Below are 57671 nucleotides of genomic sequence, written 5' to 3' on the forward strand. Positions count from 1 at the left end.
CTGGCGAACGACAGCGCGCTCTGGACCGGCATGCGGACGACCCGCACCGGTGCCGACCGCGATCTCGAGGTGCACGGGGGACTCAGCGCCACCCAGTACGTCTTCACGGCGCGCCCGGCCGTACCGCCCCCGGTACGCGTGGGCGATTCGCGCCACCTGATCGGACTCGAGCAGCTCGCCGAGAACGACTGGGGCTGGCGCACGCGCGTGGATAACGCGATCGGCGCGATGCCGCCGAGCCGCGCCGACGACATCACCCGCGCGCTGTTCCTGTCCGCCGAACGACCGGCTGGCGCCCTGCGGGCCGACTACCGCACCGCCCTGCCACGCACCACCGCCGCCTTGGGCCGCCTGCTCACGCTCGACTCGATCGCCACCGTGCCCCAGAGCGACGGGTCCACGCTGGTCACCCTCCGAATCACCGTCAGTGGCGACCGTCTCCAGCGTGTGTTCCCGGCCTTCGCCAAGTACATCCGCGAGTACGTGGAGCCGGCGCGATACCGGTACCGGCTGTCCGACCGCACCGGCGCCGACTGGTTCGACGCGGAGGCGCGCGATCGGGTACTGACCGTGCGCTTCCGCTCGCATGACGGCCAACTGCAGCCCATCCTCGGGGTGGCTCGGCGCATGCCCGACACCCTGCAGATCCACGTCGATGCGCTCGCCAAGATTTCCGTTTTCACCGTGGGCGTGACAAACATGCAGGGCGAGTTCGTGCACACCTCGACGGCGCGCGAACGCGGCTGGACCATGCAGTTCGCGAAGGACCCCGAGTGGCATCTCCCCCTGATCACCGAGCGGCTGCTCCGGTCGCCGCTGCACCGCCCCTTCGAGGGGAAGGGCGTACACTTCTCGCTGGGCTTTCGCACCGGCCCCGAGAACCAGACGCTGCTCACCCGGGAACTCGACGTCACGGTGCGCGAAAGCGCGATCATGCGATTTCTGGGCAATCTCGGGTTCACCGCCATGAGCGACTTCGCGGGGACCGTCGAGAACGAGGAGAGCCGCTTTCTGGCGGAAGCCATGGCGGCATTCCGCGCCGACGTGGCGGGGATTACGGCAAAGTAGGGTACAACGAAGAACCCCCGGCAGCCTTTACAGGCCCCAGGGGTTCGAAAACTGCCACGCACACTGTCATTGGAACTCTCCGTCCTACCGAACAGCGGCGGGCTTCATTCTCTGTACACTGGACGATACAGGGGGTTCCCGCGTCACACCAGCGCCAAAATCGTCACGGAACGGCTTCGGTTTCCTCCCGAAACGGCCTCGTTTTCCTACATGGAGTGGAGCTGAGGGGGCTCGAACCCCTGACCTCTGCAATGCGAATGCAGCGCTCTCCCAGCTGAGCTACAGCCCCGGGACCGTATAACAGACGGTGGTCACTCCGACGAAAATGGCCCCGCTCCTGTTGGCGCGGGGCCGATCGGGTAACACGGTGAAGGTAGCGGCCTCCGCACCAGTGTCAAGCGTCGCGGCGTGTCTTCGCCAGCATTGCGCGGGCACCTTCACGCGCGCCCGCGCGTTCCGGACTCTCTATGACGACGCCCGCAATTCGCTCCACCGCCGCCCCGCATGCGCTCGATGCCGACTACGTCCGCGACCAGCTGGTTGCGCGCACGGTCGACATCAACGGCAAGACGTACCAGCCGGACGGCGATTTCGTGCTGTACTGGATGCAGTCGACGCACCGGCTCGAGGAGAACTGGGCGCTGCGGGCGGCGATCCGCACGGCGGACCGCGTGAACCGCCCGCTCGTCATTCACCAGGGACTCGACCCCAGCTATCCCTACGCCGCCGACCGGCATCACACGTTCATCCTGCAGGGCGCGCGCGACACGGCGCGGGACGCCGAGGCACGCGGCCTGTACTACCAGTTCGTGCTGCGTCCGCGGCCCGACGATGACCGTCGCGTGGTCGATCGGCTCGCCGCGCGTGCGTATGTGGTGATCACCGATCTCTTTCCCACCGCCGGCATCCGCGAGCGCGTGGAGCGCTTCGCCGATCGCGTGCCGTGCCGAGTGCTCGCGATCGACAGTGTCTGCACGGTGCCCAGTGGCGCGTTCGAGAAGCCGGAGTATGCGGCGCGCACGATCCGCCCCAAGATCGCCAAGCTGCTCGATCACAGTATCGAGCCGGTGGCCGATGCCGTGCCGCGTGTACCGGTCGGCGAGGCGCTGCGTGCGTCGCTACGCGCCATGGTGAGCGAAGGCGGCTTGTCGCTGTTGCCCATCGCCACGATGACCGATGCCGACATCGCTGCCGCCGTGCGCACGTGCGACATCGATCACTCGGTGCCGGCGGTCGTGCTGTCAGGAGGCAGTGTGGCCGCGGCCGAGCGGCTGGCCGGGTTCGTGTCACGGGACCTGATGCCGTACGCCGACCGCCGCAACGAAGCGAGCGTGAGCGACGGTACGTCGCGACTGTCACCGTATCTGCACTTCGGGCAGATCGCGTCGGCGCGGGTGGTGCGCGAGGCGCGGGCGAGTGGCACGAATGCGGCGAGTCTCGACGCGTTCGTGCAACAGGTCACCACATGGCGCGAGCTCGCCTACAACTGGTGCCTACGCACGCGGGATTTCGATCGCCTCGAAGCGCTCCCGGCGTGGATCCAGAAAACCATGGCCGAGCATGTGCGCGACCCGCGGCCCGTGTTGTACGATCTCGAGACACTCGAGTCGGCGCAGACGCACGACGCCCTGTGGAACGCGTCGCAGCGGGAGCTCGTGCAGCAGGGCGTCATTCACAACTATCCGCGCATGCTCTGGGGCAAGACCATGCTGCTCTGGACGGCAGACTACGAGCAGGCGCGCTCGTGGCTGTACCTGCTGAACGACAAGTACGCACTCGACGGGCGTGATCCCAACAGCGTGGGCGGCATCATGTGGTGCCTGGGGCTGTGGGATCGACCGTGGGGCAACAAGCCGATCTGGGGAGGTATCCGCCCCATGGTGACCTCGCGCGCGAAGCTCAAGTTCGACGTGGCCGGCTACATCGCCCGCGTGCGGGGCGGCCGCCTGCTCTGACCGGCAGGGTGCGTCGACGTAGACCGTGATGCTTCGCGACGTATTTCGCGACGGCGGAAAATTCCGCACCTTGGACGCCAAGGCTCCATTCTGCTTCCGCCCCGAGTGTTCTTATGCGCACCACGAACCTGTGGATTCTGCTCACGGCCGCGACGTTCGTGGCCTCCCGCCCGCTGGCCGCCTCGTGCCCACGCACCGGCGGCGAGAAGGCACGCCGCATTGTGCCGTCGATTCTGCTCTGGCCAGCGGCGCCGTTCATTCTGAGCCACCGGCAGTCGCAGGTGGCCATGCCGTCGGCGGGCGCGCGGGTTCGCGTGAGCCACGACGTGGACGGCCGGACGACGTTCACCGAGGGGCTTTTCGTGTCGGCGGCTGACTCGGTGCTTCGCCTCATTGGCGCCAGCGGTGACACCGTGGTTTTCCCGTATGCGGACGCCCGCTGCCTGCAGGTCCATCGCACGAGCCGCAAGATCGGCGCGGCGGTAGGGCTCATGACGGGCTTCTTCACCGGCGCGGCGATCGGCATGGGTGCGGGCGCTGTCGCATTCTCGGACGACGGAGGGTGGGGACCCGCGTTGGGGGGCGCCTTCGGCGGCTATGCGGGGACCATTGTCGGACCGATCGTCGGTGCCGCCCGCGGCGCCAGCGCCTGGGACATCGCCTGGGAGCGCGGGAAATAGTTGCACCACGTGGCCGATCGCTGCGACGCGTCCGACCTTCACGGTGCATTTCGCTATCATTCGCGCATGCTGACTCCCGATCCGCGCATCATCCCTGCCCTCGCCGCGGTACGGACCGCCGCCGAACGTTTGCGCCCTGTGCTGGCGCCGAGTCGCGTAATCCGGTCCGATGCGCTGTCGGAAGCCTTCGGCGTGGAGGTGCTGTTCAAGCTGGAGCTTGAGAATCCCACAGGGTCGTTCAAGGTGCGCGGCGCCTACAACGTGCTGGCGGGGTTGTCGGCCGAAGAGCGCGCTCAGGGTGTGGTGGCATCGAGTGCCGGGAATCACGGGTTGGGGGTGGCCTACGCCGCGAAGGCGTTCAATACCCCCGCCACGCTGTACGTGCCCATCAACGCCCCGCAGGTCAAGAAAGACGGCATTCGCGCGCTCGGTACGATCGTGAACGATGAAGCGGCCGACTACGACGCGGCGATGGTTGTGGCGAAGGCACACGCGGCGCGCGAGGGAATCCGCTTTATCAACCCCTGCCTCGGCCTCGATCTGCTGGCCGGTCAGGGGACGGTCGCGTTGGAGCTGCTGGAGCAGGTGCCCGACGTGCACACCGTGGTGATCTGCACCGGCGGCGGTGGCCTGTTGGGGGGCATGGGGGCGGTGCTGCGCGAACTGGCGCCACAGGTACGGATCATTGGCGCGCAGAGCGTGGAGACATCGGCCATGGCGCAGAGCCTCGCCGCCGGTCAGGTGATCGATACGGTGGTCACCCCGACCCTGGCGGATGGGCTCGCCGGCCAGATTGACGCTGACGCCCTCCACATCGGGCAGTACTGTGCCGACGAGATGGCGCTGGTGACCGAAGCGGAGCTCGGTGCGACGATCGCCTGGCTGCACCGCACGACGGGCATGGCGGTGGAGGGGGCCGGAGCGGTGACTGTGGCGGCACTGCAACACCGGAAGATCACGGTGACCGAAGGGCCGGTCGTGCTGCTGGTGAGTGGTCGGAACATCGACCCCGCAACGCTGCAGGCCCAGTTGGACCGGTACCCGGGCTGACGAGGTCCGTTCACGGGGTCCGTTCAAGGGGTCAGCGTTCAAGGGGTCAGAGTCGTTGATCGCTGAACGCCGGATGTTGGAGAGCGAAGACCGAAAAGCCCCCCGGAACCGTCCGGGGGGCTTTCGGTCTACTGTCACACCGGCGGCACACGACGCGTCGCGTCGGTACGCCGTCACGGCGCGGAGATCAGCGGGCCGACGACTCGTCGCTGCGCGAGATGCCAGGGGCGCGGTCTCCCATCGGCGCGGCCACACTCGACCGATCGCCGTCGCGGGAGACCTGCATCGGGACTTCCCGATCGCTGTTCCGTCCGCCCAGACGGGCTTCACGGGCCGCCGCACTACGCGACTCCCCACCCTCACGGCCAATGGCCGCCATGTGCGCCCGGTCGCGACTGACGGTCACGCCGCCCTTGCGTCCGGCGTTCCGCGCTTCGTCGGACGACCACTCGTGCGCCGTCCCCTTCTCGTGGGCTGCCCGCCCACCCCTGCTGGCGATCTCGCGCTGTCGCGCGGGATCCATGGACGCGAATCCGCGTCGGCTTTTTCCGGTCATACGCCCCCCGGCATCCGGACATCCTGAATTGAGACGGCGGGCGGGGACGAGACGAAGGGCATCTGTCACAGAACCAGCACACCGCAGTGAACTCGCGTCCTATCCGGTGCAAACATCAGGCCGCGCTTTCGGGGTCGGGGCAACGAGCAGCGGTGACGGCGGCCGCGACCCGCCATCGGGCCCGCCCCGTGGCACTGGCGACGTGGTGAACGGGGGTTTCCGCCTATATTCCCGCCATGCCACTGCTCGTTCGCTTTCTCGGAACCGCCGCCTCCCGTCCCACCGTGGAACGGGGGGTCAGCTCCCTCGCCGTCATTCGGGAAGGGGAGACATTGTTGTTCGATTGCGGGGAGGGGACGCAGCGTCAAATGATGCGCTATGGGATCTCGTTCGCGTTCGAGGACCTGTTCTTCACCCATGTGCATTCGGATCATATTCTGGGGCTTACCGGCCTGATCCGTACGATGGCGCTGCAGGGCAGAATCGAACCGCTACGGCTGTGGGGACCTCGTGGCGCGGGTAAAACGTTGCGCCAATGCATCAGTCTTGGTGGCGAGCGCACCACATTCCCGATCGAGATCACCGAACTCGAGCCTGGCGAAGCAGTGAAGCGGCCCGACTACCACATCGCGACGTTCGCGGTCTCCCACGGCCCGTCCCAGTCGCTGGGGTACGCCGTGGTCGAGGAGGAGCGGCTCGGTCGCTTCAACCCGGAACTGGCACGATCCATGGGCATCCCCGAAGGACCGCTCTGGGGGCGCATTCACAAGGGCCAGGCGATCACCCTCGACGACGGGCGCGTGATCGAGCCGTCGGTCCTGGTGGGCGAGCGTCGCCGCGGACGCCGCATCGTGGTCACGGGCGACACCCGTCCCTGCGAGAACACGATTGCGGCCGCTCAGGACGCCGATCTGCTGATTCACGAGGCCACCTTCGCCGACGACGAAGCCGCCCGCGCCCTGGAGACGGGCCACAGCACGGCCCGCGAAGCCGCCGAGGTGGCCCGCAAGGCGGGCGCGCGCCGGCTCGTGCTCACGCACATCTCGGCCCGCTATTCGCGCGATGCGCACGAACTCGAGCGCGAGGCCCGCTCGGTCTTTCCCCGCTCGAGCATCGCGCGCGACGGCACGGAAATCGAGCTCTCGCTCACCGAAGAGCTGGCGGTGGCTGAGGCCGCGGATGCCGAGGCCTCGTGAACTGATCACGCAGAGAAACAGAGAGCGCAGAGGCCGCAGAGCACAATCAACCTGATCTGTTCTCCGCGTGCTCTGCGCTCTCTGCAACTCCGCGTCATCGGTTCCAGAAAACCCCGCGTTACCTCGCCAACTGCTTGAGCCGTCGTAAACTCGGCACGCGCCACGCCACCGTGGCCACGACGACGAGCGTGGCGACCCCGCCCACCACCACCGCCGTGACGGCGCCCCACCAGCGCGCGGTCAGCCCCGATTCGAACGACCCGATCTCGTTCGACGACCCGATGAAGATCTGATTCACTGCCGACACGCGCCCCAGCAACGCCTCCGGGGTACGGATCTGCAGCATCAGACTGCGAATGACGACGCTTACCATGTCGAACGCCCCGGCCAACGCCAGCGCGCCGAGCGACAGCCACAGACTGCGACTGAGGCCGAACAGGATCGTACAGACGCCGAACCCGGTGACCGCGATCAGGAGATTACGCCCCGTGTGCGCGAAGGGTGGCCAGCGCGTCAGCGCGACACTGGTAATGACGGCGCCGACCGCGGGCGCGGCGCGCAGCAAACCAAGCCCCGATGGTCCCGTGTGCAGAATCTCGGCAGCGAACACCGGCAACAGCGCGATGGCACCACCGAACAGCACCGAGAAGAGGTCGAGCGTGAGCGCCGACAGCAGCAGTGGTTCGCCAAGCACGAAGCGAAGACCACCGGTGATCGAGCTCAGGATCGGCTCGTCGGTCATCTCGCGAACCGGCGAGCGATGGCGCACCGAGAACAACGCGCCGACGGCGAAGGTCATCAGGACGGCATCGACCGCGTAGCCCAAGGTCGTGCCGCCGAGCGCATAGAGCCCGCCACCGAGCGCGGGGCCCAGAACCGCCGCCAGCTGCCAGCTTCCGGTGCGCCACGTGATGGCATTGCTGTACAGCGTGCGCGGCACCAGCTCGGCGCTGAGCGCTTGCCGGGCCGGCTGCAGGAAGGCACGGGCCAGCCCACTCAGGACGATCACCGCGTAAATCGCGCGGACCCGCGCGGGGGCCGCGAGCGCGAGATCGCCGATGGGTGCGGGATGCGCCAGCCACCAGAGCCCCAGGGAGCAGAGCACCAGCACGGAGAGGGCAACCAGCGCGATGCGACGACGATCGTGGCTGTCGGCGACATGGCCGGCGAACAGCGACATGCTGATCGCCGGCAGGGCCTCGGCCAGTCCCACGATCCCGAGCGCCAGCGGGTCGTGGGTGAGATCGTAAATCTGCCAGCCCACGACGGTACCTTGGATCTGGATGCCGAGGGTCAGCGTGAAGAGCGCCAGCAGATATCGACGGAAGTTCGGAATGCGGAGCGCGGCGTACGTGTCGTTGCGCGCGTCGAGGGGAAGCGGCTCCACGCTAGCGATCGGCTCGCGCTTCGTCCTGCCGCTCTTCGAGCCGGCGCCGACGACGCGCTTGGGCGGCATCATACCGGCGCCGCTGGTCGTCGGTTTCCGGCTGCACCAAGGCAATCGGCACCGGCCGGCCGTTGCGGTCGATCGCCACGAACGTGAGGTAGCACGTGTTCGTATGGCGGCGTGCACCGCTGATGAGATCCTCGGCCTCCACGCGCACGCCGATCTCCATCGACGTGGTGCCCACGAAATTCACCGACGCCAGACAGGTCACGAGATCCCCCACGTGAATAGGCTCGCGAAAATCCACGCGATCGATGGACGCGGTCACGCAGGCCGTGCGCGCGTGACGAAACGCCGATACGGCGGCGGCCTTGTCCACCATCGCCATGATGGCACCACCGAATGCATGTCCCAGGATGTTGGCGTCGTGGGGCATGATCAACTCGCTCGTGACGTGCTGCGAGGCGGCGACCGGTCGGGAGAGGCGCTCGGGCGCGGTATCGGTCATGGGTCGCGCGACCAGGACGTGGCGCGCAGGCGGGGAGCCGGGCGATGCGACCAGCTGGCGCGCTGCACGACGCCGTCCAGCGCGGTCGAGATATCGAAGGCGCGCGAAAGCGCAGCGCGCGCGGCGCTGTCGATTGGCGGTGTATCCAGGGGAATGAGCTGATACGCCGGTGCGGCCACCGTGGCGATCGGCCATTCGTGTCCCGTGGCGGTGCCACCAATCAACACGAGGGCCAACGCGTCACCGTCGGACGACGGCCGAGCCGCGACCACGTACGTGGCGCGATCCCAGGTCACGCGCGTTGAGTCGGCGGTCCACGCCGGCAGAGTCGCCCGCACGGACGTCCACCATCGCGGCGACTTCACCGTGAGGGGCGGGAGATACAGCGCCAGGGCTTCGCCATCGGCACCATGTCCCGGCACCATGAACGCGACGGCCGGATCACGACCGATGTCGGTGATGCCGAAGCTGGTGGAATCGAACCGGAAGCTGTCGAGCGATTCCGTCGCGACGGAGGCCCGTTCATCGCCAGCGGCGCCCGCGGTGCGGATCGAGTCCACCAGCTGCGCCAGCGACGCCCGCGCCGCGGCGGTCACGCGTCGCGCCTCGTCGGCCCCCACGAGCACATCGAGCGAGGCCCTGGCACCGCTGCGCACATCGACGACCAGGCGGTGGCCGTCATGCCGATGCGGCGGCCCACCGTCAATGTCGATGTTGAGCAGATGCTCGACCGTGATGTAGGGTCCGTGCACGTCGATGATCTCGATGTCATCGCTCACCACCGTGCGGGGATCGTCGGGGATCTCCTCGTCGGCCGGATCGACTTCCGCGTCACGCGGGTGCGCCCGGCGCCACACCGCGAGTTCGTGCATGACGGTGGTGTCGCCGAACAGGAGCGTGCTGTCACGATGCTGGAGTTCACGCGACCACAAGCGCGCGCTGGCGAACGAGGCGTCGGGATACTCCGCGCCATCGTCACCAAGGAAGATTTCGAACCGCCGGCCGTCGACCTCGGTCAGCAGGATCGGCGCACTGCGCACGCGCATGCCATCGTTGCCGCTCTGTACCCAGTAGGTGGAGTCACCCGCCGCGAACAGGAACTCCGCGGGCGGCAACGCCTGGCCACGCGACGCCCGGTCGCCGCAGGCCGCCACCAGTGCCGCCGCCACGACCGCGGCAGCGACGACGGCGCGAGCGCGTGGTGTGGCCGGACGCCCCATGCGCGGCGCCATTCAGGCCGTACCGTGCACGAGCGCGCGCACGCCGTCGAGCAGTCGCGTGATCTCGCTGGCAGTGGTGTAGCAGGAGCATCCCACGCGCACGAGTCCCTCATGGGCGAGGCCCAGGCGGCGCGCTACCGTGGTGGCATAGAAGTCGCCATGCGACACGTACACACCGCGTGGGGCGAGGAAGCGCGCGACGTGTTCCGACTCGTGCCCTTGCACATGGAACGACACGGTGGGCGTGCGGGCCGTGCCCGGCGGCGGTCCGAAGACGGTCACGCCGTCGATGGCGTGCAGCCCAGCCCACAGCTCGCGCAGCAACGCGTCGCCGCGCTCGTGCAGCGCGTGCATGACGGCCGCGAGGCGTTCACGACGCGAGGCGGTGCTGTCGTTCGCGAGGCTGGCCAGGAAGTCGACGGCGGCGGCGGCGCCCACGATGCCCTCGTGATTCTGCGTGCCGGTCTCGAGACATTCCGGTACGTAGTCGGGGGCTGGCTCGAGGCGCGGTACGTCGAGCGCCGCGGTGGCCGCATGCCGTCCGTAGCAGATGCCGATGTGCGGCCCATAGAACTTGTACGCGCTGCAGAGCACGAAGTCGGCACCGATCTCCCGGACGTCGACGAGCGCATGCGGCGCGTAATGCACGGCGTCGACCACGGTGATCGCGCCGGCCGCCTTTGCCAGGGCGATCATCGGGGCGACATCACTCACGGTGCCGAGACTGTTCGACGCCGCGCCGATGGCGACGACCTTGGTACGCGGGGACAGCAGCGACTCCAGCGCGCCCGCTTCGTGGCGATACGTGGCGAGATCGAGCGGCAGCCACTTGAGCACCGCGCCGCGCTCCTTGGCCAGTGCCTGCCACGGCGCCACGTTCGCATGATGATCGAGTTCGGTGATGATGATCTCATCGCCCGGCTTCAGCGAACGGCCAATGGCACGCGCCACGTGAAAGAGAATCGTGGTCATGTTCGCGCCGAACGAGATCTCTCCCGGCGTGGCGCCGAGGAAATCGGCCAGCGTCACGCGCGCCGCCGCCAGCATCGCATCGGTCTCGACGCTGGTGGGATAGGCCCAATGCGTATTGGCGTTGTGATGCAGCAGGTAGTCGGTCATGGCGTCGGCGACGACGCGCGGGACCTGCGTGCCCCCCGGACCGTCGAAGAACGCCACGGGATGCGTGCCTTCACGACGCGCGAGCGCCGGGAAGTGCGCACGGATCGCGTCGACCGAGGCGACGGCATTGGCGACGTCGGCCGCACTCATGACTGGCGACCGTTGGTCGATGACCCACCGATCTGCGCGCCACCAAGGCGCTCCACGACTTTGGCCGCTTCCACGTGATCGGCGTCCTCGCCGAGTTCGAGGTGGGCCATGCGAAACAGTTCAGCCGTGAGTTGCAGCAGCGGTGAGGGCACCCCTTGCTCACGCGCGAGTTCGGCGGCGATGCCGACATCCTTGTCGAGCAGCGCGAGGCGGAAGGTGCGCGGGAAGGCGCGGGTGAGCACGCGCTCAGGGAAGAGATTCATGCTGCTATTGGAGCGACCACTCGAGGCATTGATCACGTCGAGCGCGATCTCCGCCTTCACGCCGGCCTTCTCGAGTGCGACGAGCCCTTCGGCGGTACCCCAGATGTGCATCGCCAGCAAGGCGTTGTTCACGGCCTTGAGGGCATCACCGGCGCCGACGGCGCCGCAGTGCACGATGCGCGTGCCGAAGCAGGCGAGCACCGGCTGCACACGCGCGAGCGTCTCGGCATCACCGCCCACCATGACCGTGAGGGCGCCTCGCTCGGCCCCCGCGACGCCGCCCGACACGGGCGCATCGAGGAAGCCGATGCCGCGCTCGGCGAGCCGCGCGGCCATGCGGCGGGAAGTGGCTCCGTCGCCCGAGGTGCAGTCCACCAACACGGCCCCCGAACGCATCGTGGCCAACAATCCCTCAGGACCGTCGAGCAGCGCTTCGACGTGGCGCGACACCGGCAGGCAGGTGATCACCACGTCGCAATCGCGTGCCGCGTCGGCAGGCGTGCGGGCGTGACGTACCCCGAGCTCACCCGCCATTGCTTCGGCCTTGTGCGGCGTACGATTCCACACGGCGAGATCGAAGTCGGGGCGCGCGAGGTGACGGGCCATCGGAGTGCCGATGGCACCGAGTCCGAGAAAGGCGACGCGAGGCATTGCGAGACGGGTAGAAGGGCACAGCGCCGGCGATCGGCCGGTTCCGATAACAGCGCCGATCGTGGAGATTGAAACATGACACGGCAACGGATCCACGTGCAGCTCGACGGGTTGGTGGCGGTACACGCCGTGCGTGCCGTCTGGACGGCGCTGAGCGCGGTTCCCGGACTGCTCAGCGCCGAGGTCACCATGCAGGGCGCCACTCTCGAGGTCGAGGGTGAGCTGGACCGGGGCGCACTGGCCGCCGCCCTCGACGCCGCCGGGGTGTCCGTTCGGAGCATCCGGGTCGACGCGCGAAGCCTGCCCGTGCTGTAACGATGCGGGTCGGGCCCGGAACGCGACGCGACGCCGTCGAGCGTGTGGCTTCTATCGCTGGGCGTGTGCCACTAACTTGACCGCCTGACCGCCGCCCCTCGCCGATGCCTCCTCACTCGAAAGTAGACCGGCCGCTCGCGACGCTGATCGTTCCGGACCTGCTCGAGCTGCTCGAGGAGCACCCGGAAAGCATCGGGCCGCAGACGGAGGAAATGCACCCGGCCGACCTCGCGGACATTGCGGAGGCGCTGCCGGAGGAGATGGTGCGCGCGTTCCTCTCGGCCTTGCCGAAGGAGCGGGCCGGCGAAGTGCTCGAGTATCTCGACGAGCAGCTGCGCACGATGGTGCTCGAGGAGCTGACGGCGGTCGAAGCGGCGTCGCTCATGTCCGAGATGACGCCGGACGAGCGGGCCGACGCACTCGAGGAACTCGACGAGGAAACGGCCGACGACATTCTCGCCGAGTTCGAGCCGGCGGAGAAGGCGGAGACCGAGCGCCTGCTGGAGTACGACCCGTACACGGCCGGCGGTCTGATGACCACCGAGTTCGTATCGGTCGACGAGAACCTCACGGCGGAGGAAGCGCTGGTCGCGGTGCGGGCGATGTCGCGGGCCGGCCGTCGCGAGGCGATGTACACGATCTACACGGTGGATCGGACCGGTCGCCTGCGTGGTGTGCTGTCGCTGCGCGAACTGCTGGCATCCCCCGACGGGACACCGCTCTCCGAACTCGCCTGGAGCGAGGTGGTGAGCGTCGCCCCCGACATGCCGCAGGAAGAGGTCTCGCAGATCACGTCGAATTACGACCTGGTGGCCCTGCCGGTCGTGGATGCGGAGAAGCGATTGCTGGGCGTGGTGACGGTCGACGACGTCATCGACGTCATTCAGGAAGAAGGCACCGAGGACGCGCAGAAGTTCGGCGGTATGGAGGCGCTCGAAGAGCCCTACATGCAGATCGGCCTCTGGCAGAACGTGCGCAAGCGCGGGGGCTGGCTGGCCGTGCTGGCGGTGAGCGAGATGCTCACCGCGTCGGTGATGGCGCGCTACGAGGGCGAAATCGGCCGCGTGCTGCTGCTGTCGCAGTTCATCCCGCTGGTCATGAGCTCGGGGGGTAACTCGGGGTCGCAGGCCACCTCGCTGATCATCCGCGCGATGGCGCTGGGCGAAGTGCACCTCGGCGATTGGTGGCGGGTCGTGCTGCGCGAGTTGCCGGCCGGCATCATTCTTGGCCTGCTGCTCGGCGCCATCGCGTTCGGCCGTATTCTCATGTGGAACGCGCTCGGGCTGTACGACTACGGACCGCACTCGTTTATGATTGCCGTTACCGTCGGGCTGGCGCTGGTGGGCATCGTCCTCGTGGGATCGCTCACGGGCTCGATGCTGCCGTTCCTGCTCAAGCGCCTCAACTTCGACCCGGCCAGCGCGTCGGCGCCCCTCGTGGCCACGATCGTCGACGTGTCGGCCATCAGCATTTACTTCGGCATCGCCTACCTGCTGCTGAGCGGCTCGCTGCTGTGAGTTCGGGGCAGGACGGCCCGCCGTCCGCGTCGGTGCTGCGGGCGACGCTGCTGGTCGTGCTGAGCGCCTGCTGCTTCGGCAGCATCTCGCCGCTGACCGTGATCGCGACCGACCGCGGCATGGCATTGGAGTCGGTACAGGCGTGGCGGTACACCACGAGCGCCGTGCTGCTGGTGGCGTTGGGCTGGTGGCGCGGGCGTCCCCCCCGCACCGGGGTCGCCCCCTGGTTCTTGCCGCGCGTGCTGCTGGTGGCAGGGGGCGGCCAGGCCACGGTGGCCACCCTGGCGCTGGTCGCGCTGCGCTGGATTCCAGCGGCGACGGCATCGTTCCTCTTCTATACCTTCCCGGCCTGGGTCGCGGTGATCACGGCGGTACGCGGCATCGAGCGACTGGACGGCCCCCGCGTGACCGCCCTCCTGCTGGCGCTGGGCGGCATTGCCTTCATGGTTGGTGCGCCGAATACGGCGTCGCTGAACCCACTGGGGGTGGCGGCGGTGCTCACGGCGGCGCTGGTCTATGCGCTGTACATCCCCGTGCTGGGCACGCTGCAGCGCCAGCGTGACGCGATCGACGTGTCGCGGGCGATCGCCGTGGGCGGTGCACTGCTCTTCGTGACCTGGGCCGCGGCCGCGGGCACGCTGTTCCGTCTTCCCAATCTGGCGGCGTTCGGCGCAAGCGCGATGCAGGGCGTGCTGTCGGCGGTGTCCTTCCTGTCGTTTCTGGCGGGGCTGCGGGTGCTCGGTCCCGTCCGCGCCGCGATTACATCCACCGTGGAGCCGTTCTGGACGACGCTGCTGGGCGTGCTCCTCCTGCAGCAGTCGGTCGGCACCGGTACCTTGATGGGCGGATTCGCCATCATGGGGGCGGTGGTGTTGTTGCAACGGCCGCCCGTGGCGCATCCCCCCGCTCAATCGTCGGCAGCGGGATCGTAGCACCCGACCTCTCTTCCTGAATGGCGATCAGCGCATGGCAAAAATTCTGGTGACCGGAGCCGCGGGCTTCATCGGCTATCATACCAGCGAGCGGCTGTTGGCCCGCGGTGATGAAGTGGTGGGCCTCGACAACGTCAACGATTACTACGATCCCACGCTGAAGGAGGCGCGCATCGCGCGGCTCTCGGCCAAGCCGGGATTCCGCCTGTTCCGCATGGATCTGGCCGACCGTGACGGCGTAGCGCGCCTGTTTCGCGAGGAGCGCTTCGATCGCGTGATCAACCTGGCGGCGCAGGCCGGTGTGCGGTACTCGATCACCAATCCGCACGCCTACATCGAAAGCAACCTCGTCGGGTTCATCAACATCCTCGAAGGATGCCGGCACCACGAGGTCCAGCATCTCACGTATGCGTCGTCGTCGAGTGTGTACGGCGCGAACACGGCGATGCCGTTCTCGGTGCACCAGAACATCGACCATCCGGTGTCACTGTATGCGGCCACGAAGAAGGCGAACGAACTGATGGCGCACACCTACAGCCATCTGTATGGATTGCCTACCACCGGGCTGCGCTTCTTCACGGTGTACGGACCGTGGGGCCGTCCCGACATGGCCATGTTCCTGTTCACGAAGGCCATTCTGGAAGGCAAGCCGATCGATGTGTTCAATCACGGCAAGATGCAGCGGGACTTCACGTACATCGACGACATCGTGGAAGGCGTGATCCGCACCAACGATCACACGGCCGAGCCGAATCCGGAGTGGAACTCCGAGGCCCCCGATCCAGCTACGAGCAAGGCGCCCTACCGAATTTACAATATTGGTAACAACAACCCGGTCGAATTGATGTATCTCATCGAGACTATTGAGAGGTCGCTGGGGCGCGTCGCGGAGAAACGCATGCTGCCGCTGCAGCCGGGCGATGTGCCGGCGACGTACGCGAACGTCGATGCGCTGGTGCGCGACGTGGGCTTCGCCCCCAAAACGCCGATCGAAACCGGCGTGGCGAATTTCGTCGCCTGGTATCGCGAGTACTTTCAGATCGGAGACTGACGCGTCATGAAGATCGCCATGATCGGCACAGGCTATGTCGGCCTCGTGTCCGGTGCCTGTTTTGCAGAGTTCGGCCCCGACGTGACCTGTGTGGACGTCAACGCGGAAAAGATCGAACGGCTCTTGAAGGGCGAGATCCCGATCTACGAGCCGGGACTCGACGCGCTGGTGGCCAAGGGCATCAAGAGCGGACGCCTGGCGTTCACGACCGACCTGGCGACGGCGGTTGCGGAAGCCGATGCGGTGTTCATTGCGGTGGGCACGCCATCGCGCCGCGGTGACGGTCACGCCGATCTGCGCTTCGTCGAGGCCGCGGCCATCGAGGTCGCGAAGGCGCTGCAGGGCTACACGGTGGTCGTGACAAAGAGCACGGTGCCGGTGGGGACCGGTCGACGGGTGGCGGAGATCATTCGCCGCACCAACCCCACGGCGGAGTTTGACGTGGCGTCGAATCCCGAGTTCCTCCGTGAAGGCTCGGCGATCGGTGATTTCATGCGTCCCGACCGTGTGGTGATCGGTGCGGAGACGGACCGCGCGCGGGCCGTCATGCAGGCGCTGTATCGCCCACTCTACCTCATGGAAACGCCGGTCGTGATGACCACGCTGGAGACGGCCGAGCTCACGAAGTACGCGGCGAACGCCTTCCTCGCCACGAAGATCACGTTCATCAACGAGATGGCGGATCTGTGCGAGAAAGTCGGCGCCAACGTGCAGGATGTGGCCCGTGGCATGGGGCTCGATGGCCGTATCGGCAAGAAGTTCCTGCACGCGGGTCCGGGGTACGGCGGCTCGTGCTTCCCGAAGGATACGATCGCGCTGGTGCGCACGGCTCAGGAGTACGGCTCGCCGGCACGCATCGTGGAGAGCGTCGTGCAGGTGAACGACACGCGGAAGGGGGCGATGGCGTCGCGTGTGATGGCCGCGTGCGGCGGCTCGGTGCGCGGCAAGACGGTGGGGGTGTTGGGTGTGGCGTTCAAGCCGAACACCGACGACATGCGCGACGCCCCGAGTCTGGCCATCGTACCGGCCCTGCAGGACGCGGGTGCCACGGTACGGGCCTACGATCCGGCGGCGATGCACGAAGCGGGGCCGCTGCTGCCCGGCGTGCACTGGTGCACCGATGCCTACGACGTGGCAGTCGGTGCCGACGTCCTCGTCATCATCACCGAGTGGAACGAGTTCCGCGCGTTGGATCTCGATCGGCTGGGGGCGTCGATGACGCAGAAGGTCCTCGTCGACCTGCGCAACGTGTATCGCGCCGAGGACGTCCGTGCTCAGGGCTTCCGGTACACGAGCATCGGCCGACCGTAATCGGCCGGCGGTCAGCGACTCACCGCTTCGCGACACAGAACGCCCGGCCCGGATGGCCGGGCGTTTCGTTTTGTGGCACAGCTCGTGCTTTTCCATGTCGGTGTGGGCCGGACGATCAACGCGGGGGGCGCCGAGCGAGCCTGTGTGGCGCTCTCGCAAGTCCTTGCGTGACAACGCTTTCGGGAGATCGTCTTGGTATCACCCACGCAGCGCGTGGCCAATTCCGGACACGACACACGGAAGGAACTGCCCATCACACGGCAGGTTCGTCCGCGGCACAGGGACTCACAGGACTACGCCACTCAACTGACATGTGCGGCATTGCCGGCTTCTGGATGGGCGCGTGCGACGAGGATGCAGCGCGAGCTGCACTGACTCGCATGACCGATGCGTTGGTGCATCGGGGACCCGACGCATCCGGTGCATGGGTCGACGCATCCCGTGGCATCGCCCTCGGTCATCGTCGCCTGTCGATCGTGGACCTCAGTCCGCTCGGCCAACAGCCGATGCCGTCGACGTCGGGTCGGTACTGGCTCGTGTTCAACGGCGAGATCTACAACTACCGCGCGCTTCGCGACACGTTGCGCACGCAGGGCGTGGCATTCCGTGGCCATTCGGACACGGAGGTGCTGTTGGCGCTCATCGAGCGCGACGGCTTGGAGACCGCGCTCGGCCACTGCGTGGGCATGTTCGCGATTGCGCTGTGGGATCGGGACCGCGGCGTCCTGTCGTTGGCCCGCGACCGCTTCGGCGAGAAGCCGCTGTACGTCGGACGCTGCCGCGGCGGATTGGCCTTCGCGTCTGAGCTGTCGGCGTTGCGCACATTGCCTGGCGTGTCCGGCGAGATCGAGCCGGCGGCCCTCGCCGCCTACCTGCGTCACGGCTACGTGCCGGCGCCGATGTCGATGTTACGCGATGTCGTGAAGCTCGAGCCAGGCACCATCGCCACGTTTTCGGCACCGGTGTACGGCAGCGCATCGACGACTCGCTACTGGAGCGTCCGCGACGTCGCGAGGTCGGGACTCGCGACACCGCTCGCCGGCAGCGACGAGGCCCGCGTGGAGCAGCTGGACAGCCTGCTGCGGGGCGCCGTGGCCGACCAGATGGTGGCGGATGTACCGCTCGGCGCCTTTCTCTCCGGCGGCATCGACTCGTCGCTGATTGTGGCGCTCATGCAGGCGCAGAGCGCGCGGCCGGTCCGCACGTTCACGATCGGATTTCGCGAGTCGGCCTTCGACGAGGCGCCGCATGCCGAGGCCGTCGCGCGTCACATCGGCACCGACCACACGACGATGTTCGTGACGGCGAAGGACGCGCTCGACGTGATCCCGCGACTCCCGTCGATCTACAGCGAACCGTTTGCCGACTCGTCACAGATCCCCACCGTACTCGTGGCGAAGCTTGCGCGCGAGCACGTCACCGTGGCGCTCAGCGGCGACGGTGGTGACGAACTGTTCGGCGGCTACGCGCGCTATCCGCTGGCGATGCGCGCATGGCCGCGCGTGGGCGGACTGCCCTACCCGATGCGTCGGGCCACCCGCGCGATGCTCACCGCCGTCGGCGCGGGCACGTGGAATCGCGCACTCGGTCCGATGGGGCTGATGTCTCGCGGAATCACGGGCGATCGCGTGCACAAGCTGGCCACGCTGATCGACACGCGCACCTTCCCCGACTTTTATCTGCACCTCGTATCCGCGTGGCGGCGCCCACAGGATCTGCTCCCCGGCGTCGTGGAGCAGGATACGGCGATCCGTGCGCCGTTCAATGCCGGTCGCGGTGGGCTGCTGGCCGACATGATGTTCCGCGATCAGGTGAGCTACCTGCCCGACGACATTCTCGTCAAGGTGGACCGGGCGGCGATGGCCGCCAGTCTCGAAACGCGCGCGCCGCTACTGGATCACCGAGTGGCCGAGTTTGCGTGGCAGCTGCCGACGAACTGCTGGCAGCGCGATGGCCAGGGCAAGTGGATTGTCCGTCAGGTGCTCGACCGTTACGTGCCGCGTCCGCTGATCGACCGGCCGAAGCAGGGCTTCGCGGTGCCGATTGCCGAATGGCTGCGTGGTCCGTTGCGGGATTGGGCTGACGACCTGCTGTCGCCCGACGCGTTGCGACACGACGGCATCTTCCGTGCGGAGCCGGTGCTACAGACATGGAAGGAGCATCGTGACGGCACCCGGAACTGGGCGCCGGCGTTGTGGCATCTGTTGATGTTCCAGGCGTGGAGGCGTGGCTGATGCGCGCCCTGCTTCGCGCGGCGTTGGCCGTGGGCGGACTCACCGCCGTGGTGAAGGTCGCCGCGCTGCTCAAGGACAGCCTCGTGGCTGCCCACTTCGGCAACGGGGCAGCGCTCGACGCGTTCCTGCTCGCACTGGTCGTCCCCACGTTTCTGATCAGTGTGGCGGCGGGCACGCTGCCAGCGGCGCTGACGCCCGCCTACATCGCGCAGCGTGAGCAACGCGGCAGCGCTTCGGCGAGGCTCCTCGCCGGCGCCGCCCTGCGACAGAGCTATCGCTGGCTGGTCGCGCTCTCGTGTGTCGCCGCGCTCGCCTCCTTGCTGCTCGGGTGGCTTCCCGGTTCGCGGCTGGACGCCGACACGCGCGCCGTGCTTCCGCTGCTCGCGTTCGCGCTCGCCCCGTTCACCCTCCTGCAGGGCGTGTGTTCAGCCTGGAGCGGACTGCTCGCCGCGGAAGGGGCCTACACCGCCAGCGTGTTCGCACCGATCACCCAGCCGCTCGGTATCGCCATCGGCATCGCCTTCGTACCCGCCCCCACCGTGTGGACAATGGTGGGCGGGCTTGTTGCCGGCACGATTGCGCAGGCGGCGTGGCTCGCCTGGGCGTTGCGTCGGCGCAGTCTCCCGATGCTCGGTGCCGCGATGGTGGACGTGCCCGAACACGAGCGCGCCACGTTGACCGCCGCGCTGGCGCGGGTGCGCGTGCAGTACCTCCCGGCGGTGGCCAGCGCGATGCTGATGAGCGCCACGACGCTCGTGGATCAGACCATGGCCGCCTGGCTCCCCGTGGGCAGCGTGTCCGCGCTTGGCTACGGTACGAAGGTCAGCTCCGTGCTCATGACCGTCGGTGCGATGGCGCTCAGTACCACGCTGCTGCCGCATCTCTCCGCGCTGGTGGCGCGCGCGGAATGGACGGCGTTGCGCGAGCTCGAGCGCCGGCTCCGGTGGCTGCTGCTGGGCACGACCGTCCCGGTGACCGTGGCGCTGGTGTTGTTCTCGGCGCCCATCGTGCAACTCCTGTTCGAACGTGGCGCGTTCTCGGCGGCGGAAACGGCCACGGTCGCGCGCGTACAAGCGGCGTATCTGCTGCAGGTCCCCGTGCACCTGCTTGGTATCCTGTACGTCCGCCTGATCTCCGCCCTTCAGGCGAATCGGCTGCTCACGATCGGGTCGGCAATCAATCTGGTGGTGAACGTCGCCCTGAACATCGTGTTCATGCGTCGGTATGGCGTGGCCGGCATCGCGCTCTCCACCGCCGCCGTGTACACCGTGTCATGCGCCTATCTCGCGATCGCCGCGCACCGGCGTCTGCGCGCGGCGGAAGCCGCATCGCGCAGCGCCGTTCTCCATGAACGCGTTCCGTCGCTCGCCCGGACAGCGGAGGCCCCGTGCACATCAGCTGCGTGATCGCATCGCTGGGTTCGGGCGGCGCCGAGCGCGTCATGCTGTCGCTGTGTGCCGCCTGGGCGGCGCGCGGCGATACCGTCACGCTCTTCACGTTCGATGATGGCCGTCACGATTTTCACGGCGTGCCGGACGGCGTCACGCGCGTGGCGCTCGACATCGCGGGCGCAAGCGCCTCGTCACTCGCGGCCATTCGGGCCAATGCCGTTCGCGTGCGCACGCTGCGGCGCGCGCTGCGCCACGCGACCCCCGACATCATCGTGAGCTTTACGGACCGCACCAACGTGAGCACCCTGCTGGCGGCGCGGGGTCTCGACATTCCCGTCGTGATTTCGGAGCGCATCGACCCGCGACGGCACGACATCGGCGAGGCGTGGTCGGCCTTGCGACGCCTGACGTATCGCGGGGCCGCCGCACTCGTCGTGCAGACCGAGCGGGTGCGCTCGTGGGCGGAGACACACGTCGCGCCATCCAGAGTCCATGTGATCGGGAATCCGCTGCGCGAGGTCGCCGCCCCGGCGGTCACCGCCGGGGCCCGCGCGGCGACGATTGCGGCCGTCGGTCGACTCGTACCGCAGAAGGGGTTCGACACGCTGCTCCGCGCCTTCGCCCTCGTGCACCGCACCCACCCCGCGTGGCGACTCGTGATCAGCGGTGACGGGCCGATGCGCGCCGCGCTGGAAACGCAGGTGCACGCACTGGGCCTCGACCGCGTGGTGTCACTTCCCGGCCGGACATCGACCGTGGACGACATGCTCGCGGAGTCCGCGGTCTTCGTGCTCTCCTCGCGGTACGAGGGCTTCCCGAATGTGCTGCTCGAGGCGATGGCCTGCGGCTGTGCCTGTGTCGCGACCGACTGCGACTCGGGACCGTCAGAGCTGCTCGCGCACGACACCCTCGGACTGCTCGTGCCCGTGGACGACGCCGTCGCGCTCGCCAGTGCCATGACGCGGGTTCTCGACGACCCGGCGTACCGGAGTCGTCTCGGCGAATCGGCGCGCGCGTCGACGCAGCGCTTTGCACCCGCGCGCATGCTGCGCGCGTGGGATGACGTGTTCCGCGCCAGCCGGAGGCACGCCGCGTGACGGCCGCCATGATCCCCACGGCCGCCATCGACGGCACGTCGACGCTGGCGCGGATCGCCCGCGGCATCGGTGCGCTGGTCGCCGTCGCGTTCCTCTTCTCGGGGTTCAGCACCTGGGCGTTCAATACCGGCGCGCTGCCGCTGCCACCGCTGGCCTTCATGCTGGTGGTGCTCGGCTGCGCGGGCGCGGCGGTGATGCTCGAACCCACCCGACTGGGCAGCACCGGCGTCAAGATTTGGAGCGCGGCCGGCGCGTGTCTCGCCATGCTCGCCTTTCTCTGGTCGTCGGGGAGCGAGATCGCGCTCCAGGAGGCGCAAACGCGCACGCTGTCGGCCATGCTGCTCGTGGGCTTCTCCGTGTTGATGGCCGACGCCGCCACGCGAACGATCACGCGGCGGGCGATTGCCGTGTCTACGATAGTGACGGTGGCGATCAACGTCTGGGAGATCACGCACCCGATGACGTTCAGCATGGCACTGGGTCGATCGGCCAGCTTCTACGTGAACCCGAACATCGCCGGCGCCGCGCTCGTGAGCGGCCTCTTGCTGGCCCTGCCCATCGTGCCGGCGCGACTGCGCGAGGTCTTTGCGCTGCTGGTCGGCGCCGGTGTGTTTCTCACGCTGTCGCGCGGCGCCCTGCTGTGCTTCGGCCTCGTGCTCATGGTGCTGCTTGCCTCGCGTCAGCTGCGCGTGAAGCGCCTGTCGCTGCTGACGGGCGGCGGCCTGCTGCTCGTGGCATCGGTCGTGGGCACCATGATGGCCAGCGGCGAGTTGAGCTATCTCAGCGGCGGCGCCGATCGCTTCGTGCGTCAGCGGCTCGGTATCGGCTCGCGTGAAGAGTTCAGCGCCGACGTCAGCGCCTCGTCGCGCTCCAACCTGGCGATGCATGCGCTCGACCTCTTCGGTGAGCGCCCGCTCACGGGCTTCGGCACGGGCGCCACGGTGGAGTGGAACGAGCCCGAGTCCACCCACAACATCTACGTGCGGCACCTGGCCGAGTACGGCGTCCTCGGTGCGCTGCTGATGCCTGCCTTGCTGTTGCTCGCATGGTCGCGGTACCGGCAGCACCGGTCGGGTATCCATCGCACCGCCGCACAGGCCTTCGTGGCATTCGTGGCGCTCTGGGGCGTGTTCTCGCACAACGTGGCCGACGACACCTTCGTGCTCATCGGTCTCGCGCTGATCACCGCACTACCCGGGCGAGACGATCCCGAGTCCGCGCCATGACCGCGACCATGACTGAACGGACACCCGGCCCCACTGGGCCGCTGGCCACCACGCCGCTCCGGGCAATGATGCTGCTGGGTGGATTGGGAATCGGCGGCGCCGAAACGCAGGCGATTGCCCTGGCGGCGGAGCTGCAGCGACATGGCCATTCCGTGACGCTGATCGCGCTGGCCGACGGCCCCCTGCGGGCCGTGGCCGAGTCGCACGGGCTCGTGGTGCATGTGCTTCCGCGCGTCGTCGGCCTCGCGGTGACGGCCGTACCGGGGCTGACACGGCTGCTCTCGACGTCCAAAGCGCAGGTCATCTACGCCTTTCTGGAAGTGCAATGGCTGCTGGCGTTGGCGGCGGCCTCGCAGCTGCCGTCCGCGGTGCGTCCGCGCGTCGTGCTGGGGCTTCGCACCAGCGACTACGACGTGCGGCCAGTGGCGCGCAAGGCCCGTCTTGTCCGGACACTCGCCCGATACGCTACGCCGCGGGCGAATCTCCTGATCGCAAACAGTCGCGCGGGGCTCGACAGCTATCTCGACTTCGTTCCCAACGCGCCCGCTGGCGTCGTCGTCCCCAACGGCATCGATGTGATGCGGTTCGCGCCCTCGACGTCCGCGCGGGCGCACTGGCGCGCCGTCTGGTCGATCCCGTTCGATGCGACGGTCGTGGGGCACGTGGGTCGACTCGATCCCGTGAAGGATCACGAACTGCTGCTTCGTGCGTTCGCCCGCGCCTGCGCGCCCGAGGCCAGCTGCCATCTGGTGTGCGTTGGCCACGGCGAACCCGAACGGATCGCCGCGCTCGAGGAGCTCGCGCGGTCGCTCGGCATCGCGAGCCGCGTGCACCTGGTGGGCGGTCAGGCGGACACCAGCACGGTGTATCCGGCCTTCGACGTCCTCGCCCTGACCTCACGCCGCGAAGGGTTCCCGAACGTCGTCGCGGAGGCCATGTCCTGCGGCGTCCCGGCGGTCGTCACGGACTGTGGCGCGTCGGCGCAGATCGTCGCCGACTTCGGCGAAGTGGCACCGGTCGGCTCGGTCGACGCCGTCGCTGTCGGGTTGTCCCGACTCCTCGCGCGTCGTTCCGCCACGCTCTCGCAGGAGAGCCGTAGTCATGTCACGTCCCATTTCAGTCTCGGCACGGCGGCATCCCGCACTGCTGCCGCATTGCAGTCCCTGCTCCAGGTGAACACCGTATGACACCAACACCGCTTTCCTCCACTGTCGTCGCCAGCAGCGCACCGGGCATGTCACGACACGCCACGCTCACGGCGCTCGACGTGCTGCGTCTGGCGCTTCGCAAGCGTCGGCTCCTGCTCGTCCTGCCGATGATCACGGCCGCCCTCGTTGTGGGCGCTGGACTGCTGGCCGATCGCCAGTGGGTATCCCACGCGACATTCGTGGCACAGTCGCCGGGGGGCGGCATGTCTCGCCTCGCGGGATTGGCCGCGCAGTTCGGCGTCAACGTGCCCACTGCGCAGTCGGGACAGTCACCGGACTTCTACGCCGACGTACTGCGTGGTGACGGCATGATGCGGCAGCTGTTGAGCGGGCGCTATTCGGACGCCAGTGGTCGGACGGTCGATCTCGCCACGCACCTCGTGCCCGGCGTCGCCGATACGGCACGCCGCGCCGAGTTCGCGTTGCGCGAGTTGCGCACCATGGTGAGCGCCAGTGTGGGAATCAAGACCGGGCTGGTTCGTCTCGCCGTGCGCCTCGACGACCCCGAGCTGGCCCGCCAGGTAGCCGCCCGCGCCCTCGTCGAGTTGAATCGACTCAATGTTCTGGCGCAGCAGTCGCAGGCGTCGCAGGAACGCGTGTTCACCGACGCGCGCCTGTCGATGGCGCGCAGCGAACTGCGTGCCGCCGAAGACCGGCTCGAGAACTTCCTGCGCAGCAACCGCGTGTTCAGCGCTGCGCCGCAGCTGGTGCTGCAGGAAGACCGACTGCGACGGGAAGTGAGCCTGCGCCAACAGGTGGTGTCCGGACTCGCGCAGGGGCTGGAGCAAGCGCGCCTCGAAGAGAGCCGGAATCTGCCGGTGATCACGATCGTCGAGGCACCGGTCCGTCCGGCGCTGCCGGATAGCCGTCGCCTGGTCCTGAAGGCGCTCTTCGCGGCGATCGTCTCGGGCACAGCGCTGCTCGGCCTCGTCTTGGCCGGTGAGTGGCGTCGTCGTCTGGCCGTCCTGAACCCGGGACTGTCGGCGGAAATGGAGACGTTGGCCGCTGAGGCCGCCGGTGACCTCCGTCAACCGTGGCGACTGATGTCGAAGTCCCGCTCCGACGACGCGTCACGCGCGGCCTGACCGGCAGCATGTCGATGTCCGCTGCGTCGCCCCGCGTCCTGCACATCATCACCGGTCTTGGAACCGGTGGTGCGGAGGCGAGCCTCGTCCGCGTGATCCGCGGTGCGGATGATCGGTCGCGCCACGTGGTCGTCTCGCTCACCACGCGTGGCACTCGCGCCGCGGAATTGGAGGCGATGGGCGTACGCGTGTGGGCGATCGGTCTCGCGCGTGGGCACGCGTCGTGGCAGGCGCTCCGTGACCTGCGGGCGATCGCGCGTGAGGCGCGTCCCGACGTCCTCCAGGGGTGGATGTATCACGCCAATCTCGCGGCATCGCTGCTGTCGATCACGAGCCGCGAGCGGTGGCCGGTCGTGTGGAACGTGCGACACGCGCTCGATGCATGGCAGGCGGAGCCACGGCGGCTGCGCTGGCTCGTGCGGCTCCTGGCGCACGCCTCGCACCACCCGCGCGCGGTGATTTACAACGCGTCACGCTCGGCGCGTCAACACGAGGCACGCGGCTACACGTCGTCGCGCACGGTGGTGATTCCGAACGGGGTCGATACCGAACGCTTCACGCCAGATGGAGGAAGCCGTGCCGCGACGCGGCTGGCCCTTGGGGTGCCGGTCGATGCCGTCGTGGTCGGCATGGCAGCTCGGGTGGATCCGCTCAAGGACCACGACACGTTTCTTCGCGTCGCCGCGCATCTCGCCGAGCGGAACGCGACGATCCGTTTCCTGTTGGTCGGTACGGGCACCGAGGCCGGGACGGCCATGGAGCCGACCGCCCTCGACGCGGCGATCGCGCAACGGGAGCGCGAGGTGCCGGCACTGGCCGGCCGCCTCGTGCGCTGCGGGGAGCGGCGCGATATGCCGGCGATCTACAACGCCTGTGACATCGTGATGCTCACGTCGCGCAGCGAAGGCAGCCCCAACGCCGTGGCCGAAGCGATGGCCTGCGGCGTGCCCTGCGTGGTCACCGACGTCGGTGATGCGGCGCACCTCGTTGGATCAACCGGTGAAGTGGCGCCGGTCGGCGATGTGGTCGCGCTGGCCGAGGCGGCGCTCCGCCTCGTGCACGACACGTCGCGGCGCGACGCATACGGGCGCGCGGCGACGGCGCGCATTCGGGCGCACTACGCGGTGCCACGGGAGTGTGACGCCTACGAAGCCGTCTGGATGGCGGCGCACGGGCGTGCGTCGTCCGGCGCGACCGCAGCACCACCGGCAACAGCACGGTCGGCACCACGGATGCTGGTCGTGACCACCGTCAGCGCCACGTTGGATGCGTTTCTGCGGCCGTACGCCGATCACTATCGCGCGCAAGGCTGGCAGGTGGACGCCCTGGCGGCGGGTGCGACCACGCACCCCGGGCTCGAGGCGCACTATGATCGCCGTTTCGACGCCGCATGGCAGCGCCGCATGGGCAGCGGGATGTCCGCGTGGCGTACCGCTGGCGCCCTGTGGCGCGCGTCGCAGCAGGTGCGCGCGATCGTGACCGCGGGCGGGTATGATCTCGTGCATGTGCACACGCCGATCGCCGCGTGGATCACGCGATTCGCGCTGCGGCATCGTGCGCCGACCACGCAAGTGATTTACACGGCGCACGGGTTTCACGCGTATCCCGGTGCCAACCGTGTACGGAACGCTCTGGTGTGCGCCGTGGAGCGCATGGCCGCCGCGTGGACCGACTACCTCGTGGTGATCAACGCCGATGACTTCGCGCTCGCCACGCGGGCTCGTCTGGCCCCAAACGGCCGGGTCGTGCATCACCCCGGCATCGGCGTCGACACCAGTCACTATCGGGTCGCCTCCGCCGTCGATCGGCGCGCCACGCGACAGGCGATGGGCTTCGACGCCGATCAGCCGCTGATCGCCGTGGTCGCGGAGTTCAACCGCAACAAGCGCCAGGTCGACGTGATCGAGGCGCTCGCGCTCCTCGCGACGCGGACGACGGTGGTGCCGACGGTCCTGTTCCTCGGCGACGGCCCGCGTCGGACGACCATCGAGGCGCTGGCCTTGGCACGTGGTGTGGCGCAGCACGTGCGGTTTCTCGGCCATCGTCGTGACGTGGCCGCCATCGTGGCCAGCGCGGATGCCCTGTTGCTGCCGTCGCAGCGCGAGGGGCTGCCGCGCTGCATCCTCGAGGCGATGGCCATGCAGGTGCCCGTCATCGCTTCGGATGCCCGCGGCTCTCGCGATCTGGTGGCGCAAGGACGCGGCACGAGCTACCCCACCGGCGATGTCGTGGCGCTCGCCAACGCGCTCGCCGATCTGCTGCAACGACCGTTGGACGCGCGCGCGCGCGCCGAGCGTGCCGCCGCGTGGATCGATCGCGAGGCGGCGCTGTCCCATCTGCTGGCGCGGCACGATGCGCTCTACCACGCTGCCCTGCGGGGCGCCGCTCCGTCGACCGCTCAAGCAACCGCCGAGCGCGTCGATGCCGACGCGCTTACCACCCGAACCCCTCGAGGACGGGCGGCATGATGATCAAGCGCGGTCTCGATATCGGCCTCGCGGCCACGGCCCTCGTGCTCGCGGCGCCGGTGCTGCTCCTCGTGGCCATCGCGGTGCGCGTGAACCTGGGAGGCCCCGTGCTGTTCCGGCAGCAACGTCCGGGACTGCACGGTCGCCCATTCACGATGGTGAAGTTCCGCACCATGCGCGATGCGCTCGGGCGCGATGGGCGTCCGTTGCCCGATGCCGATCGACTCACCCCGTTCGGCACCCTGCTTCGCTCCACGAGTCTCGATGAATTGCCGGAGCTCTGGAACGTGGTGCGCGGCGACATGTCGCTCGTTGGCCCACGCCCGCTGCTCATGGAGTATCTCGATCGGTACACCCCCGAACAGGCCCGTCGCCACGAGGTACGCCCCGGGGTGACCGGATGGGCGCAGGTGAACGGACGTAATGCGCTGTCGTGGGAGGAGCGGTTCCGTCTCGACGTCTGGTACGTGGAACATCGGTCGCTCCGACTCGACCTGCGGATTCTGCTGCGTACGCTTGCCCTCGTGCTGCGCCGCACCGGCGTCAGTGCACAGGGTGATGCCACAATGCCGGTTTTTCAGGGGAACGGCTGATGCGCGACATCGTGATCTACGGCGCGGGCGGTGCCGGCCGCGAGGTGGCGCAGCTCTTGGCCGACATCAACGCGCGAGAGCCCCAGTGGTCGGTGCTCGGCTTCCTCTCGGACGAGGTGGCGTCGCACGGCCGGATCGTCGGCGATCTGCCGGTTCTTGGCGGCAGTGAGTGGGTGCGCGCGCGCACGACACCGCTGGCGGTCGCCCTCGGCGTGGGCAGTCCCGCGCTGAAGCACCGGCTGGTGGAGCGGGTCCGTGGACCACTGGTTTCTTTCCCGATCCTCGTGCATCCGACCGTCTCGATGGGACGTCGCGTGTCGCTTGGCGAGGGCACGATCGTGTGCACGGCGACGGTCATCACTGTCGACATTCGCGTCGGTGCCTTCTGCATGATTAACCACGGCTGCACCATCACCCACGACGACGTGCTCGGTCATTACAGCACGCTGGCCCCTGGCGTGAACGTGAGCGGCAACGTGACGGTGGGAGATGGCGCGGATATCGGCACCGGCAGTCAGCTTGTACAGGGCGTGTCGATCGGTGCGTGGAGCATTGTGGGGGCCGGGGCGGTAGTGTGCCGCGATCTGCCGGCGAACGTGACGGCGGTCGGTGTACCGGCCAGAGTGATCAAAGAACGTCCATCGGGATGGCACCATGACGATCATGCATGAGCGTATCTATCTCTCGCCGCCGCACCTTGGCGAGCGTGAGGAACAGTTGGTGCTCGAGGCCTTCCGGACGAACTGGATTGCGCCCCTCGGGCCGCACGTGGACGCCTTCGAGCACGAGCTGTGCGCGTACACCGGCGCCCCGAACGCGGTGGCCCTGAGCTCCGGCACGGCAGCGCTGCATCTGGCGCTCGAGGCCCTCGGCATCGGGGCCGGCGACGAGGTGTGGGTGAGCACGCTGACCTTCGCCGCCTCGGTGTTTCCGCTGCGTTACGTAGGCGCGGTGCCGGTGTTCGTCGATGCGGACCATAGCTCGTGGAACATGGACCCGGCGCTCTTCGTGGACGCGTTGCACGACGCTGCGCGACGCAATGCGCTGCCGCGTGCCGTTGTGCTCGTGCATCTCTACGGGCAGTGCGCCGACGTGAAACCGATCGCCGAGGCCTGCGCGATGCACGGTGTGTTGCTGATCGAAGACGCCGCCGAGGCGCTGGGTGCGACCTACGATGGTCGCGCGGCCGGCACGTTCGGCGATATCGGCTTCTACTCGTTCAACGGCAACAAGATCATCACCACGTCGGGTGGCGGCATGCTGGTCACTCCGCACGCGCAGGTTGCGCAGCGCGTGCGCACGCTGGCCACGCAGGCGCGCGAACCGGTGCCACACTACGAGCACCGTCACGTGGGGTACAACTATCGACTCAGCAATGTGCTGGCTGGAATCGGCCGCGGGCAGCTGGAGCAACTCGAATCACGCGTCGCCGCACGGCGCGCGGTGTTCGCGCGCTACGACGCGAGTATCGGCGCGCTGCCGGGGCTGACCCTCATGCCGGAGGCCTCCTACGGGCGTAGCGGTATGCGCTCCACGCGCTGGCTCACCACACTCACCATCGACGCCGCGCAGTTCGGCGTCGACCATGAGACCGTGCGCGTGGCGCTCGAGGCGCAGCAGATCGAGGCGCGGCCGGTGTGGAAGCCGATGCATCAGCAACCGGTGTTCGCCGGATGTCGCGTGATCGGCGGCTCAGTGTCGGATGCGCTCTTCGCGACGGGATTGTGCCTGCCGAGTGGCTCCTCACTCACGCTTGCGCAGCAGCATCGGGTCATCGACGTGGTGCAGTCGTGTGCCGAGGCCGGACGAACGGAACTGACCAGCGCCGCCGCGTGATACCGCCACCCCGCTGAAGCGCGGGGGAACGCCGTTTACCAGTACAGGCCGAACGACTTGGTGCCGTTGCCGCTGAACACGAGCGCGGGACCGGGCAATCGCGCCGAGTGCAGGAAGTTCTTCACACGCACCCACGCCGGATGGTTGCCCGGCAGGCGCGCCGCATCCAGATCGAGCCCGACGACGTATTCGCTCGGCGTCGTGCCACCGAAGGCGCGGCGTCCGACCGACAGACGCACCGGCGCCGGCCACGCTTTCGCCGCCGTAGATGGCAGCAGGTCGTGCACACTGGCCGACAACCAAAGGGTCTGGTGGGCATACGCCACCAGCGCGCCATGCGGTCCGCGGGTGGTCTGGAAGGCCCGCGGCGCCATCGAGAACGACGGCGTGATCTTCTCGAGCACGGGGAGATACGCCTGCGCCACCGCATAGCCGACGCCCATGGCATCCACGCCGAGATCGACGACGCTGAATCCGTTGTAGTAGCCGTCGGTCACTTCCTTCATGGCACCGATGGCCAGCGCGACGCGGGCACCGTGCCACGCAGCCCGCACACGGCTGTCCCGATCAGCGCAGGTGGCACGCACCGACGTGCGCGCCAGGTGATAGGAACCGAGGGCATGCAGGTGCGAACTCGGATCGGCCACGATCGCCATCGGGGCGCGCTCGTCGGCCATCCGCCACGCGGTGGTGCGCGCCATGGACTGATACTCGAGACCGATGGCGAGGGCGCTCAGCGCCACGTGGCTGCCAAGCCGACCGGCCGAGGTGACGCTGGGACAGGCGGTGGACTGCGCAGCGGCCGACGGCGCGCCGAGCACCACGGCGGCGCCGACGACTGCCATGATCGCGCTACTCTTCGCCCAGCCCCGCGTCCGCATGCCGTCTCCACCTCGTGAGAGCCGGACCACATGACCGGCGTGCACGACAGCGAGTGCAACGGCTGTGCCCGCTTTCCTAAAAGAGCAGCTTTGTGATGCGCCTAACGCCGCGTCGTGTTGCCGCCATCGCCGCAGAGGAGATTCCGTAACGGCGGCTTGTGAATTCTCGTGATGCGGATGCCGGTGGTGTAACGGTGCCACGCTCACCGTCCATCGAGCCCGGCATGGCACGATCGCCACACCGGACGGCAGTTGTGGCATCCCCGCCACAACAGTCGTGGCAGGGCGTGTACAGCCGAGTTCGCTCAGTCGTTGGGCGGGGGCGCCGAGTTCTCACGCTGGGCATTGCCGAGACCACCCAAGTCGCGGTCCGAATCGTCGCCCCACGAGGTGCCGCCGGTCCGGCGCCCCGGCCCCCAGGTGAACGCGACGAAGCCCACCAGGAATACCGTCGCAAAGCCGAACCACTGCATGGCGTACGACTGGTGCGGTCCTTCCGACGGACTCGGCGGCGGAACCCGCGCGGCCTTTGCGATGTCGTACATGGCCGTGTCTCCCAGCGCCAGCAACAGGAAGGGCGCCAATGGGTGGCCTGTCAGTGTCGCGATAGTATCGCGATCAAGTAAGCGAACGGCGCGCGTGGCCGTCTGCATTTGCACCTTGCCTGGCGTGGGCGCGGGGAACGCGATCACGAGCGCATCGAGATCGAGCGTGTCGGACTCGCGCGCCTTGTCGCGGTCGAAGGTGCGTCCATCGGGCGAATAGACGAAGCCGCGCAGGACCAGCACCGCGGTATCGCCCCACGCCCCATCGAGCGGCCGCACGGGCGTCAGCAGGTGCACGCCCGGCGACCCGGCCTGCGAGCGGGTGGCGTGAACGACTTCGCTGGCGTAGTCGGCCACGCCGCGGATGTGCACACGACGCCAATGCGAGCTGGAGGTATCGACGCCCTGCAGGCGGGCGACGCTTACCACCGGCATCGTGCCGCGCGCCAGCACGATCGCGTTCTGCGCACGCCGCTGGGCGAGCCGGTCGAGCTGCCAAATGCCGAGCCGAATGCAGACGGCCGCCGCGAGCACCGTGAGCACACCGAACGCCAGCGTTTTGCTGCGGAGACCACTCATGTGGCGTTCGACGACGGGGCCTTCGGCGCCTTCGGAGCCTTCGGCTTCTCCACGACCTTCGGGGCCTTGGGCGTCACCGGGGCCTTCGGCGTCACCGGGGCCTTCGGCACCTTCGGCTGCTCCACGACCCTCGACTGCTCCACGACCTTCGGGACCTTCGGCGCCTTCGGGACCTTCGGCGCCTTCGGCACCTTCGGCACCTTCGGCACCTTCGGCACCTTCGGGACCTTCGGCGCCTTCGGGGCCTTCGGGGCCTTCGGGGCCTTCGCGGCCTTCGCCGGCTCGGTCCCGCGTGTACGCGAGCCGAGCGGCGGCGTATCACGCGCCACGCGCTCGGACACCACCTCGACCACCGCTCGCGCGTCCCCCGGCTCGGCCGGCAACAGCACCATCATGCTCAGCGGAGGTAACGACACCGTGACCGACTGGGGGAAGCCGTGATACGGCACTGCCTCCGCCTCGACGACGTCGGCCACCGCGTACCCGCTGCCGCCGAACGCGGTCGCGTCGGAGTTGAGCACGACGTGATATGTACCCATCGCCGGCGCGCCCAGCCGATACGCGTCGCGCGGCACCGGCGTGAGGTTGAGCAGCACCATCGCATGCGTGGACCCATCGTACCGCGCGTACGACAGCACCGACTGCTCCTTGTCGGACACGTCGATCCAACCGAAGCCCGAGGGCTCGTGGTCGCGCCGCCAGAAGCAGGAATGCTGACGGTACAGGGCGCCGAGCGACTCCATGAACGCCATCAGCCCCTGCCGACGGGCGTCGCCCATCAGGTGCCACTCGAGACTGACGTCGTGATTCCACTCATGATGCGACGCGAGCTCCGTGCCCATGAAGAACAGCGACTTACCGGGGCGCGTGACCGAGTAGCCGATGAGCGCGCGCAGATTGGCGAAGCGCTGCCACACATCGCCGGGCATCTTTTCCAGCAACGATTGCTTGAGGTGCACGACTTCATCGTGCGACAGCGGATTCATGAATCGTTCGCTGTACTCGTACATCATGGCGAACGTAAGCTTGTCGTGCGCTCCCTTGCGGAAGAAGGGATCGATCTTGAAGTAGTCGAGCGTGTCGTGCATCCACCCCATGTTCCACTTCAGCGTGAAGCCCAGTCCTCCCTCGCTGACAGGGTGCGTGACCTTCGGCCACGACGTGCTCTCCTCGGCCACCGTGATGACGCCGGGGTGTAACGAATGGACCGCGTGATTGAGCTGCTTGAGGAACGACACGGCGTCGAGATTCTCGCGCCCGCCGAAACGGTTGCGAAGCCACTGTCCCGCTTCGCGTCCGTAGTCGAGATACAGCATCGAGGCTACCGCATCGACCCGCAGTCCATCGATGTGAAACGCCTCGATCCAGTAGAGCGCGTTGGCCAGCAGGAAGTTGCGGACTTCGGGGCGCGCATAGTTGAAGATGTGCGTGCCCCACTCGGGGTGATCGCCGAGCCGCGGATCCTCGTGCTCGTAGCAGGCCGTGCCGTCGAAGCGGCGTAAGGCCCAATCGTCCTTCGGGAAATGCGCCGGGACCCAATCCAGCAGGACCCCGATCCCCTCCTCGTGCATCGTGTCCACGAACGCGCGGAAGTCATCGGGTGCGCCGTGTCGCGAGGTGGGCGCGAAGTAGCCGCCCACTTGGTATCCCCACGAGCCGCCGAACGGATGCTCGAGCACAGGCAGCAGCTCGACGTGCGTGAACCCCATGCGCTTCACATGCTCAGCCAGTCGTGGCGCGAGTTCGCGATATGTCAGCAGGCGATTGTGTTCACCCCGCATCCACGATGCCAGGTGCACCTCGTACACGAGCATCGGTTCGCGCAGGGGATCAGCGTCCGCGCGCCGGGCCAGCCAAGCGCCGTCCGTCCAGTCGAACGTGCCGCGTGCCTGCACGATGGAGGCGTGCCCTGGGCCAGGCTCCATCTTGAACGCGTACGGATCCGTCTTCACGCGCAGCGCTCCACTGGGCGACCGGATCTCGAACTTATACAGCGCGTCCGCCCCCACACCGGGCACGAACAGTTCGAACACGCCGCTGGCGCCGAGCCGACGCATGGGATGCGCACGTCCATCCCAGCCGTTGAAGGCGCCGATCACGGCCACCCGGGTGGCGTTCGGCGCCCACACCGCGAACGACGTGCCAGCCACCCCGTCGATCTCGCAGACGTGCGCCCCCAGCTTCTCCCACAGGCGCAGATGACGACCCTCATTGAAGAGATGGAGATCCATCTCGCCGAGCGTGGGCGGAAAGCGGTATGGATCGTCGCGCCGCACCACGCGTCCATCATCGAAGGTGATCTCGAGGCGATACGGCAACGGGACCGCCCGATCGCTCAGGAACAACGCGAACACCCCGTGCTCATCGCGCGTCATCGGCCAGCGCTGCTCACCGAGCACCACGGCGATCGACGCCGCATCGGGCTGGAACGCGCGAATCACCACCCCGTCCACTCCATCGAGGGAGAACGGATGCGCACCCAGCAGGTCGTGCGGGAAGGCGGATTCGCCGAGAACGAGCCGCAGCGCGGCGTCGGCTGATGCAGTCGGCACAGTCATGGGTGAAGTATATCCCCCAAGGTGGTACAGGTCAGAAGAACGAGGGCTGATCCCCGATCACCCGCGGGTCCACGGGCGGCACGCCGAGCCGCTCCTGCAACATGCGCACCGAGGCCGGTCCGTGTCCGGCGAAATGGTTGTTCACGAATCCGAACACGTCCCGCACCTGCGCCTGCAGCACCGGAATCATGCGGCTCCAAGCGTCGAGCTCGGCACTTCGGTCCACCTGCAGCCGCGAATAGTCGACGATCGCCCGGTCGGGACCCATCCAGCGCAGGTAGGCGAAATCGGCCGTCGGCTGCTCACACAGCTTGAGCAGCCATTCCCGTGGAATCCATCGGCCATCGCTGAGCGCCAGGGCCACGCCGTGGCGCTTGAGCAGGGCCAACGTCCGCTTGCGTACCCAGGAAGCCTGACGGAATTCCACCGCGAACCGAAGATCGGTTGGCAGCGCCGGCAGAAAGGCGGCGAAGGCATCGATTTCCGCGGGCGAGAAATCAGGGCCGCATTGAATCAGGATGGGTCCGAGCCGCGGCCCCAGCTCGCGCATACGATCGGTGAAGGCGTGCAACACATCGACCGCATCCACGAAGCGGCGCTCATGCGTGATTTCCTGCGGGAGCTTGCAGGTGAAGGTGAACTCGGGCGGTGTGCGGGAAGCCCAGCCGCGCACCGTACTCACCGGCGGGATCGCGTAGAACGTGGAGTCGATCTCCACGGCGTCGAAGGCGCGCGTGAAGGTGCGGAGAAAATCGATCGGACGCGTCCCGTCGGTATAGAACGGCCCCACCCACGCCGGATAGTTCCAGCCTTGCGTACCCAACCGCAGCCGTGCGCTCACGTGCTCGCCGCCGGCCAGCGCCGCGGGCGCGCCGTCATCGATAGGTCTCGAAGAAGCCGCGTCCACGCCCGCTGAGGACGCGACCGCGGACGCGGCCTTCGAGCCGCGCCTCACCGGCCATCTGCACAAACCACGGCGCGCGCAGCGCCCGCGCCGCCTCACTGTCACCCCGGTCCACCAACCCGATCCGCGTATCGGTGGCCACCGCATCATCGACGGTCAGCGTGAGCCGCAGTGAATCGTCGCCGCGCACGTCGAGCAGTTCCGCCGTCGCGGGTACCTGCAGCACGCCCTGAGCCGTTCGGACAACGCGCGCATCGTCGTAGCGAATCACGCGCGGCCGGAAGAGCGCCAGAAAACCCTGCGCGTCGGCGACATAGACGAACAGCGGCGCGTTCCCGCCGGCCGTGGCACTCGCCGAGTCTTCCGGCGTAACGCGGCCATACAACAACGTGTACTCGCCGGCGCGGGCGGATCCCCATTCCCAGGTAACGCCGCGCCATCCCCCCCAGTTGTGATCGTGATACGCCTGCGCGCCGTCGAACTGCTCGCACACGCGGGCCACACACAGCGACCCCGAGGCGTCGGCGCGCAACGCGGGCACGGCATACCCCGACGTGAAGTCGCCGCTCACCAGCGTGGCCCCGGGGAAGTCCACCCGCGGCGCGGGCGATACGACCAGGTCGAGCGTGAGCGGTGTGCCGGTCCCTTCTTCGCGCACGTCGGCACGAACGGCGTACCGCCCGTCGGGCAGCACGCGCACACTGTCGCGGCCGATCGTGAGATTCGCATCGCGTGTGGAGAAGCGCACCAGCTCCTTCGCAATCGTGCGGCTGAAGCGGCGCGGGGCACGGCCGCGCTCGTGCAACGTGACGAGCACCTGCCCGCCCCATTGGTCGCCCGTCACATCGCCGCCCACGATGAACGACACGAAGGCCCAGCGATTCGCGTCGGGGGAGATCACGTTGAAGTAGTGCCACTCGCCCCACGATTGACGATTCGCCATCTCCGCGCTCGGCAGGTGGAAGTGATCGATATCGTGGCGAAGCTCGGCCGGCGTCGGTGTCATCCATCGGCGATCGCCGTCGTCATCGTCCCATGCACCGCGTACCACGGTGGGCAGTGCGCCGAGCGTGCGCGTAGCCGACGGAATCTCGCCGCTGGCCCGCACGGGATGTTCGACGCCATCGGCGGTGGTGACGTACAGCAGCTTGCCCTCGAGTTGCGGAGCCGCCACGGTCACCACATCGCTGAGCCTCGGCGCATTCAGCACTTGGCGGTGCACGAATCGCGCATTGGGCACCGAGAAGAACAAGCCGCCCAGGCCACCAGTTGTGAGCACCTCGATATCGATGCCCTCGGGCAACACTGTGATCGTACCGCCACCCACCAAGCGCTCCTGGCTCGCCTGCCGCACCATGGCTTCACCCACCGCCAGCAGCACGATCATCACGCCCACGCCAACACCGAAGCCGCCGCACAGCAGCAGCGCGCGAAGTGGCCGAGACGACACCGAGCGCCACGCCAGCAGTTGTGCCATGGCCAACCGGATCGCGCCGGCGTTGGTGCTCACGCACCACTCCGGGTATCGCGCGAGGAATCCGAGGCCACGCGGCCATCATGCAAGCGGATCACCCGCTGCGCAGCCTGCGCCACGACGGCATCGTGCGTCACGAACACCAGCGTGCGTCCATCGCGATGCAATTGCCCGAACAGCTCCAACAGCCGCACACCCGTTTCGGCATCGAGTTCACCGGTGGGTTCGTCGGCCAAGAGCAAGGCCGGCTCGTTCGACAGCGCGCGCGCGATGGCAACGCGCTGCTGCTCACCGCCCGACAGCTGCGTAGGGCGGTGATCGAGCCGATCGCCAAGACCGACGTAACCCAGCAGCTCACGGGCTCTGGCCTTGCGCACGCGCTTGTCCATGCCCGCTTCGGCGAGCGGGAGTTCGACGTTCTCCGAAGCCGACAGGGTGGGCATGAGATAGAACCGCTGAAACACGAACCCGATGTGCCGCAAGCGGAAATCGGTGGCCTCACGATCGGACAGCGAGGCGGTGTCGCGTCCGTTCACCAGCACGCGACCCGTGGTGGGGACGTCCACGGCGCCGAGCAGATGCAGCAGCGTGCTCTTACCGCACCCGGACGGCCCGGTGATGGCCGCAAACTCGCCGCGCGCGATGGTGAGATCGATACCGCGCACCGCCTGCACGATCGCGCTACCCATGGGGTAGCTGCGCACGACCTGCTCGCAGGCGATCACGGCGTCGCGGCTCGATCCGGGAGAGACACCAACGTCAGCCCGAGGTGCAGTCACGTTATCCAATGGCTTCCTCGCGCAAGGCGCGAGCGATGGGGATGGAGGCGGCGCGCCATGCTGGCAGCAGTCCGGCCAGCGTTCCTGAGGTGAGCAACAACACCAGCGCGCGCCATCCGGCGTCCGGGCTCCACACGAAGAAGTCGAACGCCGAGGGCAGTCCCGGGAAGTCGCGCAGAATGCCGTTCAGCCATTCGGCCGTGACCAAGCCCAGCGCGAGGCCACCAACAATGCCGGCGCTGGTCAACAGCAGCCCTTCCAGGAACACCTGGTGCAGCACACCGATGCGCTGCGTACCGATGGCCCGCAGCACGGCGATCTCACCACGTCGTTCGTTCACCGACAACGTGACGAGCGTGGCAACCAGCAGGAAGCCGATACCGAGGCTGATGGCGCCGAGCACGAACGCCAACTGTCGGAAATAGGAGAGCCGTTCCTCCACCTGACGGATCGCTGTTTCCGTGGAGATCGCCGTGACGCGGGGCTGCGTGGTGGCAATCCATGCGCGCACCGCCTCCACCGAGGCGGAATCGCCGCGACGCGACTCGGCCATCGCCAGCGACATGCGGTCGCGAAAGCTCGGGCCAAGCAGCTGCCGCAGCAGCGCCAGATCGAGCGCCAGGACCGGCGTCTCACCGGGTACGTAGATGAAACGCCCGATGCCGCCGATGACCACACGGCTGGAACGTGCGGCGGTGCGCAACTGCGCATCGAGCCCCGACGAGATCGTGAGCGTGTCACCAATCGCGTGGCCGGCGCGGGTGAGAAAGGTCTGACTGACCACGATCCGTGGCAGCGGCGCCAGCGTTCCGCCATCGGCCACCGAATCGGTGGGGGTGACGTCGGTGCCGGCTTCCAGCGTGTAGTCCCCCTGCACGTCACGTTCGAGCCCGAGCGCGAACGCCGACGGAATCCGGCTGTCGTCGATGGTGAGCGTGGCGCCCAGCGTGGGGCTGACCGCCTTCACATCGGGATTGGCGCGCAGGGCCCGCACGATCGCGCCGGCACCATCGATGGTGGCTTCGCTGTCGAAGGGCAACGTACCCTTGGGCGACACGCGCAGCTGATAGCCGCGCGTGAGCAGCAGCGAACGGAATGACTCGCTCATACCGGTGGCCAGCATCACCATGTCCAGCAGCAACGCCGCCGCGACGGCGATGCCGAGCATGGCCAGCGTGGTGCGCGCCGGATGTCGACGCAGCGTGGCCCCGGCCATCATGAATCGCATCGATCAGCGCCCCATCAGCGACAGCGGCGACGACTTCACCAATCGCCAGCCAGCGGCAGCCCCTGAGCCGATACCAAGGATCAGCGACAGCCCCGTCGCGAACGCGAAGATCTGTGGCGTGAGCAGCGCGAACACCAGCGGCGTGCGATACAGCTGCTGGAAGTGCGCGTTCACGAGCAATGAGGCGATCCACCCGATGCCGGCACCCAGCAGACTCCCGATGAGCGATACGATGGCGGCCTCGATCACGATGGCACGCACCACCGTAGCGCGGGAGATGCCCATCAGCCGGAGCGCCGCGATGTCCCGTCGGCGCTCTTCCACGCTGAGCAGCAGCAGACAGAGCAGGAACACCGCACTGGCCACCACGGTGATGATCCCGATGGCCGTGTGAAATCGCTCGACCACGCGAAAGGTGCGCGAGCTCTGCACCGCCACGTCGCGCGACTTGTGCGCGCGGAATCCGAAGGCGACATGGTTGATGCGCACCAAGGCTGAGTCGATCGACTGGCCGGCGCGTGTGCCGACGGCGAAGCGGTCCACCCGATCGTCGAGGGCCAGCAACTGCTGCAGCTGATCGAGGTGCAGTCGCACCCGGTACTCGCGACGCGCCACCTCGGCCGGATCGGCCTTGCGCTCGTAGATCGCGGCGATCGTGGCGCTGTCCCCCGGCTCGCCGGGGCGTGCCGAGATGCGGACCCGCGTGCCGACCGTCAGGCCGAGATCCTCGGCCATGCGCGCGTCGACGGCGATGCCGCGTTGCGCGCGCATCGGTGTCACGGCGGAGGCGACCGCTATGACCGCGATGACGACCCGGAACACCAAGCTCACCGGCGAACGCTCACCGGCGACAGCTCACCGCGGAGGCGACTTGCGCGACTTCGACTTGGGTGCGGCAGCGGACGGACGTGAACCAGAAGAGGCAGGAGCATTTGCAGAGCGTGGACCAGAAGAGGGCATCGCTTCTACCAATACCTGAGCGGCCAGATTGGGTCCCACCACCGGTTCGTTCGTGCCGATGCGCAAGGTGAGCGGCCCATCGAAGGGCGCGCGCGACACCATCGTGACCTCGGCGCCTGGCTGCAGGGCGATCTCCGCGAGATACCGCAACAGTGACGGATTCTTGTCGCTCACGCGCAGCATGCGCGCCGTTTCCCCCACCGGCAACTCGCCGAGGGTGCGATGCGGCTGCTCGACCACGATGCCGTCGACGGTTGGGATCGGCGCCCCATGCGGATCGGCGGTGGGATGCCCCAGCGCCGCCGCCATGCGCTCGATGAGATCGTCGGACGCGGCGTGCTCGAGGCGCTCTGCTTCGTCGTGCACCCGATCCCAGGGGTACCCCAGCACCCCGGTGAGATACGACTCCAGGATGCGATGACGCCGAATTGTACGAAGCGCAGCCTGCCGTCCACGCGGCGTGAGTTGCACGCCGCGGTACGGCACGTGATCGAGGTAGCCCTGCGTGGCCAGCCGACGCACCATCCCGGTCACCGACGCTGGCGCCACGTCGAGCGCGTTGGCCAGATCACTGGTGGCGGCGGCGCCGAACCGGCTCTCCAGCTCGTAGATGGCCTTGAGGTAGTCCTCAACCGGCTCAGTAAGTGCCGGCGGCGAAACCGCCGTGGACGAAGCAGCGTCGGGCGCGTTCACGACCGACGATCAGCGCGCGACGACGCGAGCGGGACCCCCAACGGGCCCCCGGACCATGAGCACGGGCACCATGGTGCGGTGGCGCACGCTGTTGGCCGTCGTGCCGTAGATCACGTCCTGGATACCCTTGTGGCCGTGCACCGCCATCGCGATCAGGTCGCACTGCTCGCGATCGGCGGCTGCCACGATCTCGCCAGCCGGATCACCGCCGGCAAGAATGGACTCCGTCTCGAAGCCGTCCTCGCGCAGCGAGGCGCAGCAGGCTTCGATGTACTCGCGATCCAGCCGCATCTCTTCCGATTCCCGCAGCTTGAGCGAGCGCTGGTTGCGCGCCGCCCAGCCGTCGGCGACGTGAATCAGCACGAGGGAGGACGTGCAGAGCTGCGCCAGCTGCCGCACATGCGCGAGGATGACCTGGTCGTACGCGGAGTGCTCGAGCGGTACGAGAATGCGTCGATACATCAGGCGATCCACCCGCGAATGGTTTGGACCAGCAACCAGCAATTCAAGGAGGCGATCACCCCAGCCACGACGTACGCCGCGATGCGCAGCCCCATCGAGTTCACGAACTCACCCATCTTTTCGCGGTCGGAAGTGAAGCGCACCAGCGGGAACACGGCGAACGACAGCTGCAGCGAGAGAATGACCTGACTGAAGATCAGCAGCTTGGCGGTGCCGCTCTCCCCGTAAAGTACCGCCACGATCGCCGCCGGCACGATGGCGATCGCCCGCGTGAGCAGCCGGCGCAGCCACGGACGGATCCGGAGATTGAGAAATCCTTCCATCACGATCTGCCCGGCCAGCGTGCCGGTCAGCGTGGAATTCTGCCCGGAGGCCAGCAAGGCCAACGCGAACACGGCGCTCGCTCCCGTGACCCCCAACAGCGGCGTGAGCAGCTTGTAGGCGTCCTGAATCTCGGCGACGTCGGTGTTCCCGCTGGTGTGGAACGTCGCGGCCGCCACGATCAGAATGGCCGCGTTGATGAAGAGCGCGAAGCTGAGCGCGATGGTGGAGTCGAGGAAGGCAAACCGCACCGCCTCACGCTTGCCTTCCGCGGTCTCCTCGTACTTGCGCGTCTGCACGATCGAGGAGTGCAGGTACAGGTTGTGCGGCATCACGGTGGCGCCGAGGATGCCGATCGCGATGTACAGCATCTCCGGGTTGGTGAAGATCTGCGACGTCGGGATGAATCCCCGCGCCACGGCGCCCAGGTCCGGCTTCGCGATGAACAGCTCGAAGAGGAAGCATCCGCCCACCACCGCAATCAGCGCGATCACGAGCGCTTCCAGCATGCGGAAGCCCTTGTTCTGCAAATACAGGACGATCAACACGTCGACCGCCGTGATCGCGATGCCCACCGGGAGCGTGATTCCGAAGAGCAGATTGAGCGCGATGGCGGTGCCGATCACCTCGGCCAGATCACAGGCAGCGATGGCGATCTCGCACATCACCCACAAGGCGAAGGCGACGGTTCGCGAATAGTGATCGCGACAGGCCTGGGCGAGGTCGCGACCGGTGACGATCCCGAGCTTGGAGGCCAGTCCCTGCAGCAGTACCGCCATCAGGTTCGACAGCAGGATGACCGATAGCAGCGTGTAGCCGAATCGGGAGCCCCCGGCGAGATCGGTCGCCCAGTTGCCCGGGTCCATGTACCCCACGGCCACCAGATAACCCGGGCCGGCAAAGGCCACCATTTTCCGGAACCACGTGGCGCCGTTCACGTCGACGGAGCGGTGTACTTCGGCCAACGAGGGCGCCAAGCGCGCCCGACGCCAGCCGGGCTCCGGGGTGGGGGACGCCGTGAGGCTCGCCTCGTGGTCCGTGGTGACACCCGAGTTGGTATTCGTCGCAGCCATACCTACAATTTAGGTGCACCTAACTTTTGCACAAGGCGCTGACCCTTGGGCCTATCGCGGCGCTACCAGCCGGCCGCGGTCCCGTCGCGCCGCGGGTCGGCCACGCCGATCCGCTTGCCGTCTTTGCGCACGAAGATCGCGTGCACGCCACCAAAGCTGATGTCGCGTACGCGGCTGGCCGGCGAGTAGCCGCGCGTGACGAGTGCCTGATACACGCTCGTGGAAAACCCCGGCTCCACTTCCACTTCTTTCGTGTTGTCGCTGGCGTGGATGCGCGGCGCCGAGAGGGCGACCGCCGGGTCTTCGCCAAACGCGAGCATCCGAATCGTGACCTGCGTGATCGCCGGCTGGATGTACTGCGAGCCGGCGGCGCCGACCACGAGACGCACCGTGGTCCCGTCGAGAATGAGCGTCGGTGACATCGTGGAATTGGCGTAGCGGTTCGTGCCACGCGTCTTGGCGTCGAAGTTGTTGCCGGCCGAGTTCAGGAAGAAGCCGTCGGTGTACACGCCCGAGCCGAAGAGTACGCCAACGGTCGTGGTGGCCGACACGGCGCTGCCGTCGCCGTCCACCACGGCCAGGTGCGACGTGAAGCTCTGCCCCTCGTTCTCCGTCGTCGGTTCGCGCGGAGCGCCGCCGACGCGTCCGGAACGGACGCCGGCGGTCAGGACCGTCGACGCCGGATACGGATTGAACGTGCCGCAGTTCCCCGGCGCGGCGAGCGTGTCGAACGCCCACGGACTGCCGGCCATCGTTGTATCGGGGAGCGGGCCGCCCACGAGTCCGGCCCGCGACCGCGCAAAGCCCGGATGCACCACGCCATGCGCCGGCACGCGCTGCACCGCCGGGTCACCACGATACTCGCTGGCGTCGGCATCACCGAGGCGCATGATGTCGGCGAGCTTCGCGACCGCTGCGCCGTTCTCCGTGAACGACCCGGCGTCAGCCACGCCGGCCGCATCGGCCATCTGCAACATCTCCAACACCGACGCGCCCCCCATCGGCGGCGGTGCGCCCAGCAGCGTATAGCCCCGCCACATCGTGCAAAGCGGGCGCATCGGCGTCACGAAATACGTGTTCATGTCGCGCACGGTGATCAACCCGCCCTGCGCCTTCACCTTGGCCGCCAGCCGCTCGGCGATGCCGCCGGTGTAGAACACCGTGGCGCCTTCTGCCGAGATGCGCTGCAGCGTGGCCGCCAACTCCGGCTGGACGAGGCGATCGCCCGGACGCAGGGCCTCGCCATGCGGCATGAACCGCGCCGCCGCCAGCGAGTCGGCCATCATCTTGTCGCGCGACGACACGATGGTACGGGCCAGCAGCGGAGAGACGATGAACCCATCGCGCGCCAACGCGATCGCCGGCGCCATCACCTGCGCGCGCGTGAGCTTGCCCCACTTGGCATGCGCGTCGAGCACGCCAGCTACCATGCCGGGAGTGGCGGCGGCACGTCCCGGACGGCGGCCACGCGACGTGTCCGCGCGTGCCCACGCCGCGTCTTCACCAGCCCGCGGATAGAACGACAGATGCTCGACCGTCTTCGTCTTCGCATTGAAGTAGGTCATCGCGCCGCCGCCACCGAGTCCGGTTTGGGACACGTCGGTGACCGAGAGCGCGAACGCGGTGGCGGCAAACGCGTCAACGGCATTGCCACCCTGCGCGAGCATCGCCGCCCCGGCGGCGGCGGCATCGGGATGCGAAGCGGCGACCATGCCGCGGTCGCTCTCGACGCGCTTCCCCGACATCGGCGCAACCGCGGTAGCCGACGGGCGCATGCACCCGGTGGCCATGACGCCGGAGCAGAGGCTGGCCATGGTGGCCACGGTGCGAGCAGAACGGGGAACGGCGAAACGCGTAGGCAACGTCAGGCTCTCTGGTGTGATACGGGTGGGTGTGGCACGGGTGCGTGCAGCGGTATCGCTATGGCGTCACGAGGGCGAGCAACTGACGCACGATGCGTTCGGTAAGCCCCCACACGATATGCTCCTCGACGCGAAAGGCCGGAAAGCTGGCGCGGGTGCCGTTGATGTCCACCACATACTCGGCCTTCGAGCTCTCATGCTGCAAGCGCGCCAGCGGCACCCAGAACGTCGCCGCCACCTCGTCGCTGGGGGTGAGCGCGACATCGGGCTCGACAATCGCCACGAAGGGGCGGATGATGATCGGCGGGAGTGTGCGACTGCGCGGTTCGAGGTCATCGAGGCGTCCCAGCAGGCGCCCACGCGTGAGATCGAGGGCGAGTTCTTCCTGCGTTTCCCGGATGGCGGTGACTTCGAGCGACGCGTCTCCGGGTTCGAGGCGACCGCCGGGGAACGCCATGTGGCCGCTCCACGGATCACGCTCCAACTCCGCCCGCTTGATGAACAGCAATTCGGGCTCCCCGTCGACCACGCGCAATACGGCCGACACCGCGGCAAGCCGCGACTGAGCGGCAGGGTGCGCATCCACGGGGACGCGGCTCGCCAAGCGCATCACGAGCCGCGACATGTCGGAATGCGCCAACGCCTGCTGCATGAGCACCTCGCGCGCCGCGTAGCTCAGTCGACCACCGCGCCACCAGAGGCGACCCAATCGCGGAAGCCACCGGCCATCGAGGCCACGTTCGTGTAGCCCATCTCGTGCAGGGTGCGGGCCGACAGCGCGGAGCGGTTGCCGCTGGCACACATGAGCACGACTTGCGCATCACGAGGCACGCGCGATTCAATCTGGCTCTCGAGCACGCCACGACCGATGTACTGTGCCGGCGCCGCGTGGCCCAGATTCCATTCGTTCTGTTCGCGGATGTCGATGAGCACGACCGGCTCACCGGCCGCGAGGCGGTCCTGCACCTCGCGCGCGGTGACTTCGGCGATGCTCGCCTTCGCTTCGGCGATGAGTTGCTGTGCGGTCTTCATATGCGGGCCCGGTGGAGAGTCAGTGAGAACGCGAAACAGCCGTGATCAGAACGGACAACGTACGCGCATCGGCATCGAGGGTCGCGATCGCACCGAACGGCACCGTCCACTGATCTGAAATATGTCCAACCGGAATGCCCTGCAGCGTGGGAACCTGTAACGCGTCGGCCAGTTCGGTCACGATCGCCTCGATCGTGCGCGTGCCGTCGTCGCTGGTATCGGGGCAATCGGTGCAGTGCCCGAAGGCCACGCCAACGCAGCCGTCGAAGGCCCCCGCCAGCCGCAGTTGGGTGAGCATGCGATCGAGGCGATACGTGGCCTCGCCGACGTCTTCGAGCACCACAATGGCGTCGCGACAATCGACCGCCCACGGCGTGCCGCACAGCGACGATACCAGCGCCAGGTTGCCACCGACCAGACGGCCGGTCGCGCGTCCGCCGCGCACAATGCGCGCATCGGGGGCCTCGCCACAGCTGTCCGTACCCTGTTGCAGCGCGCGCACGAGAGAGTCGCGAGAGAAGGCGGAGAGGGGCGCCCTCGCGGTGGGCCCGTGGTAGCTCACGAGGCCGGCGTGCTGCCACGCCGCGTGCAGCGCGGTGATGTCGGAATAGCCGAGCAACGCCTTGGGGTGACGCTGCAGGAGTTCGACCGTGAGCCGCGGCAGCAGACGCGCCGCGCCGTAGCCTCCCCGAAGACACCAGATCCCGTCGATGCGGTCGTCCTGCAACGCGTCGACCAGATCGTCGCCACGCTGCGCGTCGTCGCCCGCGAAATAGCCGGTTCGGCGCAGGGCATGCGGCCCCACCTGCACCTCCCACCCCAGCGACTCGGCCGTCGCCACAGCCCGCTCGAGCTCGTGAGGGCCCTGGAGCGGTCCGGAGGGCGAGATCATCGCGACCCGGGCACCGGCCGTCAGCCGTGGCGGCACCCGCCGGGCGCCCGCGCCCTGCGCATCACGAGGATCCCCCTCGGAATGAACGGAAGTACCAGCCGCCGCGACCATGTGTCAACGTATCGGCCGCGACTCGAGGCAGCAACGGAACGGCCCAGACTCGTCACGATGCGCGCACCGCTAGTGCCGCTGAGCGGCCCGCGAGGTAGCATTCTGTGAATGATGCTGAGCGTGTTCTCGGGGCTGCCATTGATTTCGCCGCTGGGCGCCGCCTCGGCGGCCCTCGCCGCCGCACCGTGGGTGACCGCACCCCTCGTCTTGGCCGCACGGCTCCGAAGTACGCCCCGCCTCGATGACATCGACCCCGCGGCGACGATCGCCGCGCCCACGCCTCGCGTGAGTATCGTGCTCCCCGCGCGCAACGAAGCGGTGCACATCGCGGCCTGCATCCGCAGCATCCGCGCCTCGACCTGGCCCGACCTCGAGCTCGTGGTGGTGGACGATCACTCCACTGACGGCACGGGCGCGCTGGCGCACGAGGCCGCCGCGGGCGACCCGAGGGTGAAGATCGTGGACGCCCCCGACTTGCCGGCCGGCTGGTTCGGCAAGCAGTGGGCCTGTCAGTCGGGCGCCGCCCACGCCACGGGTTCGCTGCTGCTCCTCACCGACGCCGACACGCGCCACGCCCCTGACCTCGTGGGGCGCATGGTGCGTATGCGCGAGCGGCGGGGGGCGGAACTGCTCTCGGTAGCCGGACACCAGGAGATGGGCACCGTATGGGAGCGCGCGGTGCAGCCGTCGGTGTTCACCCTGATTCTCACGCGCTACGGTGGAGCGGATGCAATCGAGCGGGCCACCAACCCGCGGGACGTCGTAGCCAACGGGCAGTGTTTCATGATGTCGCGGCGCGTGTACGACGCCATCGGCGGCCACGAGGCCGTGCGCGGGTACGTGGCGGAAGACGTCATGATGGCACAGGCGATTCAGGCGCGTGGCGATCGGGTGTCGCTGGCGCTCGGCATCGGTCAGCTCAGCACACGGATGTACGACGGCCTCGGCAGCCTCATGAAGGGCTGGGGCAAGAACATGTACGCCGGTGGGCGACATGCCATGTGGTGGGGCGCGATCGGCCAGCGGCTGTATCCGCTGTTCCTGCTGTCGTTTCCGCTCGGGGTGCTGATGCCGTTCGTAGCCCTGGTGTGGTGCGCTGTGGCGATGGCGACCGGCGGCGCGGTGATCGGCGCGGTGAGTGCGGCGCTTCTGCTGTGGAGCGCCCTCACCAGTGCGGCCATTCTGGTGTCGTTCGCGCTGGCGAACTGGCTCAATGGTGATCCGATTCGCCGCGCGCTCCTGGCCCCGCTGGGCGGGGCGATCGTGCTGGCGATCTGCGTGTCGGCGATCGCGCGCGGCAACAACGTGCGCTGGAAAGACCGCGGCTACGTGTCGAAGTAAAGCGCACCGCGCCCCCCTACCGCGTGAGCCGCTCCGCCCGCTCGATATAGGCTTCGCGGAGTCGCTGCGCGATCGGGCCGGGCGCGCCGGCGCCTACGGTGTGCGTATCGATCGTGGTGACCGGCAAAATGAAGCTGGTCGCACTGCTCATGAAGCATTCGTCGGCCGCCTGTGCCTGCTCGACGGTGAAGGCCCGTTCGCGCACCGGCACCCCGATCGCATGCGCGAGCTCGAGCACCACGTCGCGCGTGATGCCGGCGAGAATGTCGCTCGACAGCGGCCGCGTTTGCACCACGCCGTCGTTCACGATCCAGAGGTTGCTCGAGCCACCTTCGGTCACGAGGCCATCCTCGTGCATCATCGCCTCGAACGCACCACCGGCGCGCGCCGCCTGCTTGGCGAGCACCTGCGCCAGCATGCTGGTGCTCTTGATGTCGCACCGCGTCCAGCGCATGTCCGGCACCGCGAGCAGTCGCACCCCCGCGGCGTTCGGATCGGCGCGCAACCGCTTCGGCCGCGCGAACGCGAACATCGTGGGCGTCACCTGCGCCGGAAACGGAAAGTCGCGCTCGGCCACGCCGCGCGTGACTTGCAGGTACACCAGCCCTTCGTCGATGCCATTGTCGGTGGCCAGCTGCTGCATCGCACCGAGCCACGCGGCCGCCGGCTGCGTATTCGGGATGCCGATGGCGGCGAGCGAGCGCGCCAACCGCACGAGATGCCGGTCGGCGTCCAGCAACCTGCCGTTCAGCACGGCCGCCACTTCGTACACACCGTCGCCGAATAGCAGGCCACGATCGAAGATGGACACGTGCGCGTCCTGTTCCGCGACGAAAGATCCGTTGAGCCAGCAAACGGTCATGGGAAGGCGTGCGAGTGAGGAAAGATGAGACTGGCGAGAACTCAGTGCAGCGCGCGCAGCAGGCCAACACACGCGCCGGCCAGCAGCACCCAGCCACTGCCGATGCGCGTGAACACGAGCACGGCCGAGGCTCCGCTCAAGATAGCCAGAGCGACCGGATCGGGGGCAATGTGGCGCGCCATGACGAGGATCACCGAGGCCATCAGGGCCAGCGACGCGGCGTTTACACCATCGAGCGCCGCCGACCAGCGCCGGGAGCCGCGCAGCCTCGCCACGTAGGGCGCGGTGAGGGCCACGCCCACGAAGGCGGGGAGGAAGATGCCGGCCGTGGCGGCCGCCGCACCGGCATGTCCGGCGATGAGATAGCCTACGAAGGTGGCCGCCGAAAAGACGGGACCCGGCGTGACCTGTCCCACGGCGATGGCATCGAGGAGCTGGGCATCGGTGAGTACGGCGTGCCGCAGCACGAACTCGCCGCGCAGAAAGGTGAGCAGCACGTAGCCGCTGCCGAAGAGCACGCTCCCGATCTTCGCGAACGACAGGAAGACGGCAGGCGCGCTCATGGCTACGCTGATCGGCGCGTTGATGGCGGTGGCGGCCGCTGCGCCGAGGGCCGCGAGTGGGCGATGGTCGGTATCGATGTCGTCGTGGATGCGGACGCGCGCCATCACGACCGAGGCGAGGAGCGCCAGCACCAGGACCATGACTTCCGAGACACCGGCGAGCACCGCGACGACGCTCGCCGCGGCCACCAGCGCGGCCCAGCGCGAGCGCACCAGACTCGCGCGCAATCGCCATAGCGCCTGTACGACCACCGCCAGCACCACCGGTTGCAGCCCGGCGAGGATCGCCGAAACATCCAGGCGGGAGCCGCCGTGCACGTACGCGATCGCGAGAACCCACACGAGCACGACCGCGGGCACGATGAACGACACGCCGGCCGCGATGAGCCCAGGCCATCCGGCGCGACGATAGCCGATGTGAATCGCGAGTTCGGTGGAGTTGGGACCCGGAATCAGATTCGAAGCACCGACGAGATCGACGAAGTCGTCGCGGCTGATCCACTGCCGACGCTTCACGATCTCGTCTTCCATCGCGGCGATGTGCGCGGCCGGTCCGCCAAACGCCGTGAGGCCCAGTCGCCCGAACACGCGCGCGACTTCGGGCCAGGATCCGGCGTCGGCGCGGGGTGCGACGTAAGGCGACGGGTCAGTCGAACTGGGCATCCCGCAAGGTGCCGAACGCGCCTGCGCTCCGAAAGCACCGCCGGCGCACTTCGGGTGACACACGTTCGCACCAGTGATCCCATTGTGGCCGCGTGCTCACACTCCGCGCCGCCGCCCAACTGCTCACGCAGGCCGACTCCCGCCAGTCGCTGCGCCCGATTGCCCACGCCATGGGCTTCACCGCCACCCCGACTCCGCTCTCCGCCGACGGGCGCGATCGACTGCACCTCGATGCGCTGGCGAGCAGCGCCGATCTCATACGCGGCACGGGAACGTTGCGGCTGCTGTGCGCCGAACTGGCGCCTCCCACCGATCTCGCCGGTGCCACCGATCCGCGCGAACTCACCAAACGGCTCGCCGCCCTGATCCTGGCGCAGGCCCCGGCGCGTCAGTGGTGCCTGATCACACTCGACGCGCGCCGTCGCACGCTGTGCATTGCCACCGTGTGCCCACATAGCAACGGTCCTCGGGTGGCCGCGCTCCGCATCGATCGCAGCCGCGTCGTCGACTCCGATGCGGACACACTCCGGGCACTCGCCGCCGTGCCGGAACAGGATGCCCTGCTGCGTCATGCCCGCTTCACGGACATTCTGCGACGCGAAGCCTTATCGAATCGCTTCTACGGCGTGCTGGAGCGCGCCGTGACCACGCTCGCCAACGAGGTCACCGGACCAACGGCGCACGCCGCGCTCCCCGCCGAACGCCGCGAACTGGCCCTGCTGTGCACCAGCCGATGTCTGTTCCTCGCGTTTCTGGAAGCCAAAGGATGGCTCGATCATCGGGTCGACTTTCTGCTGCATCACACCACCGCGCAGCTCGAAGCGGGCGGTCAGCTGCATCGGCGACTCTTGCGTCCGCTCTTTTTCGGCACACTGAACACCCCACGACGCGATCGCGCGCCCGCCGCCCGTCGGTTCGGGGCCGTGCCGTTTCTGAACGGCGGACTGTTCTCCCCAACCCCGCTCGAGAAGCGCCATCGCACCCTGCACTTCAGCGACGACGCCATCGCGCATCTCGTGGGGGCGGTGCTCGACCGCCATCGCTTCACCGCGCACGAAGACTCCGCCAGCTGGTCGGAGGCGGCGGTCGATCCCGAAATGCTGGGGCGCGCCTTCGAATCGCTCATGGCCACCGATGAACGCCGACGCTCGGGCTCGTTCTACACGCCGCCCGCCCTGGTGGATCACGTCGTTCGCGATGCCCTCTTCACCGCCCTTCCCGATCTCCCCGCCGATGCGCTCGACGACACCACCGCGCCGCTCCTGCTCTCCCCCGCCACCACCGTCGCCCTGCACCGCCTGCGCATTCTCGACCCGGCCTGCGGCTCAGGCGCGTTTCTCGTGCACACACTCGAGCGACTCAGCACCCTCCTGCGACGTACGCCACGTGCAGCGGCCACGCCAGCGGCCACGCCAGGGGCCACCGACACGTACGGCATCCGCCGGCAGCTGCTCACGCACAGCATCTTCGGCGTGGACCGCAATCCGGTCGCCGTCTGGCTGTGCGAACTGCGGCTCTGGTTGTCGGTGGTCATCGACTGCACGGAAACCGACATCGCCCGCGTGCCGCCGCTGCCCAATCTGGATCATCACATCCGCGTGGGCGACTCGCTCGCCGGCGGCAATTTTCGCTTCGCTCCCCCCAGCGCCCGCACCCTGACCGCGCTGCGGGAGCGCTACACCCGCGCCACGGGCCCGCGCAAACAGTCCCTCGCCCTCGCCCTCCAGCGCGAAGAACGGCACCGCGCGATGGCCGCCCTCGCCACCCAGCGCGATGCGCTCCGCGCCGAACGCGCCGCACTCCTCAGCACACTCCGCGCACGCGACCTGTTCGGGCAACGTCGCCCTCCCAGCCGCGCCGATGTCGCCCGTCTCGACGCGCTTCGCGGGTACGGTCGCGAGCTGTCGACGGCGCGCGCCAAACTCGCCGACGGCGGCGCCCTGCCGTTCCGCTTCGTCACGTACTTCGCCGACGTGGCCGCCGCCGGCGGCTTCGATGTCGTCATCGGCAATCCACCCTGGGTGCGTCCGCACGCCCTCGCCCAACGCGATCGCGAGCAGTTGCGCCGCGAGTTCCGCAGCGTGCGCGCCGCCACCTGGCACGCCGGCGCCGCCCGCGCCGGTGCCGGCGTCGGCTTCGCATCACAGCCGGATCTGGCGGTGGCGTTCATCGAACGCAGCCTCGAACTGCTCGCCCCAGGCGGTACGCTCGCGCTGCTCGTCCCCGCCAAACTCTGGCGCACCCTCTCCGGCGGCGGCATCCGGCGCACCATCGCGCAGCTCGCCACGATTCGCACGCTCCGCGACTGGAGCGACGCTCCCGCCCTCTTCGACGCCGCAACGTATCCGTCGCTGCTGGTCGCCCGTACCCACCCACGCGCAGAGCCAGCGGCACACTCCCACGCACCCACCGCCCCCGATATCCGCGTCACGATCTCCACCACAGTCGGCGATCGCCACTTCCCGATCCCCCCCGCCCGACTCGCCCTCGACGGCGATGCCGCCGCACCCTGGATCCTCCTGCCGCCACCCGCGCACGCGGCCTTCGAGCGTTTACGCACCGCCGGCCCCGCCCTCGGCGACTCACGCATCGGGCGCCCACTGCTGGGCGTGAAGTGCGGATGCAATGCCGCATTTCTCGTGCACGCCCGCGAGCACGACGACGACTCGGCCACCGTCGTCGCGTCCGACACCCCCGCGCCCGGCACCCTGTCGCAGGCGCGATCGGCAACGATCGAGCGTCGGCTGCTGCGCCCCGCCCTGCGGGGTGAAGGCATCACCGCCCAAGGGCCAAGCGCGGGGGCGAGAGCCGGTGGTGATGACCTTCGCATTCTGTGGACGCATGACGCCGATGGACGCCCGCTGCGCACCTTGCCGCCTGCCACCACCCGATGGCTCGCCCACTGGCGCCCACGACTCGAGAGCCGACGCGATGCCCGCGCCCGCATGCCCTGGTGGACACTCTTTCGCACCGAGGCCGCCCGCGCCGACACGCCGCGCGTCGTGTGGGCCGACATCGGCAAACGCCTCCGCACCCGCGTCCTCGAGGCCGGCGACCCCACGGTGCCCCTGAATAGCTGCTACGTGCTCCGCACCGCCAGCATCGACGACGCCTACGCCCTCGACGCCCTGCTCAACTCCACCATTGCCGCCGCCTGGCTCGACGTGCTCGCCGAACCGGCCCGCGGCGGCTTCCGACGGTTCCTCGGGTGGACCGTCGCCGCCCTTCCGGTGCCGCATGACTGGCTCCGCGCGCGCACCCTCCTCGCCCCAATCGGACAACGCCTCGCCCGACACGAGACGGTGCCCACCCACGAGTACGAGCAGGCCGTCGCCGATGCCTATGGCGTGCCGCTCCGCCACCTCACCCCATTGCTCGAGTGGTACACACCATGACCTGGTCCCTCCACGATGCGCGACACGTGCAGGCCCGCCTCGCCAGCGCCCGCATCACCCCGCTGCCCGCCGCTGAACTCGGTGACATCACGCTGCTCCCCCACCAGCGCGATGCCGTGGCCCGCATCCGCACCGCCATCCGCGCCCATCGCGGTGCGCTCCTCGCCGACGACGTCGGGCTGGGCAAGACGTACACGGCGCTCGCCGTGGCGAGTACGTACCAGCGGGTGCACGTCATCGCCCCCGCCGCCCTGCAGCCCATGTGGCGCACCGCGATCATCCACGCCCAACTCCCGCACGTGCGCGTCCACTCCGTGCACGGCTTCTCCCGCGCCGACGAAGCACGGGCCACAGCCTTCGCCGTCGACGCACAGCGAGGCCGAGTGCGTGAACACGCGCCGGTTCGTACGCTCGTGATCATCGACGAAGCACACTACCTGCGCACACGGCGAACCGCGCGCTACACCGCCATCGCCCGCTTCGTGGCCGGCTGTGACACTCTGCTCCTCTCCGCCACGCCGCTTCACAACCGTTCGGCCGACCTGCGCCATCTCCTCGCGCTGTTCCTGGGATCCCGGGCCGATCTGCTGTCGGACACCATGCTCGCGCAGGTCGTCGTGCGGCGCACCAGTGCGTCAACGGCGGCAGCCGGCGCAAGCAAGCCGCCGGTGCACTCGCACGCCCCGCTGCCCATGCCGCACGACCGCGCCACGCTCACGCAGATTCTCGCACTCCCCGCCCCGCTGCCGGCCCACGATGGTGCCGTGGCCGGCGCGTTGATCCGACTAGGGCTGCTGCGCGCGTGGTGCAGCAGCGACGCCGCCCTCGATCACGCCGTGCGACAGCGTCGATTGCGTGGTGACGCGCTACTGCACGCCCTGCGTGCCGGACGTCACCCCACGCAGGCGGAACTACGCAGCTGGCTCGTGGGCGATCACGAGGTGCAACTCGCCTTCCCGGAACTCATGGCCCAGCACGAAGTGGAGAGCGCCCCCCTCATCGAACGCGTGGAGGCGCATCTCGAGGCGCTGGCCGGGCTCGGCGAACACCACGCGCGGACGGCGCGCGGAGACGGCGCCCGCGCCGATGCCCTGCGCGCGGTACTCGACGCGCACCCGGACACGCCCATCGTCGCCTTCTCGCAGTTCACGCACACCATCGGCGCGCTGCATCGCGCGTTGTCGGACATCGCCGGCGTGGGCCTGCTCTCCAGTAGGCACGCGCGCATTGCCAGCGGTCGGATCTCCCGCAGCGAGGCGCTCGCCCGCTTCGCGCCGCTGGCGCAGGAACGCCCGCCACCGCTGGCGCGCGACGCCATCCGCCTGCTGCTCGCCACCGACTTGCTCGCCGAAGGCGTGAACCTGCAGGATGCGGGTGTCGTGGTGCACCTCGATCTGCCGTGGACCGACGCGCTGCGCGAGCAACGCGTGGGACGCTGCGCTCGGCTCGGGTCACCACACCACGCGGTGCACGTGTACAGCTTCGCCCCACACGCCGATGGTGACCGTGCGCTCCGCCTGCAGCGCCGGCTGGCCACCAAGGCGGCGTTGTCGCGGCGCTTTGCCGGAGGCGACACAGTGCACCGTTCGCGGGAGCGGTCACGCGCCAGTGCGGCGGACGCGGCGTCGCGACTGCACGCGCGACTGCAGCGCTGGGCCACCACCGGCGCAGCAACGGTATCGCCGAGCACGGTGGTCGTTGGCGTCCTGCGGTCCGAGCGGGAGACGGCTTGGATCGCACTCGTCGATCATCAGGGACAGTCACGACTGTTGTGCTCGCACGCGCTGTGCACCACCGATCGTCGGCGCGTCGTGAGCGGGCGCGTACACTCCCTGCTGCGCGTCGCGATGATCGCCGATGGCGCACGCGCGGCCGGTGTGTCGTCGAGCGCCGAACTCGCGGTGTCGGTGGAGCGGGCGTTCCGGGATGTTCGCCGTTGGCACGCGCGGGCCCTGGCGCGCGACGACGCCGGCCCTACCGGCCAGGCCATAGCGCCGATCGCCCAACGCGCGGCCAGTCACCTCGCCCAACTCGTGCTGCGCTGCGGCCCCATGGAACGCGCGGCCCTGCGGGAGGTGATTGCCGATGCCCAATGGGTTGTGGGGAGGGCGCGCGGAACGGGCGCTGAGGAGGCGATGGCTCGGTGGTGTGCGCAGGCGGAGGCGGCGGCGAGGTGGGGGCCGAGGGTGTGGCTGACGGCGTGGCAGCAGGAGCCCGTGCTGGCCAGCGTCGCCCGAGACCGGTCCGTGGGGCCGGAGGTCGAGCCGAGTGCGGCGACGCGCATCGGTGCCCTACTGCTGATCGGGCCCGAGTACACGCCCGATTACTCTTCGGCATGTCACGACATGCACTCCTGTTCGACCTCGACGGCACCCTGATCGACTCCATCGGGTTGCTCCTCGAGTCCATGCGATTCGCCTTTGAGGGACGCGAGCGCGCGCCCACCACCGAAGAGTGGGTGGCCGGCATTGGCACGCCGCTGCGCACGCAGCTGGCCGAGTGGTGCGATGGAGCGGCCGAGGTGGAGTCGTTGGTGGAGCGCTATCGCGACTATCAGGGGATTCACCTGCCTCGGCTCACCACCGCCTATCCCGGCGTGCTCGACACCATCGCCTGGGCGCGGGCGGAGGGCCACGCCACCGCGCTGGTCACCAGCAAAGGGCGCGGCATGACGGCACGGTCGCTTGAACATGTCGGGCTCCAGGGCGCCTTCGATGCCATCGTGACCTTCGAGGAAACCGTGCGGCACAAGCCGCTCCCCGACCCCGTGCTGCTGGCCCTCGACCGTCTGGCGTTGCCGGCGTCGGGTGCCGTGTTCGTGGGGGATTCGCCGCACGACATGCACGCGGGGCGCGCCGCCGGGGTGCGAACCGCCGCCGCCCAATGGGGGCCGTTCAGCCGAGCACAACTGGCCATCGCGGCACCGGATTTCTGGATGCACAGCATGACCGAATTGCCGGCTGTCGTCGCGTCGCTCACCGACTGAGCGATCACACCATCGGCGCGGTGCCGCCATGGGCCACGCTGGTGGGTGTTGAAACATCCGCGGCCGGATTCCGTTCGGTGGGGGCACCCTAGCCGTCAGGAGTCTACCATGCTCTCACGCCGTTGCTGTATCCGCACCGCGCTTCGGTCCACGACCGCTGCGCTGCTGCTCACCGCGACAGTCGCCGCACCCGTTATGGCGCAGGACCGCGACCGCGACCGTGACGCGCAGCGCGACGATGCGTTCACGTGGTCGGGGACGATCCCGTCAGGGAGGCGCGTGATGATCAAGAACATCAACGGCGGGATCGAGGTGGAGCGCAGCACCAACGGCCGTGTGGAAGTGCGTGCCGAGAAGCGCTGGCGCCGCGGCAATCCGGCAGACGTGCGCATCGAGCAGAAGAAGATCGGCGACGACCTGCTCGTGTGCGCGCTGTTCAGCGAAGGCTCGCGGTGCGACGAGAGCGGCATTCACACCGACCGCCACACCAAGTGGAACGACCGCAACGATGTATCGGTGCGCTTCACGGTGCGCGTGCCCGATGGCGTGCGGGTGGATCTGTCCACCGTGAACGGTGGGGTCGAAGTGACGGGTGTGAACAACGAAGTGGATGCGCATACCGTGAACGGCAGCATCACGGCGCGTAGCGCCGGCGGACCGGTGCGCGCCAAAACCGTGAACGGCAGCATCACCGTGTCGATGGGCTCACTCGGCAGCGCCGCCGATCTCGACTACGAAGCCGTGAACGGCGCGATCACGATCGAGCTGCCCGCCACCTTCGGCGCGCAGCTCGAACTGTCCACCGTGAACGGTCGCGTGTCGACGGATTTTCCGATTACGATGTCCGGCACGCTCTCCCCGCGGCGCATTCGCGGTACGGTGGGCAATGGCTCCACCCGACTGCGCGCCAGCACCGTGAACGGCAGCGTGACGCTGCGGAAGATCAACTGAGCGAGGCGGCGCCTACGCCGCCGCTAGCTCCTCGATCGCGCGCGCGAGCTCGAAATCCTTCGGCGTGATCCCGCCCGCGTCGTGCGTGGTGAGCGAGAAGTGCACCTTGGTGTAGCGGATATCGATATCGGGGTGGTGCTCCATCGCTTCGGCGATGTCGGCCACCTGCGCAATGAAGGCCACGCCCGCGGGGAACGTCGCGAAGTGATAGCTCTTCACGAGCGTGTCGCCCTTGCGCGACCAGCCTGGCAGCGCGCCGAGGCCGCGCTGAATTTCGATGTCGGACAGAGCGGGCATGTTGCTCTAGACTAGGGTGCGTCGTGGCGGCACACAATGACTGCGGCGGGAATCTCCCGGTCACGGAGCAGACAGGCCGTACCGCCTTGCAATTTCGGTGTTTATTCGGTATCATTCAGGGTGCACCATGCTGCCGAGGGTAGCCTTCGAGCGACGGGGACCTCGCTCTTCCCGTCGTCTTTTGTTTTCGGT

General features: G+C 68.4%; 49 protein-coding genes and 1 tRNA gene. 25 read left to right on the forward strand and 25 right to left on the reverse strand.

What is annotated here, in order from left to right; translation table 11 throughout:
* A partial coding sequence (locus tag ACIRA7_RS01100; RefSeq protein WP_396218941.1) for a hypothetical protein occupies positions 1–1068 on the forward strand: 1068 nt, incomplete at its 5' end.
* A 216-nt stretch (positions 1069–1284) separates the two neighbouring features.
* Here ACIRA7_RS01100 and ACIRA7_RS01105 read toward each other — a convergent pair.
* Positions 1285–1357: transfer RNA gene (locus ACIRA7_RS01105), tRNA-Ala, on the reverse strand.
* A 178-nt stretch (positions 1358–1535) separates the two neighbouring features.
* On the opposite strand from ACIRA7_RS01105, the gene ACIRA7_RS01110 reads away from it, so the two are divergent.
* From ACIRA7_RS01110 to ACIRA7_RS01120, 3 genes are all read left to right on the forward strand, one after another.
* Positions 1536–3023 carry a deoxyribodipyrimidine photo-lyase gene (locus ACIRA7_RS01110; RefSeq protein ID WP_396218942.1) on the forward strand — a complete coding sequence of 496 codons (1488 nt, stop codon included), beginning with the start codon at positions 1536–1538 and terminating at the stop codon, positions 3021–3023.
* 113 nt (positions 3024–3136) lie between these two features.
* A complete protein-coding gene (locus ACIRA7_RS01115; RefSeq protein ID WP_396218943.1) occupies positions 3137–3703 on the forward strand; it encodes a hypothetical protein in 567 nt (188 codons plus the stop codon).
* A gap of 66 nt (positions 3704–3769) precedes the next feature.
* Positions 3770–4753, forward strand: a complete 984-nt coding sequence (locus ACIRA7_RS01120) for a threonine/serine dehydratase (RefSeq protein ID WP_396218944.1) — start codon at positions 3770–3772, stop codon at positions 4751–4753.
* A gap of 187 nt (positions 4754–4940) precedes the next feature.
* Here the strand turns inward: ACIRA7_RS01120 and ACIRA7_RS01125 are convergent, their stop codons facing one another.
* The gene (locus ACIRA7_RS01125; protein ID WP_396218945.1) at positions 4941–5309 is read right to left on the reverse strand and encodes a KGG domain-containing protein; all 369 of its coding nucleotides are present in this window, start codon (positions 5307–5309) and stop codon (positions 4941–4943) included.
* A 236-nt stretch (positions 5310–5545) separates the two neighbouring features.
* Between ACIRA7_RS01125 and rnz the strand changes: the two genes are divergently transcribed.
* The gene (gene rnz, locus ACIRA7_RS01130) at positions 5546–6505 is read left to right on the forward strand and encodes a ribonuclease Z (protein ID WP_396218946.1); all 960 of its coding nucleotides are present in this window, start codon (positions 5546–5548) and stop codon (positions 6503–6505) included.
* 118 nt (positions 6506–6623) lie between these two features.
* Here rnz and ACIRA7_RS01135 read toward each other — a convergent pair whose 3' ends face one another.
* From ACIRA7_RS01135 to ACIRA7_RS01155, 5 genes are read right to left on the reverse strand one after another with little or no spacing between them, the layout of a single operon-like run.
* Entirely contained in the window at positions 6624–7892 is a 1269-nt protein-coding gene (locus tag ACIRA7_RS01135) for an MFS transporter (RefSeq protein ID WP_396218947.1), read from the reverse strand.
* Between the two features lies 1 nt (position 7893).
* Positions 7894–8400 (reverse strand): acyl-CoA thioesterase, encoded by a 507-nt coding sequence (locus ACIRA7_RS01140; protein WP_396218948.1) that lies wholly within the window; start codon positions 8398–8400, stop codon positions 7894–7896.
* Entirely contained in the window at positions 8397–9620 is a 1224-nt protein-coding gene (locus ACIRA7_RS01145) for a hypothetical protein (RefSeq protein WP_396218949.1), read from the reverse strand. Before ACIRA7_RS01145 ends, ACIRA7_RS01140 begins: the two co-directional genes overlap by 4 nt.
* Before the next feature lie 12 nt (positions 9621–9632).
* Positions 9633–10889, reverse strand: a complete 1257-nt coding sequence (locus ACIRA7_RS01150; RefSeq protein WP_396218950.1) for a cysteine desulfurase-like protein — start codon at positions 10887–10889, stop codon at positions 9633–9635.
* Positions 10886–11827, reverse strand: coding sequence for an NAD(P)-dependent oxidoreductase (locus tag ACIRA7_RS01155; protein ID WP_396218993.1), 942 nt, complete (start codon positions 11825–11827; stop codon positions 10886–10888). Before ACIRA7_RS01155 ends, ACIRA7_RS01150 begins: the two co-directional genes overlap by 4 nt.
* 51 nt (positions 11828–11878) lie before the next feature.
* On the opposite strand from ACIRA7_RS01155, the gene ACIRA7_RS01160 reads away from it, so the two are divergent.
* The 15 genes from ACIRA7_RS01160 (at position 11879) to ACIRA7_RS01230 (ending at position 30067) form a co-directional block, all read left to right on the forward strand.
* Positions 11879–12118, forward strand: a complete 240-nt coding sequence (locus ACIRA7_RS01160) for a heavy metal-binding protein (protein ID WP_396218951.1) — start codon at positions 11879–11881, stop codon at positions 12116–12118.
* Positions 12119–12222: 104 nt separating this feature from the next.
* Positions 12223–13635, forward strand: a complete 1413-nt coding sequence (gene mgtE, locus ACIRA7_RS01165; RefSeq protein WP_396218952.1) for a magnesium transporter — start codon at positions 12223–12225, stop codon at positions 13633–13635.
* Positions 13632–14567, forward strand: coding sequence for a DMT family transporter (locus ACIRA7_RS01170; RefSeq protein ID WP_396218953.1), 936 nt, complete (start codon positions 13632–13634; stop codon positions 14565–14567). Before mgtE ends, ACIRA7_RS01170 begins: the two co-directional genes overlap by 4 nt.
* A 34-nt stretch (positions 14568–14601) precedes the next feature.
* Positions 14602–15618, forward strand: coding sequence for an NAD-dependent epimerase (locus ACIRA7_RS01175; protein ID WP_396218954.1), 1017 nt, complete (start codon positions 14602–14604; stop codon positions 15616–15618).
* A 6-nt stretch (positions 15619–15624) separates the two neighbouring features.
* Positions 15625–16929: a UDP-glucose dehydrogenase family protein gene (locus ACIRA7_RS01180; protein ID WP_396218955.1), complete on the forward strand. Its 1305-nt coding sequence runs from the start codon at positions 15625–15627 to the stop codon at positions 16927–16929.
* A gap of 311 nt (positions 16930–17240) precedes the next feature.
* Positions 17241–19163 (forward strand): asparagine synthase (glutamine-hydrolyzing), encoded by a 1923-nt coding sequence (asnB, locus tag ACIRA7_RS01185; RefSeq protein ID WP_396218956.1) that lies wholly within the window; start codon positions 17241–17243, stop codon positions 19161–19163.
* Positions 19163–20569 carry a murein biosynthesis integral membrane protein MurJ gene (gene murJ / locus ACIRA7_RS01190; RefSeq protein ID WP_396218957.1) on the forward strand — a complete coding sequence of 469 codons (1407 nt, stop codon included), beginning with the start codon at positions 19163–19165 and terminating at the stop codon, positions 20567–20569. Before asnB ends, murJ begins: the two co-directional genes overlap by 1 nt.
* Positions 20566–21651, forward strand: a complete 1086-nt coding sequence (locus ACIRA7_RS01195; RefSeq protein WP_396218958.1) for a glycosyltransferase family 4 protein — start codon at positions 20566–20568, stop codon at positions 21649–21651. Before murJ ends, ACIRA7_RS01195 begins: the two co-directional genes overlap by 4 nt.
* The gene (locus ACIRA7_RS01200) at positions 21648–22877 is read left to right on the forward strand and encodes an O-antigen ligase family protein (RefSeq protein ID WP_396218959.1); all 1230 of its coding nucleotides are present in this window, start codon (positions 21648–21650) and stop codon (positions 22875–22877) included. Before ACIRA7_RS01195 ends, ACIRA7_RS01200 begins: the two co-directional genes overlap by 4 nt.
* Positions 22874–24064 (forward strand): glycosyltransferase, encoded by a 1191-nt coding sequence (locus ACIRA7_RS01205; protein WP_396218960.1) that lies wholly within the window; start codon positions 22874–22876, stop codon positions 24062–24064. Before ACIRA7_RS01200 ends, ACIRA7_RS01205 begins: the two co-directional genes overlap by 4 nt.
* A 47-nt stretch (positions 24065–24111) precedes the next feature.
* Entirely contained in the window at positions 24112–25170 is a 1059-nt protein-coding gene (locus tag ACIRA7_RS01210; protein WP_396218961.1) for a hypothetical protein, read from the forward strand.
* An 8-nt stretch (positions 25171–25178) separates the two neighbouring features.
* On the forward strand, positions 25179–27638 hold the full coding sequence (locus tag ACIRA7_RS01215) for a glycosyltransferase (protein WP_396218962.1): 2460 nt from the start codon (positions 25179–25181) through the stop codon (positions 27636–27638).
* On the forward strand, positions 27638–28231 hold the full coding sequence (locus ACIRA7_RS01220; protein WP_396218994.1) for a sugar transferase: 594 nt from the start codon (positions 27638–27640) through the stop codon (positions 28229–28231). Before ACIRA7_RS01215 ends, ACIRA7_RS01220 begins: the two co-directional genes overlap by 1 nt.
* Positions 28231–28902: an acetyltransferase gene (locus ACIRA7_RS01225; RefSeq protein ID WP_396218963.1), complete on the forward strand. Its 672-nt coding sequence runs from the start codon at positions 28231–28233 to the stop codon at positions 28900–28902. The genes ACIRA7_RS01220 and ACIRA7_RS01225 overlap by 1 nt, the downstream gene beginning before the upstream one ends.
* Positions 28895–30067, forward strand: a complete 1173-nt coding sequence (locus ACIRA7_RS01230) for a DegT/DnrJ/EryC1/StrS family aminotransferase (RefSeq protein WP_396218995.1) — start codon at positions 28895–28897, stop codon at positions 30065–30067. The genes ACIRA7_RS01225 and ACIRA7_RS01230 overlap by 8 nt, the downstream gene beginning before the upstream one ends.
* Positions 30068–30102: 35 nt before the next feature.
* Here the strand turns inward: ACIRA7_RS01230 and ACIRA7_RS01235 are convergent, their stop codons facing one another.
* From ACIRA7_RS01235 to ACIRA7_RS01305, 15 genes are all read right to left on the reverse strand, one after another.
* On the reverse strand, positions 30103–30912 hold the full coding sequence (locus tag ACIRA7_RS01235) for a hypothetical protein (protein WP_396218964.1): 810 nt from the start codon (positions 30910–30912) through the stop codon (positions 30103–30105).
* 341 nt (positions 30913–31253) lie between these two features.
* Entirely contained in the window at positions 31254–32072 is an 819-nt protein-coding gene (locus ACIRA7_RS01240) for an SURF1 family protein (protein ID WP_396218965.1), read from the reverse strand.
* Positions 32069–34630 (reverse strand): 1,4-alpha-glucan branching protein GlgB, encoded by a 2562-nt coding sequence (gene glgB, locus ACIRA7_RS01245; protein WP_396218966.1) that lies wholly within the window; start codon positions 34628–34630, stop codon positions 32069–32071. The genes ACIRA7_RS01240 and glgB overlap by 4 nt, the downstream gene beginning before the upstream one ends.
* Positions 34631–34661: 31 nt before the next feature.
* Positions 34662–35537: a DUF72 domain-containing protein gene (locus ACIRA7_RS01250; RefSeq protein WP_396218967.1), complete on the reverse strand. Its 876-nt coding sequence runs from the start codon at positions 35535–35537 to the stop codon at positions 34662–34664.
* Positions 35506–37044, reverse strand: coding sequence for a hypothetical protein (locus tag ACIRA7_RS01255; protein ID WP_396218968.1), 1539 nt, complete (start codon positions 37042–37044; stop codon positions 35506–35508). The genes ACIRA7_RS01250 and ACIRA7_RS01255 overlap by 32 nt, the downstream gene beginning before the upstream one ends.
* A complete protein-coding gene (locus ACIRA7_RS01260; protein ID WP_396218969.1) occupies positions 37041–37787 on the reverse strand; it encodes an ABC transporter ATP-binding protein in 747 nt (248 codons plus the stop codon). Before ACIRA7_RS01260 ends, ACIRA7_RS01255 begins: the two co-directional genes overlap by 4 nt.
* A 1-nt stretch (position 37788) precedes the next feature.
* On the reverse strand, positions 37789–39015 hold the full coding sequence (locus ACIRA7_RS01265) for an ABC transporter permease (RefSeq protein WP_396218970.1): 1227 nt from the start codon (positions 39013–39015) through the stop codon (positions 37789–37791).
* A gap of 3 nt (positions 39016–39018) precedes the next feature.
* Positions 39019–39846 (reverse strand): ABC transporter permease, encoded by an 828-nt coding sequence (locus tag ACIRA7_RS01270; protein ID WP_396218971.1) that lies wholly within the window; start codon positions 39844–39846, stop codon positions 39019–39021.
* Between the two features lie 24 nt (positions 39847–39870).
* On the reverse strand, positions 39871–40668 hold the full coding sequence (locus ACIRA7_RS01275) for a metal-dependent transcriptional regulator (protein ID WP_396218972.1): 798 nt from the start codon (positions 40666–40668) through the stop codon (positions 39871–39873).
* 9 nt (positions 40669–40677) lie between these two features.
* Complete coding sequence (locus tag ACIRA7_RS01280) at positions 40678–41130, reverse strand: universal stress protein (protein WP_396218973.1); 453 nt, start codon at positions 41128–41130, stop codon at positions 40678–40680.
* Complete coding sequence (locus tag ACIRA7_RS01285; RefSeq protein ID WP_396218974.1) at positions 41130–42524, reverse strand: Nramp family divalent metal transporter; 1395 nt, start codon at positions 42522–42524, stop codon at positions 41130–41132. The genes ACIRA7_RS01280 and ACIRA7_RS01285 overlap by 1 nt, the downstream gene beginning before the upstream one ends.
* Before the next feature lie 62 nt (positions 42525–42586).
* Entirely contained in the window at positions 42587–44338 is a 1752-nt protein-coding gene (locus tag ACIRA7_RS01290; protein ID WP_396218996.1) for a gamma-glutamyltransferase family protein, read from the reverse strand.
* Between the two features lie 106 nt (positions 44339–44444).
* Positions 44445–45095, reverse strand: coding sequence for an NUDIX hydrolase (locus tag ACIRA7_RS01295; protein WP_396218975.1), 651 nt, complete (start codon positions 45093–45095; stop codon positions 44445–44447).
* Positions 45062–45418 carry a rhodanese-like domain-containing protein gene (locus tag ACIRA7_RS01300; RefSeq protein WP_396218976.1) on the reverse strand — a complete coding sequence of 119 codons (357 nt, stop codon included), beginning with the start codon at positions 45416–45418 and terminating at the stop codon, positions 45062–45064. The genes ACIRA7_RS01295 and ACIRA7_RS01300 overlap by 34 nt, the downstream gene beginning before the upstream one ends.
* 19 nt (positions 45419–45437) lie before the next feature.
* Complete coding sequence (locus tag ACIRA7_RS01305; RefSeq protein ID WP_396218977.1) at positions 45438–46310, reverse strand: LD-carboxypeptidase; 873 nt, start codon at positions 46308–46310, stop codon at positions 45438–45440.
* A 219-nt stretch (positions 46311–46529) separates the two neighbouring features.
* Between ACIRA7_RS01305 and ACIRA7_RS01310 the strand changes: the two genes are divergently transcribed.
* Complete coding sequence (locus ACIRA7_RS01310; protein ID WP_396218978.1) at positions 46530–47762, forward strand: glycosyltransferase; 1233 nt, start codon at positions 46530–46532, stop codon at positions 47760–47762.
* 16 nt (positions 47763–47778) lie between these two features.
* Here ACIRA7_RS01310 and ACIRA7_RS01315 read toward each other — a convergent pair whose 3' ends face one another.
* Entirely contained in the window at positions 47779–48624 is an 846-nt protein-coding gene (locus ACIRA7_RS01315) for a D-amino-acid transaminase (protein WP_396218979.1), read from the reverse strand.
* A gap of 41 nt (positions 48625–48665) precedes the next feature.
* The gene (chrA, locus tag ACIRA7_RS01320) at positions 48666–49850 is read right to left on the reverse strand and encodes a chromate efflux transporter (protein WP_396218980.1); all 1185 of its coding nucleotides are present in this window, start codon (positions 49848–49850) and stop codon (positions 48666–48668) included.
* Between the two features lie 92 nt (positions 49851–49942).
* Between chrA and ACIRA7_RS01325 the strand changes: the two genes are divergently transcribed.
* From ACIRA7_RS01325 to ACIRA7_RS01340, 4 genes are all read left to right on the forward strand, one after another.
* Positions 49943–53245, forward strand: a complete 3303-nt coding sequence (locus ACIRA7_RS01325; protein ID WP_396218981.1) for an Eco57I restriction-modification methylase domain-containing protein — start codon at positions 49943–49945, stop codon at positions 53243–53245.
* Positions 53242–55623, forward strand: a complete 2382-nt coding sequence (locus tag ACIRA7_RS01330; RefSeq protein WP_396218982.1) for a helicase-related protein — start codon at positions 53242–53244, stop codon at positions 55621–55623. The genes ACIRA7_RS01325 and ACIRA7_RS01330 overlap by 4 nt, the downstream gene beginning before the upstream one ends.
* Positions 55581–56231 (forward strand): HAD family hydrolase, encoded by a 651-nt coding sequence (locus ACIRA7_RS01335; RefSeq protein ID WP_396218983.1) that lies wholly within the window; start codon positions 55581–55583, stop codon positions 56229–56231. The genes ACIRA7_RS01330 and ACIRA7_RS01335 overlap by 43 nt, the downstream gene beginning before the upstream one ends.
* A 108-nt stretch (positions 56232–56339) precedes the next feature.
* A complete protein-coding gene (locus ACIRA7_RS01340) occupies positions 56340–57182 on the forward strand; it encodes a DUF4097 family beta strand repeat-containing protein (protein WP_396218984.1) in 843 nt (280 codons plus the stop codon).
* A 12-nt stretch (positions 57183–57194) separates the two neighbouring features.
* Here the strand turns inward: ACIRA7_RS01340 and ACIRA7_RS01345 are convergent, their stop codons facing one another.
* Positions 57195–57479, reverse strand: a complete 285-nt coding sequence (locus ACIRA7_RS01345) for a 4a-hydroxytetrahydrobiopterin dehydratase (protein WP_396218985.1) — start codon at positions 57477–57479, stop codon at positions 57195–57197.
* Between the last annotated feature and the right edge of the window lie 192 nt (positions 57480–57671).

Source organism: Gemmatimonas sp., assembly GCF_044376735.1.
Taxonomy (GTDB): domain Bacteria; phylum Gemmatimonadota; class Gemmatimonadetes; order Gemmatimonadales; family Gemmatimonadaceae; genus Gemmatimonas.

What these genes read in the sequence shown, in the direction of transcription:
- ACIRA7_RS01110 (WP_396218942.1), top strand. Translation starts at nt 1,536, where the DNA reads ATGACGACGCCCGCAATTCGCTCCACCGCCGCCCCGCATGCGCTCGAT.
- ACIRA7_RS01115 (WP_396218943.1), top strand. Translation starts at nt 3,137, where the DNA reads ATGCGCACCACGAACCTGTGGATTCTGCTCACGGCCGCGACGTTCGTG.
- ACIRA7_RS01120 (WP_396218944.1), top strand. Translation starts at nt 3,770, where the DNA reads ATGCTGACTCCCGATCCGCGCATCATCCCTGCCCTCGCCGCGGTACGG.
- ACIRA7_RS01125 (WP_396218945.1), bottom strand. Translation starts at nt 5,309, where the DNA reads ATGACCGGAAAAAGCCGACGCGGATTCGCGTCCATGGATCCCGCGCGA.
- rnz (WP_396218946.1), top strand. Translation starts at nt 5,546, where the DNA reads ATGCCACTGCTCGTTCGCTTTCTCGGAACCGCCGCCTCCCGTCCCACC.
- ACIRA7_RS01140 (WP_396218948.1), bottom strand. Translation starts at nt 8,400, where the DNA reads ATGACCGATACCGCGCCCGAGCGCCTCTCCCGACCGGTCGCCGCCTCG.
- ACIRA7_RS01145 (WP_396218949.1), bottom strand. Translation starts at nt 9,620, where the DNA reads ATGGGGCGTCCGGCCACACCACGCGCTCGCGCCGTCGTCGCTGCCGCG.
- ACIRA7_RS01150 (WP_396218950.1), bottom strand. Translation starts at nt 10,889, where the DNA reads ATGAGTGCGGCCGACGTCGCCAATGCCGTCGCCTCGGTCGACGCGATC.
- ACIRA7_RS01160 (WP_396218951.1), top strand. Translation starts at nt 11,879, where the DNA reads ATGACACGGCAACGGATCCACGTGCAGCTCGACGGGTTGGTGGCGGTA.
- mgtE (WP_396218952.1), top strand. Translation starts at nt 12,223, where the DNA reads ATGCCTCCTCACTCGAAAGTAGACCGGCCGCTCGCGACGCTGATCGTT.
- ACIRA7_RS01175 (WP_396218954.1), top strand. Translation starts at nt 14,602, where the DNA reads ATGGCAAAAATTCTGGTGACCGGAGCCGCGGGCTTCATCGGCTATCAT.
- ACIRA7_RS01180 (WP_396218955.1), top strand. Translation starts at nt 15,625, where the DNA reads ATGAAGATCGCCATGATCGGCACAGGCTATGTCGGCCTCGTGTCCGGT.
- asnB (WP_396218956.1), top strand. Translation starts at nt 17,241, where the DNA reads ATGTGCGGCATTGCCGGCTTCTGGATGGGCGCGTGCGACGAGGATGCA.
- murJ (WP_396218957.1), top strand. Translation starts at nt 19,163, where the DNA reads ATGCGCGCCCTGCTTCGCGCGGCGTTGGCCGTGGGCGGACTCACCGCC.
- ACIRA7_RS01205 (WP_396218960.1), top strand. Translation starts at nt 22,874, where the DNA reads ATGACCGCGACCATGACTGAACGGACACCCGGCCCCACTGGGCCGCTG.
- ACIRA7_RS01210 (WP_396218961.1), top strand. Translation starts at nt 24,112, where the DNA reads ATGTCACGACACGCCACGCTCACGGCGCTCGACGTGCTGCGTCTGGCG.
- ACIRA7_RS01215 (WP_396218962.1), top strand. Translation starts at nt 25,179, where the DNA reads ATGTCGATGTCCGCTGCGTCGCCCCGCGTCCTGCACATCATCACCGGT.
- ACIRA7_RS01220 (WP_396218994.1), top strand. Translation starts at nt 27,638, where the DNA reads ATGATCAAGCGCGGTCTCGATATCGGCCTCGCGGCCACGGCCCTCGTG.
- ACIRA7_RS01225 (WP_396218963.1), top strand. Translation starts at nt 28,231, where the DNA reads ATGCGCGACATCGTGATCTACGGCGCGGGCGGTGCCGGCCGCGAGGTG.
- ACIRA7_RS01230 (WP_396218995.1), top strand. Translation starts at nt 28,895, where the DNA reads ATGCATGAGCGTATCTATCTCTCGCCGCCGCACCTTGGCGAGCGTGAG.
- ACIRA7_RS01235 (WP_396218964.1), bottom strand. Translation starts at nt 30,912, where the DNA reads ATGGCAGTCGTCGGCGCCGCCGTGGTGCTCGGCGCGCCGTCGGCCGCT.
- ACIRA7_RS01240 (WP_396218965.1), bottom strand. Translation starts at nt 32,072, where the DNA reads ATGAGTGGTCTCCGCAGCAAAACGCTGGCGTTCGGTGTGCTCACGGTG.
- glgB (WP_396218966.1), bottom strand. Translation starts at nt 34,630, where the DNA reads ATGACTGTGCCGACTGCATCAGCCGACGCCGCGCTGCGGCTCGTTCTC.
- ACIRA7_RS01265 (WP_396218970.1), bottom strand. Translation starts at nt 39,015, where the DNA reads ATGCGATTCATGATGGCCGGGGCCACGCTGCGTCGACATCCGGCGCGC.
- ACIRA7_RS01280 (WP_396218973.1), bottom strand. Translation starts at nt 41,130, where the DNA reads ATGTATCGACGCATTCTCGTACCGCTCGAGCACTCCGCGTACGACCAG.
- ACIRA7_RS01285 (WP_396218974.1), bottom strand. Translation starts at nt 42,524, where the DNA reads ATGGCTGCGACGAATACCAACTCGGGTGTCACCACGGACCACGAGGCG.
- ACIRA7_RS01290 (WP_396218996.1), bottom strand. Translation starts at nt 44,338, where the DNA reads ATGGCCAGCCTCTGCTCCGGCGTCATGGCCACCGGGTGCATGCGCCCG.
- ACIRA7_RS01300 (WP_396218976.1), bottom strand. Translation starts at nt 45,418, where the DNA reads ATGAAGACCGCACAGCAACTCATCGCCGAAGCGAAGGCGAGCATCGCC.
- ACIRA7_RS01305 (WP_396218977.1), bottom strand. Translation starts at nt 46,310, where the DNA reads ATGATCTCGCCCTCCGGACCGCTCCAGGGCCCTCACGAGCTCGAGCGG.
- ACIRA7_RS01310 (WP_396218978.1), top strand. Translation starts at nt 46,530, where the DNA reads ATGATGCTGAGCGTGTTCTCGGGGCTGCCATTGATTTCGCCGCTGGGC.
- ACIRA7_RS01315 (WP_396218979.1), bottom strand. Translation starts at nt 48,624, where the DNA reads ATGACCGTTTGCTGGCTCAACGGATCTTTCGTCGCGGAACAGGACGCG.
- chrA (WP_396218980.1), bottom strand. Translation starts at nt 49,850, where the DNA reads ATGCCCAGTTCGACTGACCCGTCGCCTTACGTCGCACCCCGCGCCGAC.
- ACIRA7_RS01330 (WP_396218982.1), top strand. Translation starts at nt 53,242, where the DNA reads ATGACCTGGTCCCTCCACGATGCGCGACACGTGCAGGCCCGCCTCGCC.
- ACIRA7_RS01335 (WP_396218983.1), top strand. Translation starts at nt 55,581, where the DNA reads ATGTCACGACATGCACTCCTGTTCGACCTCGACGGCACCCTGATCGAC.
- ACIRA7_RS01340 (WP_396218984.1), top strand. Translation starts at nt 56,340, where the DNA reads ATGCTCTCACGCCGTTGCTGTATCCGCACCGCGCTTCGGTCCACGACC.
- ACIRA7_RS01345 (WP_396218985.1), bottom strand. Translation starts at nt 57,479, where the DNA reads ATGCCCGCTCTGTCCGACATCGAAATTCAGCGCGGCCTCGGCGCGCTG.